The following is a 57,238-nucleotide window of genomic DNA, read 5'->3' as shown; positions in this document are numbered from 1 at the left end:
CCCGGGCGAGAAGCCGGTCCTCAACTTCTCGGCGCAGAGCGAGAGTTCGACCAACCGGGGGCTCGCCCTCAACGCCTCGTACTGGCACCTCAATGGGATCGTCGTGGAGCGCGCCGGGGACAACGGCATCTTCGTCGGCGGCAGCAACAACGTCATCGAGCGCACGGTGACCCGCTTCAACCGGGACACGGGGTTGCAGCTCGGCCGCATCGCCTCCACGACCCCGCAGTCGCAGTGGCCGGCCAACAACCTGATCGTGAGCGCGGAGTCGCACGACAACGCCGACTCGGACGGCGAGGACGCCGACGGGTTCGCCGCGAAGCTGACCACCGGCGCGGGCAACGTGTTCCGCTACGCCGTCTCGCACAACAACATCGACGACGGCTGGGACCTCTACACCAAGTCCGACACGGGCCCCATCGGGCCGGTGACCATCGAGGACTCCCTCTCGTACAACAACGGCACGCTGAGCGACGGCACCGTGAACGCGAACGGCGACCGCAACGGGTACAAGCTCGGCGGCGAGGACATCGGCGTCAACCACATCGTGCGCCGCAGCATCGCGTACAAGAACGGCAAGCACGGGTTCACGTACAACAGCAACCCGGGCTCCATGGCGGTGTCGAACAACCTCAGCATCGACAACCCGCAGCGCAACTTCGCCTGGGACGAGGGCACTTCGGTGTTTCGGAGCAACACCTCGTGCCGGTTCTCGGTCTCCGGGTCGAACGACAAGACCGTCGGCAACGCGGACTCCACGAACCAGTTCTGGACCGGCACCAACGGTTCGCGCTGCGCCTCCTACAGCGGCGCGCTCGCCTGGTCGTACACGGCGGACGGCAAGCTCGTCGTGACCCTCGGCGGCAAGCAGGTCTCCCTGTAGCCACGCGTCACCCGACTCGCCCCTCCCCTGGGGCGGGTCGGGTCCGCGACCCGGCACCATGGCCACAAGGGCTCTTCGTGCGCGGCCGGGAGGGCGGCAGACTGGCGGCGCCGAGTACATCTCTGCCGCTACCGATGGAGCTGCCATGGCGAAGGATCTGTCCAAGCACCAGGCCGCAGCGCTCGACGCGCACTGGCGGGCCGCCAACTATCTCGCGGCGGGCCAGATCTACCTCCTCGACAACCCACTCCTCACCGAGCCCCTTGCCCCCGAGCACATCAAACCGCGCCTTCTCGGCCACTGGGGCACCTCCCCCGGCCTCAACCTCGTGCACACCCACCTCAACCGTGTCATCAAGGAGCGCGGCATCGACGCCCTGTGCGTCTGGGGTCCAGGCCACGGCGGGCCCGCCGTGCTCGCGAACTCCTGGCTGGAGGGCACGTACGCGCAGGTCTATCCGGACGTCTCGCGGGACGCCGCAGGGATGGGGCGGCTGTTCAAGCAGTTCTCCTTCCCCGGCGGGGTGCCCAGCCACGTCGCGCCCGAGACGCCCGGCTCGATCCACGAGGGCGGCGAACTCGGCTACTCCCTCGCGCACGCCTACGGCGCCGCCCTCGACAACCCGGACCTGCTGGTCGCCTGCGTGATCGGCGACGGCGAGGCGGAGACCGGGCCGCTCGCGACCTCCTGGCACGCGAACAAGTTCCTCGACCCGGTGCACGACGGGGCCGTGCTGCCGATCCTGCACCTCAACGGCTACAAGATCGCCAACCCGACCGTGCTCGCCCGCATCCCCGACGCCGAGCTCGACGAGCTGCTGCGCGGGTACGGGCACGAGCTCCTGCACGTGACGGGGGACGATCCGCTGCGGGTCCACCGCGATCTGGCCCGCACCATGGACCAGGCCCTCGACCGCATCGCCCGCATCCAGCGCGAGGCCCGCGAGGGCAGGACGAAGGACCGCCCGCGCTGGCCGGTGATCGTGCTGCGCACGCCGAAGGGCTGGACGGGCCCGGGGACCGTGGACGACGAACCCGTCGAGGGCACGTGGCGCTCCCACCAGGTGCCGCTGCCCGGCGTCCGCGAGAACCCGGACCACCTGCGGCAGTTGGAGGCGTGGCTGCGCTCCTACCGCCCCGAGGAACTCTTCGACGCCGAGGGCCGCCCCACCGAGCAGGTCCTCTCGTACGTGCCCGAGGGCACCCGGCGCCTCGGTGCCACGCCGCACGCCAACGGCGGGCTGCTGACCCGCAAGTTGCCGATCGCCCCGCTGGAGCGCTTCGCGGTCCCGGTCGACAAACCGGGCACCGCGCTCCACGAGCCCACCCGGGTGCTCGGCGATCTGCTGGCCCAGGTCATGCGGGACACCGCGGACCGCCGCGACTTCCGCATCGTCGGACCCGACGAGACGGCGTCCAACCGCCTCCAGGCCGTCTACGAGGCCACCGGAAAGGCCTGGCAGGCGGGCACGCTCGCCACCGACGAGGACCTGGCGCGCGACGGACGCGTGATGGAGGTCCTCTCCGAACACCTCTGCCAGGGCTGGCTGGAGGGCTACAACCTCACGGGCAGGCACGGACTGTTCTCCTGCTACGAGGCGTTCGTGCACATCGTCGACTCGATGGTCAACCAGCACATCAAGTGGCTGAAGACCTCGCGGGAGCTGTCGTGGCGGGCCCCGCTGCCCTCCCTCAACTACCTGCTGACCTCGCACGTCTGGCGCCAGGACCACAACGGCTTCTCGCACCAGGACCCCGGCTTCGTCGACCACGTCCTCAACAAGAGCCCCGACGTCGTACGGGTCTATCTGCCGCCGGACGCCAACACGCTGCTGTCGGTGGCCGAGCACGTGCTGAACAGCCGGGACTACGTCAATGTCGTGGTGGCCGGGAAGCAGCCGTGCTTCGACTGGCTGTCCCTGGACGCGGCCCGCGCCCACTGCGCGCGCGGCGCGGGTGTGTGGGATTGGGCGGGTACGGAGGACGGCAGCCGCGAGCCGGACGTCGTCCTGGCGTGCGCGGGCGACGTGCCGACGCAGGAAGTCCTCGCCGCGGCGGGCCTGTTGCGCACGCACCTGCCCGAGCTGGCGGTGCGCGTCGTGAACGTCGTCGACATGACGCGGCTGCTGCCCAAGGACGAACACCCGCACGGGATGCCGGACTTCGAGTACGACGCGCTGTTCACGGCCGACAAGCCGGTGATCTTCGCGTACCACGGCTACCCGTGGCTGATCCACCGTCTCGCGTACCGCCGCACCGGCCATGCGCACCTGCACGTACGCGGCTACAAGGAGTCGGGCACCACGACCACGCCGTTCGACATGGTCGTGCGCAACGATCTCGACCGGTACCGGCTGGTCATGGACGTCATCAACCGGGTGCCCGGGCTCGCCGTGCGGGCCACGGCGGTGCGCCAGACGATGGCCGACGCCCGCACGCGGCACCGCGCGTGGATCCGCGAGCACGGCACGGACCTTCCGGAGGTCGCGAACTGGTCGTGGACGGGGTGAGCGTCCCCGGGTCGCTCAGCTCTGGCCGCCCGTGAACCAGTCGGCGAGTTCGGGCGCGAGCCGCGCCACCGTCACCGGCCGCCCGTCGGCCCGCAGCGACTCCGTGGCGGCGACGCCCGCCGCCACCGCCTCGCGGGCCGCCACGGGGCTGGTGTCGGTGGCGCCGCCCTCGCGCACGAAGCGCAGGAACTCGGCGACGAGCAGCGGGTCGGAGCCGCCGTGCCCGCCCTCGCCGGGCGAGGGCATCGGGACGACGAGGTCGGCGTCGGCGCGGTAGCCGCTGCGCCGCTTCCAGACGCGGACCTCGGCGCTCTCGCCGTGGTCGCCGAAGTTCTCCAGGCGGCCCTCGGTGCCGATGACCGTGTAGTTGCGCCAGTAGTCGGGCGTGTAGTGGCACTGCTGGTAGCTGGCGTGGATGCCGCCTTCGAGGCGCATCACCATCATGGAGAGGTCCTCGACGTCCACGACCGGGTTGAGTCCGGTGAGGGACTTCGGAGGCCAGTTGTTCTCGGGGTCGTACCAGTCGGGCATGGTGGCGCCGGGTGCCTGCCCCGAGCGGTCGGCGATGTCCCCGTACACGGTGAGCCCACCGAGCGCGCTGACCCGCTCCGTGTAGGCGCCGGCCAGCCAGTGGATGACGTCGAGGTCGTGGGCGCCCTTCTGGAGGAGCAGTCCCGTGGTGTTGCGGCGGTCGGCGTGCCAGTCCTTGAAGTAGAAGTCGCCGCCGTGCCCGACGAAGTGGCGGCACCACACAGCCTTGACCTCGCCGATCTCGCCGCGCTCGATGAGCTCGCGCATGACGCGGACCACGGGCATGTGCCGCATGTTGTGGCCCACGTAGAGCCGGGAGCCGGAGGTGCGGGCGGCCGCCAGGACGCGGTCGCAGCCCTCGGTGGTGATGGCGAGGGGCTTCTCGACGAAGACGGCGACCCCGGCTTCGAGGAGGTCGACGGCGAGGTCCTCGTGGGTGTGGTCGGGCGTGATGACGAAGACGGCGTCGAGGTCCTCGGCGTCGAGCATGGCTCGGTGGCCCTCGTAGGTGTGCACGTCGTCGCCGAACCACTCGCGGGCCCGGTCGAACATGCCGGGCGAGATGTCGGCGACGGCCACCACGGCGGAGCCCTCGCCGGGGTGGTGGGCCTCGCGGGCGACGGTGGCGCGCAGGCCGAGCCCGATGACACCGAGGCGGAGGTCGCGGGTGCGCTGCGGTTCTTCCGTACGGATGTCAGCGGTCAGGTCGGTGGTCATGCGTGGTTCAGCCCTTCATGCCGGAGAAAGCGATGCCCTGGATGAACTGGCGCTGCATCGCGACGAACACCACGATCACCGGGAGCGTGGCGAGCAGGGACCCGGCCATCAGCACCGGGTACTCGGTGAGATGGGCGCCCTGGAGCGAGGCCAGGCCCGCCGACAGCGGCATCTTCGCCGGGTCGGTATTGACGATCATCGGCCACATCAGGTCGTTCCAGGACCACAGGAACGTCAGGATGCCGAGCGCGAGCAGACCCGGGCGGGCCAGCGGCAGCGCGATGCGCCAGAAGACGGTGAAGGGGTTGGCTCCGTCGAGCCGGGCCGCCTCCTCCACCTCCTCCGGGAGCCCCATGAAGAACTGGCGCAGCAGGAAGGTGCCGAACGCGGAGAACATGCCGGGGACGACGAGCGCCTGCATGGAGTCGAGCCAGCCGAGGTTCTGCATGATCTGGTACTGCGGCAGCAGGAAGAGCTGTCCCGGAACCATCAGGACGGCGAGGAACCCGAGGAAGATCGGCCCGCGCCCCGGGAAGCGGATGCGGGCGAAGGCGTACGCGGCCATCGAGCACAGCAGCAGCTGCGCGGCGGTCCGCAGCAACGCCATGACGACGGTGTTCACGAACTGCCGGGCGAACGGGACGCCGTCGAAGACCTTGGCGTAGTTCGTGAAGTCCCAGTGCGCGGGCAGGATCGTCGGCGGCACGCGCACGGACTCGCCGAAGCTCTTGAAGGAGGTCAACAGCTCCCAGAGCAACGGGAACACGGTGATGACGGCGCCGAGGATCAACAGGACATGGGCGGGCCAGAGCCGCCCTTCGCGCGCGACGGCCTTACGCATAGTGGACCCACTTCTTCTGAAGCCTGAACTGGACGGCGGTCAGCGCCATGATGAGGACGAACAGCACGCACACGATGGCCGCGCCGTAGCCGCGCTGATTGTCGAAGAACGCCTTCTGGAAGAAGAGCATCACGACGGTCTGCCCCTCGCCGTAGGCGGGGTTCTGCAGCGAGTTCTGGGTGTTGGCGCCGATGATCAGGTAGACGAGGTCGAAGACCTGGAGCGACTGGATCACCGAGAGCACGGTGGTGAAGAACAGCGTGGGGCTCAGCAGCGGCATGGTGACCGAGAAGAACTGCCGTACGCGGCCCGCTCCGTCGAGGGCGGCGGCCTCGTAGTAGTCACCGGGGATGGACTGGAGCCCGGCGAGCAGCAGGATCATGTTGTACCCGACGGTCATCCACACACCGACGACGGCGACCGCGATACGGATGGTGTGCGGGTCGGACACCCAGTGGGTGCCGTCGATGCCGATCGTGGACAGCGCGTGGTTGAGGATGCCGGCGTCGCCGTTGTAGAGCCAGCGCCAGACGACCGCGACGGCGGCGGGCATGGTGACGACGGGCAGGAAGTAGAGGGTCCGGTAGATGCCGGTGCCGCGCAGCCCCTTCAGGTTGAGCAGGACGGCGATGACCATCGAGAGCGGGATGCCGAGGAGGACGAGTCCGGTGTAGACGGCGGTGTTGCCGAGCGACTGCCAGAACTCCGGGTCGCCCACGAGGGTGCGGTAGTTGGCGGCCCCGATCCAGGTCGTCCCGCCGAAGGCGCCCCATTCGGTGAAGCTGTAGTACATCGTCTGCACGACGGGCCACAGGTAGAAGACGGCGAGGCCGAGCCCGGCCGGGGCGATGAGGGCGTAGCCCCACCACTTGTCGCGGTGCCGGAAGCGGCGCTCGCGGCGCTTCAAATCCCGCTGGTTCAGCGGTTGTTGGTGACTTCGCTGCGCGGGAACCGCCGCTTTCGGCTGCGTGTCGACGCTCATCAGGCCCTGCCCTTCCTCTCCTGCGCGAGCAGCTGGTTCATGGCGTCCGCGAGGGAGTCGGTGGCGGAGTCGAGGCTCTCGACGCCGCTCCACGCCTTGGCGAGCCACATCTGTTCCTTGTGCTGCCAGGCGGCGCTGTTGGCGGAACCGGGAAAGGGCACCGCGTAGTCGAGCGCGTCCAGGTGTGCCGTCAGGTTGAAGCTCGGCATCCCGGCGGCCCACGGCTTCGCGGTGCCGTTGCGGGCGGGGATGGCGGTGCCGTACTTGCCCTGGAGGAGGGAGATGCGTTCGGTGCCGAGGAAGCGGACGAAGTCGCGGGCGAGTTCGGGATGCGGGGTGCGGGCGTACACGACGTTGGCGAGGCCGTGCAGCACACCGGCACGGTGCTTCCCCCTGGGCATCGGCGCGACGTCGACCTTGGCGCGCAGCTCGCGGTCCGCGTAGAAGGTCGCGGCGTTGTAGGACGCCTCGTAGGTCATGGCCAGCGTGCCGGACTGGAACATCTGGGTGGGGTCGGTGTCGGCCATCTGCTGGAGGGTAGGCGAGGAGCGGTAGCGGTGGATGAGGTCGATCCACAGCCGCAGCCCTTCGCGGGTCCGCTCGTCGGCGTACCCGGATTCCCGCTTGTCGTCGGAGATGACCCAACCACCGGCCTGGGGTATGGAGTTGTAGTAGTTCTCCTGCGCACGGACGGGCGCCCCCACCCCGTAGATCCCGCGCGTTCGGTCGGTGAGCCGCTGGGAGTGCTCGATGAGGTCCTGCCAGGTCCAACTGGCGTCCGGATACGGCACCTTGGCCCGGTCGAAGAGTTCCTTGTTGTACCAGAGGGCGACGGTGTCGAAGTCCTTCGGAGCGCCGTACTGAGTCCCCTTCCAGCGGTAGAGGGAGACCAGGTCGGCCGGGAAGTCGGCGGTCCGCAGCACGGCGTCGTCGCCCTCGGTGTCCAGGGGAAGCAGCTGCCCGGCATCGGCGTACATGCCGAAGTTGGGCCCGTTCATCCAGAACACGTCGGGCGCGGAACCTCCGGTGCAGGCGGTGCGCAGCTTCGTCCAGTACGTGCCGTTCGGGGTCAGCTGGACGTCGACGCTCACGCCCGGCCGTGCCCGCTCGAAGGCCCGGGCCGCGCGCTGCATGGCGGGCAGTTGGTAGACGTCCCAGACGCCGTACGTGAGATGGCCGCGCCGCGCGTCGCCGCCGGCGGCGTCCGAGGCGTTCGACGAGGAGGGGCCGCAGCCGGACGTGAGCGGCGCCGCCGCGAGTGTCGTGGCGGCCGCGGCGAGGAGAGAGCGCCTGCGCACAGGGGGCCTTCCTGGAGAAGGGTCGACCGGAATGCAAGGACGCTATTTGCTCGAAGTTGATGGGTCAAGGCTTGTTTCGATCACCTTTAAGCAAACGTGGGAGCGAACGGGAAGAATACGGGCACGCGACGGTCGACAGCGGGCGACGTGTCACCCGGCGCGGGCGACGTGCGTCCGGGACGTGGGCCAGACAGTGCCCGGGCAGGAGTGCTTGTCCCCCGTCCGGGAGGGCGTTGTCATGACGATCACGGATGCCGCCCGGCCCCTGGCGGGCCGGATCATGCAGCAGCTGGTGCACGTCACCATCCTGGACATGGCGACACGCCTCGCGGCGCAGGCCTTCCTCGCCGCCCTGCCGATGCTCATCGCCCTTGCCTCGTTCTTTCCGCAGCCGGTGCGGCACGAACTCCTGCGCTCACTGCGTACGTTGCTCGGGGCGTCCGGGCCGGTAGTGGCGCAGGCCGAGCGGCTGACCGGGGGCGGCGACTCCGCCCTGCACAGCTGGGGCGCGGCCGGCGTGCTGGTCGCGCTGCTCTCGGCCACCGCGTTCGCCCGGGCCCTGCAACGGCTGTGCGAGCGGGCCTGGGACGTACCCCGGTCCGGGGTGCGCATCGCGGCGTGGCGGTGGGCGGTGTGGCTGCTCGTGTGGGTGGCGATGCTGATCGTGCAGGGCGCGCTGCTCCGGGCGTTCGGCGCGGGCGCCGTCATCGGCTACCCCTTGCAGTTGGCGGCGGCCGTCCTGATGTGGTGGTGGACCCAGCATCTGCTGCTCGCCGGCCGGGTGCCGTGGCTGCCGCTGCTCCCGGGGGCGGTGCTGACCGGGGCGGGAGTCGTGGCGTTCTGCGGGGTGTCGGGGCTGTGGCTGCCGCGTGCGCTGCGGATGAGCACGGACCGCTACGGGGCGCTCGGGTCGGTGTTCACCGTGCTGTCCTGGCTGATCGTGTTCTTTACCGTGGTGGTGTTCGGCGTGGCCGTCGGGCGCGTCCTGGCCCAGGAGGAGTTCCTGCGGCACAGGTTCGGCACCGCGACGGCCACCGGCTCAGGCTCAGGCTGAGGCTCAAGCTCAGGCTGAGGCCACCGTCACCCTGCCGTCCCGCGCGGCCGCGGCCAGCGCCTCGTGGTCCCGCTCGTTCTGGTCGGCGTAGGCCTCCGCGAAGCGGGCGAGCGCCTGGTCGAAGCGGTCGGAGCGGCCCAGGTAGGCGGCGAGGGCGACACGGTCACCGGAACGGGCGTGGGCGCGGGCCAGCGTCGCGCCGCACGCCCGGCCGAACAGGCCCATGACGCGCGGGGTCATCAGGTCCGCCTGCGGAATCACCTTCCAGTCCCTCAACTGCCGTACGTAGAAGTCGCGTTGCTCCCCGTCGATCCCTTCCACCCGCTCCCAGCCGAGGAACATGTCACCGGCCGCCTGCATGAGGCGCTGCCCGACGACGACGCGTTCCCCCTGATTGTCGTGGTCGCTCTGCCCCGCGAATTCCGCGAGCACGGACGTCCCCGCCTCCTTCGCCTGCAACAACAGCGGATCCCGGTCATCGCGGCCGAGCAGCAGAATGATCCAGCAGCGGGTGCCCACACTGCCCACGCCGACCACTTTGCGCGCCATGTCGACGACCTGGTACTGGGAGAGCAGCGCCCTGCGTTCCGCGCTGAGCGTGCGCGCGTACCGCTCGATCAGGTCCATCAACTGCGCTTCCAGCTGCTTGCGTTCGACGCCCGGCAGTAGCTGGTCGAGCGGGGTGATCAGGGGCGGATCGGCGGCGATGCGCAGTTCCCCGTCGACGACGTGGGCGAGCTTGTCCAGGGCCTGGATGTGGTCGTGGCTGCGGGCCTTGCCGAGCGCATGCGACATGCGCCGCCTGGTGCGGCCGTCCAGCTTCGCGGACACCGTGGCGTACAGCTCGTCCGCCTCGATCCGCGAGTACCACACGTCGAGCGTGCGCATCCCGGCGAACCGCTCCATCGACTGCCGGTACGAGGCCGCCATGATCTGCACGACGCGCTCCCGCTCCGTGCGGCCGAAGCCGTTGCCGCGACCCGCGATGACGAGGCTGGCGGCGAGCCGCTTGACGTCCCACTCCCACGGCCCGCGCAGCGTCTCGTCGAAGTCGTTGACGTCGAACATCAGGTGCCGCTCCGGGGAGGCGAGCAGCCGGAAGTTCAACAGGTGGGCGTCTCCGCACAGTTGGGCGCGCATGCCGGTGACCGGGGTGTGCGCCAGATCGGACGCCATGATCGCGGCCGCGCCCCGGAAGAACCGGAACGGCGACTCCAGCATGCGCCCGTAGCGGATCGGGATCAGCTCCTGGAGCCTGCTCGCCGACTGCTTCTCCAGGATGTCGACGGGATCGGGGCGGTCGGCGGCGGGGGTGTAGGCGTCGTGTCCGGAGCGCGGGACCCGGGACCTCGCGGACCTGCCCGTGCTCGCCCGCTCGCGCGCGGTGCGGCGCCTGCTCGTCGTCTCGGTCATGGCGGAGCTCCCTTTCCTGACTGTGCGGCTGTGCACACCGTGCGCCGGGCCGGGCGCCGCGACGTCACCCCGCCGGTGTGAGGTCGCCTCCCGGGGGTGAGTTCCCGGGGCTCTCCCGGTCGCAGACTGTCGGCCATGGAACCGACGAAACACCGGCGGACGACACGGCAGCGGGGGCAACGGTGGCTGGCGCGCGGGTCGTTGGCCGCAGCGGCGGCCGCCGTGCTGGTCCTGGCCGTCTTCGCGGGGCTGCGGACCTTCGCGCTGCTGGGCGCGGGGATCCTGGGGACGGCGGTCACGGCCGCCGCCGTGTGGTGGGTGCTCAGCAGGCGGGGCCCCGCGCGGTATCTCGCGCTGCTCCTGGCGCTCGCCGCGCCGGTCTGGGTGGTGGTCGAGTACGCCCGCGGGCACCTGGTGTGGGTGGTGCTGGTGTCGGGCGGCCTGTGGCTGCTCGCCGCGGCCGCGGGCCGGGCGGCGCTGGGGCCGCGCTCGTCCCCCGCCCCGATGCCCGAGACGGCTGCGCCGGCGGTCCACCGGCCGGTGCTGATCATGAATCCGCGCTCGGGCGGCGGGAAGGTCGACCGCTTCGGGCTGCGCGCGAGGGCCGAGCAACTGGGCGCCGACGTCGTGCTGTTGGAGGGCCCCGAGCAGGTGGACGTGGCGGCGCTGGCCCGCGCCCGCGCCGCCGCGGGGGCGGATCTCCTCGGCGTCGCGGGCGGCGACGGCACGCAGGCCCTCGTCGCCGACGTCGCCGCCGAACTCGGCCTGCCGTTCCTGGTGATCCCCGCAGGGACCCGCAACCACTTCGCCCTCGACCTGGGCCTTGACCGCGAGGACCCGTCGAAGGCGCTGGACGCGCTGGCCGACGGCGTGGAGCTGCGGGTCGACCTGGGCCGGGCGGGCGGCCTCCCGTTCGTCAACAACGTCTCGTTCGGGGCCTACGCCGAGGTGGTGCAGAGCCCCGCCTACCGCGACGGCAAGACCCGTACCACCCTCGATCTGCTGCCCGATCTGCTCGCCCGGCACAAGGGCGCGGAGCTGACGGCACGGGTCGACGAGCACGAAGTCGCGGACCCGCAGGCCCTGTTGGTGAGCAACAACCCGTACGGCGCGCGGGACATCGCGGGCCTCGGTCGGCGCACCCGCCTCGACGGCGGGATCCTCGGCTGCGTCGGCGTGCGGGTCACGAGCGCCGCGCAGGCCGCGGGGCTGCTGCGGGGCAGCCGGTCAGCCGGCGTGACGACGCGGACCGCCTCCTCGGTGGTCGTCGACGCCGACCAGGACTCGATCCCCGTCGGCCTCGACGGCGAGGCGGTGCGCATGGACGTCCCCGTCCGCATCGAGGTGCGCCCCGGCGCGCTGCGGGTGATCGTGCCGAGGCAGCGCCCGGGAACGTACCGGGAACGCCCGCCGCTGGACTGGCGCGGCATCACGGGCCTTGCGCTGACGGTAGGGCGGCCGTGAGCAGCTGGGGACCGTCACCGCAGGTCATGTTGGGCTAGAGCGGCGCCCCGTAGACCTTGTGCGCCTCACGGTGTCCGTACATGGCGAGCGACCAGATCACGAGGATGTCGAGGGCGATGAGGATCGCCGACCACACGGGCTGGTACGGGGTGAAGAAGAAGTTCTCCAGCGCGCTCGTCGCAGCGATGATCATGACGACGATCCGCGCCCAGGTGCGCCCGCTGAAGAGGCTGACCGCCGCGGCGAAGACGATGACCCCGGTGATCATCTGCACCCAGCCGCGGGCGTTGACGTCAAAGTCGAACGCGTAGTCGTCCTGCGCTTGGGAGAAGTTCTCGTTGAGTATCGCGGCCAGGCCGGCGATCGCGTGATAGGCGCCGATGATGCCCATCACGAACGCGGCGAAGACGACTCCCCCGACGACACCCACGTTGACGCGCGGCGGCGGGTCGGGCGCGCCGGATGGGCCGGAGGGAGCCGGGCCCGGCGACATCTGCTCGGTCATGTCGAACCTCCTCCTCGACGGCCCCGGCTCGATGGCCGCGTGAGCCGATGGACCCGGAGCATGCGGCCGACGCCGCCCGGCCCGGTTCACCCGCAGCGGATGAGCCCCGCCCCACGCGCCGCTGTCACCCGTCCGAGGTGATGCCCAGGGCCGTGCGTCCGCCGGGACAATGGCACGCGGGGTGATGCTCGCACTGGAGGTGACGTCATGGGCGGGTCACACACGGGTCCGGGACCCGATCGGGCCGGAACGCCCTCCGGAGGCAGCGACTTCGAGATCCGCGTCAGGGGCAGGCTCGGGGACGCCTTCCGGTCGGCATTCGGCGAGCTGACGGTCGTGCTGCGCCCCGCCGAGACGGTGCTGGTCGGCGCGGGACTCGACCAGGCCGCCCTGTACGGGATCCTCGACCGCATCCAGGGCCTCGGCCTCGAACTCCTCGAGGTCCGCCGGCTCCCCGGGCCGCGGGACCCGAGAGAGTAGCCGCCAACACAGCCCCTTTCGGCCGCGCAATGGGCCGAACCTCCCGGAAAACGGCGCGGAAGACCCCTTCCGCCCGGGTCGCGCGGGCCCCACCGTGGTGGGGTGATGCCCTCCACATGGGGAGGTGAGGGGCATGCCCACAGCACTGTGCCCACGCACGGTCGAAGATCCGGGAAACACGGGGCGCGCGTCCGCGCTGCGCCTCCAGCTCTGCTCGCTCGACCAGGAAGGTACGGCGGCGGCCGACGCCGCTCTGACGACCTGTCTGATGTGGATCGCCGGGGTCCTCGTGGAGATCGCGGGGGACGTGGCGGATCCGCGGACCGCCGGTGCGCTGGTGCACCGGGCCTCGGACGCGCTCGCCGCGGTGCCGGCACCCGTCCCACAGGTCTCACCGGCCTCGCCGGTCCCACTGAGGAACGGAACACCGCCGTCGCCGCAGCGGCTCACCGGCCGCGAACTCGCCGTGCTCCAACAGTTGCAGGAGGAGGTTCCGCTGCGGCAGATCGCCGACGAACTCTACGTCTCGTACAACACGGTCAAGAGCCACACGCGTGCCGTGTACCGGAAGCTGGGCGCGCGCTCGCGGGCCGAAGCGCTGGTCCGGGCGCGGGAGTTGGGGCTCGTCCGGGGCGCGGCCAGGATCTGATCCACACGACAGGCCCTGGGCCCGGCGCGCTCACAGGATCTGGAGCTCGCGGGCCCGGCGGACCGCCGCCGAGCGGCGGGACACGGCCAGTTTGCGGTAGACGCTCTTGAGGTGTGTCTTCACCGTGTTGACCGAGAGGTAGAGCTCGTCCGCGATCTCTTCGGTGGTCATCATCTGCGCGAGCCGGCCGAGGACATCGCGTTCGCGTGCGCTGAGCCGCTCGGCGGGAACCTGCGCGAGCGGGTCCCGCTCGGGCGGCGCGGCGGCGTGGGCGCGGTGCGGCTGCGCGGGGTTCAGCAGCCGGGCGCAGGTGGGCGCGACCGTGCGCTGCACCGTCTGCGGCAGCCGGGACACCGTCACCGCGTTCGCGACGGCGTCCGCGCCCCGGCCCCCGCGCTCCACCGTGCTCGCGATCCGGGCGACGATCCCGCCGATCTCGGCGAGGAACGTGTCGGAGGATTTCCCCAACGCCCCTTCGCTGTGCGCGAGTTCGTGGCGGGCCCGGACGGGCTCGCCGCGGGCCAGGGCGCCCCAGGCACGCACCAGGTGCAGGGTGGCGCGCGAGGGCTCGCCCGCGGTCCACGGCGGCATCGGCGGCTGGACGGCCTGGGCGGTGAGTTCGTCCGCGGCCCGGAAGCGGCCGCGCAGTGCCTCCAGGAGCGCGAGTTCGACGAGGCAGTCCCGGCGCAGCGCGCCGTTGCCCGCGGCGCTCGCGGCCTTGAGCCCCCGGGTGAGGGACGCCTGGGCGGCCTTCAGGCTGCCGGCCCGCAGCTCTCCGCCGCCCCGCACGGTCAGGATGAGGGCCGGGATCTCGGGGCGCTCGGCCAGCAGGGCGTGCGGCACGTGCGGTGCCGCCGCCTCCGCGTCGGCCGCGGCGGCCCCCGCGCGGCGCGGATCGTGGCCGCGCAGCCGTGCCATCCGGATCACGCCGTGGGTGAGCCGGCACCGTGCGGCGCGGTCGTCCTCGCCCTGCGGCAGCCGGTCGAGGAGTTCGGCGGCCCGTTCCAGGTTCCTGGTGCACGCCTGGTCGTCCCTGCGGGTCCTTGCGACGGCCGCCGCGAGCAGCGCGGACTCCGGTTCCTCGGCGGGCGGTTCGTCGGGCGGGTGCCGGCCCGTGTCGACGGGCAGCCGGGTCCTGGCCAGGCCGAGCACCTGCCCGATCGCGAGGTGGTGGACGATGAGCCGGGCCGCCTCGTCCCCGTCGCCCGCGGCGAACAGGTGCCGTACGGCGTCGGCGAGCAGACCGCACCCGGCGAGCCACGCCGCGGCCGTGCGGTGCAGGGGCGCCACGAGTCCGGGCGTCTCGTGCCGCAGGCAGGTGCGCAGCACGTCGGCGAACATCTGGTGGCAGCGGTACCAGCCCTGCCCCACGGGCCGCAGGAAGGAGTTCTCCCTGACGAGTCCCGCGAACAGGGCGCCGTCGGTGTCGCCCGCGAGTTCGGCGGCCAGCTCGGCGTTCACCCGGTCCAGGATGCTCGTCGTCAGGAGCAGTCTGCGCATGCCGGGCGACTGCTGGTCGAGCACCTCCTCGACCAGATAGCTGGAGATCGCCTCGTCGTCCCCCGCGAGCTCCGCCACGAACCGTTCGGGGTCGCCGCGCCGCTCCATGGACATCGCGGCGAGCCGAAGGCCCGCGGCCCAGCCGTCCGCGCGCCGCCGCAGGGTGCTCACCGTCTGCTTCGTCACGTCGATGCCGTGCTGGGCCAGGAGGGCCGTCGCCTCCCGGTCGTCGAAGGCGAGGTCCGCGGTGCGTACTTCGGCGACCTCGCTGGTGAGCCGCCCGCGGTACAGGTGCAGGGGCGGGTCGCGGCGGGCGAGCACCACGAGGCGCAGCTTGTCGGGGGCGTGCCGCAGCAGGTGCGTGACGCCGCGGGCGATCGGTGAGTCGAGGGCGGGCTGGAAGTCGTCGAGGACGAGGACCGACGGCTCCGGCTGTCCGTTCAGGCAGGTCGCGAGGGTCGCGACGAGCAGCGGACCGTCGTCGCTCGCGGCCGGTTCGGGTACCGCGACGCCCGCGGCGTGCAGCGCGCCGAACACCCGCTGCCAGAACACGCCGGGGTGCTCGGCGGGCCCGTCACAGGTGACCCAGGCGAGCGGCCAGGGCGGGCGCCGGGTGTGCGCCCACTCCAGGGCGAGGGCCGTCTTGCCCGCGCCCACGGGGCCGACCACCACGGTGAGCGGGCCCCGCACGCCCCTGGCCAGTTGGTCGGTGAGGCGGGGGCGCGGCACGATCCAGCCGGGCAGCGCGGGCACGGAGTCGCTCTGCTCCGCGCCTGTTTCGCCGTCCGGTGTGCGGTGTGACCCCTCGGCCATGGTGCCCCCTCGCTCTCGCAGCGCAGTGGACCCGCTCCGTTGCGGCAAGTGTGGGGGCGGGGGCACTGCGTCCGGCACATGCCAAGCGCCATCTCACCCGGGTGAAGTTCCGGTGTGAGACGGCGCGTCGACAACGAGGGGGCCCTGTGGGCCGTCCGGCGACTACTTGGACTGGAGAGCCTCGACCAGCTCCTCCTCCCGGTCCTTGGTGAGAGAGGTGTGGATCACGGTGGGAGCGAAGGGGCGCAGCGCGTCCTGCACCCGGTCGGGTGTGGTGCGCCTGACGAGCGTGAAGAGGGCGGCGCGACCGGGTTCGAGGGCGCGTGCGGTCTCCTTGACGAAGGCGTCGTTGATGCCGATGTCGGTGAGCTTGCCCGCGGCGGCTCCGGTGGCCGCGCCCACGGCGGCGCCGAACACGGGCATCAGGAAGAGCATTCCGAACAGCGCGCCCCACAGGGCGCCGCCCGCCGCGCCCGCTCCGGTGGTGCTGTGCGTCTGGTGGACGTGCAGTTTTCCGTCCATGGTGCGCCAGGCCACCACGGCGTCCTCGAGCTCGAGCAGTTCCTGCCGGGACAGTTCGCCGGCCAGGCGCAGCACCGATTCGGCCTTTTCCTTGTCCGAGAATCCGAGTACGACGAGTTCGGCCATCAGGTCCTCCTGGGACGGTTGCCGGGTTTGGGTACGGGAGTGGGTCCGGGGGCGGCCGGATCGCCCAGGCGCTCGGCCGCGGCGGCGAGTTCGACGGCCACGGGCTCCAGGGCCTCCTCGGTGAGGAAGCCCTCGGCGACGGGCACCCCGCCCGCGTCCCTGACCGCCTTGCGCAGCTGCTTCGCCCAGACGTGTTCGAGCAGGATGTACGCCGCCGACGTGCCCGGGTCCTGGGCCTCGGCCATCTCCCTGATGTCGCCGGTGCTCAGCCCGAACGCGTTGCCCTCGGCCATGCTCGGATACGCGTCCCGCACGGCGCGGATCCGCTCCCGGGAGATGCCGAGCAGCGCGGCGACGGTCTCACCCATCCCCTCCTGCTGGAAGTCGAGGGAGAACAGGCCACCACCGGGCTCCTTGCTGACGAAGAGCACATCGAGGACGCGGATCTGTTCCTTCGCCTCGAGAATCGCCAGTTCCTCAACGATGCGCCCCTCGAACTTGGCGTCGGGCCCGAACTCGATGGTGAGCAGCTGCACCGGTCCGATGACCGCCATGGCGTCTCCCTCCGACTGTCGACGGAATCTCCACCGGCATCACATCGTCGCCGCCCGCGCCACGCGTCACCCGCCGCAGGTGAGCAACCGGGCGCGGACCGCGGCGACGCTGGCCGCTGGAGGTGCCACGCCATGAGCGATGAACAGGCCCCAGGACCCGGCGAAGCCGCGTCCGGCCCACCGTCCGCCACCGATTCGGAACTGGAACGGCTGCGCGCCGAGGTCGAGGTACTGCGCGATCGCGCCGGCACCCAGCGCAGGCGCCACGCCCGGACGTTCGCGGTGCGGCGCACGATCGCCGCGATCCTGATCGCGCTCGTCGCGGTGCTCGCGGTCACCTCCGTGGTCGGCGTGTGGGGTTCGCGGACCACCCTGAACACGGACCGCTGGGTCTCCACGGTGGGCTCGTTGCCCGAGGACCCGAAGGTGAACGCCGCGGTCTCCAAGTACCTGGCGGACGAGATCTTCAACCAGCTCGACGTGGAGCAGCGGCTGTCCGACGCGCTGCCGCCGCGCGCCTCGTTCCTGGCCGGCCCGGTGACGGGTGCCGTGCACGACTTCATGCACAAGAAGATCTCGGAGCTGATCGCGAACGAGCGGTTCCAGGAGCTGTGGCGGACCACGAACCGGTTCGCGCACGAGCGCATCGTCGCCCTCCTGGAGAAACGCAACGAGAACATCAAGGTGAAGGGCGACACGGTCACGCTCAACCTGCTGCCCGTGGTCAACAATCTGCTGGGCGCCCTGGAGACCGAACTGCCGTCCGTCTTCGGCAAGAAGATCAGCCTTCCGACGCTGTCCTCCGGGGAGCTGCCGCCCGGTCTGCACCAGCGGATCGAGAAGGCGATCGGGAGGGACCTGCCGGAGAACTTCGCGCAGATCCGCCTCTACAACCGGCACGAGCTCGGCGGGCTCCAGGACGCGGTCCTGCTGTTCAAGAAGGCCGTCGTCGGTCTGCTGATCGCCGTCCCGGTCCTCCTCGCCCTCTCCCTGTGGGTGTCGCCGAACCGGCGCCGCACCCTGCTCCAGCTCGGCCTGTGGCTGGTCGTGTCGGTCACGGTGCTGACGGCCGTACTACGCGGCGTACGCGACCAGTTGCTCGGCCAGATGCCGGAGGGCGTCTACCGCGACGGACTGCGCTCGGCACTGTTCACCGTCTTCACGACGCTGCGGGAACGGGGCGACCAACTGCTGTGGCTCGGCGTCGCCATCGCCGTCCTCTGCTATCTGATCGGCCCCGGACGGCTGCCGTCCGCGCTGCGCAGGTGGACCGCGCAGGGCGCCCGTGCCACGGGCCACGGGGTCGCGAGGGCGAGCGAACACCTGGGAAAGGACCGGCAGTTGAGGCCTTGGCTGGCCCGGCACGTGGACGTACTGCGTGTCGGCGGGGCCGTCGTGGCGGCCCTGGTCTCGATCCTGCTGTCGTCGTGGACCGCGCTGCTCGTCATCGCCGTGCTGCTCGCCGCCTACGAGATCGCGGTCACGCTCGCGGCCCGCGCCGGGAGCTCACCCCCGGAAGGTGAGGCGACCCCGCGACCCCCTGCCGAGACTGGCGCCCCGGGCTGACCCAGGAGCACGTGGAGGGTTCACATGAAGAAGGAATCGCGCGTCGGGCCGACCGGCGACGGAAGCGGACGCTCGCGCCTGTGGGGCCCGTACCTGAGCGAGCGGCAGTGGGGAACGGTGCGCGAGGACTACAGCCCGGGCGGCGACGCGTGGTCGTACTTCCCGCACGACCACGCCCGTTCGCGCGCCTACCGGTGGGGCGAGGACGGGCTCGGCGGGCTCTGCGACGACAAGCAGCGGCTATGTCTCGCGGTCGCCCTGTGGAACGGCCGCGACCCCATCCTCAAGGAGCGCGCCTTCGGCCTGACCAACGCGGAGGGCAACCACGGCGAGGACGTCAAGGAGTACTACTTCTACCTCGACGCCACGCCCAGCAACTCCTACCTGAAGTACCTGTACAAGTATCCGCAGGCCCCGTACCCGTACAACGACCTCGTGGCCGTCAACGGCGGGCGTTCCCGGCAGGAGTTCGAGTACGAGCTGCTAGACACCGGGATCTTCGCCGAGCAGCGGTACTTCGACGTGACGGTGGAGTACGCCAAGGCGGACCACGACGACATCCTGATGCGGATCACCGTCGACAACCGGGGCCCTGAAGAGGCGACGCTGCACGTGCTGCCGACGCTGTGGTTCCGCAACACCTGGTCGTGGGGCGAGCACTCCGCCGCGACGCAGAAGCCGGTGCTGCGGGCGGCCGAGGGCTCGCGCTCCACGCGCACGATCCGCGCCGACCACCCGGAGCTCGGCAGCTACGACCTGCGCTGCGACGCCTCGGCCGAGCTGCTGTTCACGGAGAACGAGACCAACAGCGAGCGGCTGTTCGGCTCGCCCAATGCCTCCCCCTACGTCAAGGACGGCATCGGCCGGTACGTGATCGAGGGCGAAGAGGGGGCCGTCGATCCGGCGCACCAGGGCACGAAGGCCGCCGCCCACCACATGCTCACCGTGCCCGCCGGCGGGTCCGAGACGTTGCGGCTGCGTCTCGGGCCCGCCGGTGCCCAGCTCTCCCTGGCCCGCGGCTTCGACTCGGTGTTCCGCGACCGGATCGCCGAAGCGGACGCTTTCTACCGGGAGTTGACGCCGAAGAACACGGGTGAGGACGAGGCGCGGGTGATGCGGCAGGCGCTCGCCGGGATGCTGTGGTCCAAGCAGTACTACTCGTTCGACCTGGAGACGTGGCTCGCCGAGCACAACATGACGCCGTGGAGCATGCCGCGGCCCGGCGTGCGCAATCGCGAGTGGTTCCACATGGTCAGCGACGACATCGTGTCCATGCCGGACAAGTGGGAGTACCCGTGGTTCGCGGCCTGGGACCTCGCCTTCCACGCGGTGGCCCTGTCCGTCGTCGACATCGACTTCGCCAAGCAGCAGATCGAACTCCTGCTGCGGGACTCCTTCCAGCACCCCAACGGGCAGATCCCGGCCTACGAGTGGAGCTTCGGCGACGTCAATCCGCCGGTGCACGCCTGGGCCGCCTACTTCGTGTACACGGTGGAGAAGCAGACCACCGGCCACGCCGATCACGCGTTCCTGGAGAACACCTTCCAAAAGCTCCTGACGAACTTCACCTGGTGGGTCAACCGCAAGGACCCGACCGGCCGCAATGTCTTCCAGGGCGGCTTCCTCGGCCTCGACAACATCGGCGTCTTCGACCGCAGCGCGCCCCTGCCCACCGGCGGCTCCCTGGAACAGGCCGACGGCACGGCGTGGATGGCCCTGTACTGCCAGTCGATGCTGCAGATCGCCCTCGAACTCGTCGAGCAGAACGAGTCGTACGACGACCTGGTCCTGAAGTTCGTCGAGCACTATCTGTGGATCTCCGCGTCCATGGACCGGCTCGGCGACCTCGGCGACGAACTCTGGGACGAGGAGGACGGGTTCTTCTACGACGTGCTGCGGCTGCCCGACGGGGAGGCGGTGCGGCTGAAGGTCCGCTCGATGGTCGGCCTGCTGCCGCTGTGCGCGTCCACCGTCTTCCAGCCGCAGCAGCTGGAGCGCCTCGACGGCCTCGGTGAGCGCTTGCGGCGGTTCGCATCGCGCCATCCGTCCCTGTCCGTGACGCTGTCGCAGGCCCAGGCCGGGAAGGCGGGCGGGCCCCGGCTCCTGTCCGTCGTCGACGAGAAGAAGCTGGTGCGCGTCCTGTCCCGGGTGCTGTCGGAGGACGAGTTCCTCAGCCCGTACGGGATCAGGGCGCTGTCCAAGTACCACGAGAAGAACCCCTACACGTTCACGGTGCACGGGCAGGAGTACACGGTCGGCTATCTGCCCGCCGAGTCCGACACCGGCATGTTCGGTGGGAACTCCAACTGGCGCGGCCCGGTGTGGATGCCGATGAACGCCCTCGTCATCCGGTCGCTGCTGCATCTGTACGGCTTCTACGGCGACGAGCTCACGGTCGAGTGCCCGACGGGCTCCGGGGTGCGCATGAACCTCTTCGAGGTCGCGGAGGAGATCTCCACGCGGCTCGGCCGCATCTTCCTGCGCGACGAGGAAGGGAACCGCCCGGTGTACGGCGGGCAGGCGCTCTTCCGTGACGACCCGCACTGGCGCGACCTCATCTCCTTCTACGAGTACTTCCACGGCGACAACGGGGCCGGCATCGGCGCCTCGCACCAGACGGGGTGGACGGGGCTCGTGGCGGCCCTGACGAAGATCTTCGGCACGCTCGGCCCCGACGCCTTCCGACCGCGCACCACCAGGAGGTAGCAGCGATGGCCGCTTTGCCGGCACAGCCCGTGATCCACGAGGTCAACACCCGTGTGTGGCTGCGGGAGACGGGACGCAGGCTCGGCCGCGAGATCGGCCTCGCGGACGTGCCCAAGGACATCTGGGACGAGATCACCCCGTCCGGAGTCGATGTCGTCTGGCTGATGGGCGTGTGGGAACGCAGCCCGCAGGGGCGCGCCATCGCCCTCCAGAACCCTTCGCTGCGGGCCGCGTTCCAGGCGGCCGTCCCCGGCATCGGCGAGCAGGACATCGCGGGCTCCCCGTACTGCATCCGCCGTTACGAGGTGGACGGGGCGCTCGGCGGGGCCGTCGGCCTCACCGCGGCGCGCGCCGAACTGGACCGCCGCGGCGTGGGGCTGCTGCTCGACTACGTGCCGAACCATGTGGCGCCCGACAACCCGTGGGTGGGCGAGTACCCGCAGCTGTTCGTGGGCGGCGACGCCGAGGACCTGCGGCGGGACCCGGACGGCTTCCTCGACACAGGGCGCGCGGTGCTCGCGCGGGGCCGGGACCCGTTCTTCCCGCCGTGGCCCGACGTCGTCCAACTCAACGCGTTCGCACCGGAGTTGCGGCGCTCGACCATCGAGATCCTCGACCACATCGGCCGGTTCTGCGATGGCGTGCGCTGCGACATGGCGATGCTCATGACGAACGACGTCTTCGAGCGCACCTGGGGCGAGCGGGCCGGGAAGCGTCCCTCGGAGGAGTTCTGGGTCGAGGTGATCGGCGCGGTGCACCGCGAGCGCCCGGACATGATCTTCGCCGCGGAGGCGTACTGGGACCTCGAATGGACGCTCCAGCAGCAGGGCTTCGACTTCTGCTACGACAAGCGGCTCTACGACCGGATCCTCGCCCACGACGCCGCGTCCGTGCGGGCCCATCTGCACGCCGACGTGACGTACCAGCGCGGGCTCGTCCGCTTCCTGGAGAACCACGACGAACCGCGGGCCGCGCACACCCTGGCCCCGGACAAGGAGCGGGCGGCGGCCGCGCTGATCGCCACGCTGCCCGGCGCGACGCTGTGGCACGAGGGTCAGTTCACGGGGCGCCGCGTGCAGCTGCCGGTGTTCCTCGACCGGCGCCCCGAGGAGCCGGCCGACGACGAGCTGCGCTCCTTCCACGAGCGGCTGCTGTCGGCCGTGCACGTCAGCGGCATGCGCACGGGGAGCTGGCGGCTCCTCGACTGCGCGGGCTGGCCGGACAACGACTCGGCGGAGGCGCTGGTCGCGTCGTGCTGGACGGGTCCGGCGGGCCGCTTCCTGACGGTGGTCAACCTCTCCGACCACCGGGCACAGGGCCGGATCCGCCTCCCGTGGTCCGAACTGGGCCCGGACACCTGGCAGTTGACAAGCCTCCTCGGCACGGACCGCTACGAACGCGCGGGCGCGGAACTCCTGGAGAGCGGGCTGTACGTGGACCTGCCGGCGTGGGGAACGCACCTGCTGGCGGCCTCTTAAGCCCCTCCGGCGATTGAGGAGCGGGGCCCGGGGCAGAGCCCCGCAACCGGGCCCCCCGGACCCCGCCACTCAATCGCCGCGGGGGCTTACCGGCGTAACCGACCACTCCACCCCCGCCCGCTCCCGAAACGCCTCCACCGCACTCTCCACCGTGGGATGGAACGCCTCCGGCCCGAACGTCCGGGCCAACCCGTACCGCTCGATCTTCCGCCGCACCGGGTCCTTCATCTCGGCGAACACCAGCTCCACCCCCCGCTCGCGCAGCGCCTCGTGGAGCTCCTCCAGAACATCCGCCGCGGTCGTGTCCACATCGGTCACCGGCTCCGCGGCAACCACCACGCACCGCGGCTCGACCGCCTCGCGTACCGCCCCCCGCACCTCGTCGCGGAACGACTTCGCGTTGGCGAAGAACAGTGGCGCGTCGAAGCGCAGCAGCACGAGCCCCGGCAGGAGCTGCGCGCCGGGATGCGAACTCACGTCGTGGTAGCCCTCGAGCCCCGCCACCCGCCCGAGCACCGCGCTGTACGGCCACCACGCGCGCCGGAAGACGTTCAGGATCGACAGGCCGACCGCGACCGCGATCCCGGGCAGCACACCGAGCAGCGCGACGCCGAGGAACGCGGCCATGCACAGCCAGAACTCGGCCTTGCGCTGCCGCCACAGCCGCCCCGCGCCCGAGAGGTCGGCCAGCGAGAGCGACGCCGTGATGACGACGGCGGCGAGCGCGGGCTGCGGCAGATTGCGGAAGAGGCCGGGCAGCAGGACGAGCATCAGCAGGATCAGCGCCACACCCACGAGACCGGTCAACTGCGTCTTGGCGCCCGCCCGTTCGGCCACCGCGGTCCGCGATCCGCTGGTGCTCACGGGGAAGCCCTGGAAGAGACCCGCGGCCGCGTTCGCCGCGCCGATGGCGATCATCTCGTCGTTGCCGCGGACCTCCTGGCCGGTGCGGTTCGCGAACGCGGTGGCGTTGGAGATGGTGTCGGCGAGGGAGACCAGGGCGATGCCGAGGGCGCCCACGAACAGCGGGCCGAGGTCGTCCCAGCGGATGTCGGGGACGGTGAACGGCGGCAGCCCCTTCGGCAGCCGGCCGACCAGCTTCACCCCGTGCTCCCCGAGGTCGAACGCGACGGTCGCGCCGATGGCGAGCACCACCATCACGAGGACGGCGGGCACCTTCGGAAGCAGCCGCTGCAACAGCACGACGAGCGCGATGCAGCCGCCGCCCACGGCCACTGCCGCCGGCACCGCCGCCCCGTCGGCCAACCCCCGTACCAGCGCGTCGACTTCATCGATCAGGCCGTCCGCGTCCGTGGAGAACCCGAACAGCTTCGGAAGCTGGCCGATGAGGATGGTCAGGGCGAGCCCGTTCATGTAGCCGATCATCGTGGGCTTGGAGATGAGGTCGGCGATGAAGCCCAGGCGCGCGACGCCCGCCAGCATCGTGATCGCCCCGACCATCAGGGCGAGCACCGAGGCGAGGGCGACCGCTCGATCGCTGTCGCCGCCCGAGGCGACCAGCGGCAGGACGGTCGCCGCGATCATCGGCCCGAGCGAGGAGTCCGGGCCGAGGACGAGGATCCGGGACGGCCCCGCGACGGCGTACGCGAGCAGACACATCACCGACGTATAGAGCCCGGTGATCGCCGGCAGCCCGGCGAGCTCGGCGTACGCCATGCCCTGCGGCACGAGCAGCGTGGTCAGGACGACGCCGGCGACGAGATCCTTGACCAGCCAGGAACGCCGGTAGTTGCGCAGCGTCCGCACACCTGGCGGCATCGGCAGGGACTTGGGCACCGCGAGATCACCTCCGCCGCACGTTCAGCCTGCCCGGTCCGTGCCCCACCGATCCGTCACTACAGCGTGTCCCGCTTCACCACGCACAGGCCCCAGATCACGAGCGCGTTCATCGCGATCAGCGTCAGGGACCAGAAGGGGTAGTACGGGATGGAGAGGAAGTTGCCGATCATGACCAGTACGGCGACGACCACGCCGAGCACCCTGGCCCACTTCATCGCGACGAACAGGCCGAAGCTGACGACCACGGCGACGATGCCGAGGAGCAGATGGATCCAGCCCCAGGTCGTGAGGTCGAACTGGAAGGTGTACTCGGGCGTGCTGAGGAAGACCTTGTCCTCCAGAACCGCCATCAGACCGCGGAAGAAGCCCATGGTCCCCACGATGAAGAGCATGACCGCCGCGAAGATGGTCAGCCCGCCGGCGGCCGCTTCCCTCGCGCCGCCCATGCCGTGTTGCGAAGTGGTCGAGGTGGCCATCACAGGACCCCCAAGGGTTGAGGATGGTGCCGGTTGCACCGCTGTGCCGCCGAGTGTCATGGCCCGGAGGAGCCGCGGTCGTCACCCTCCGGGGGTGACGACCGGGCGGGGCACCGCGCGGAGGCTGTCGGGGATCCGGCCCGCGAGCTGAAGCGAGGCGATGAGCGTGGCAAGCACTCCCGAGGCGGCCGACGGCCGAGGGCCCGTACCAGAAGCCGGAACCGGCCCGGACCGGAGCCGGCAGCGCCGCATTCTCGCGCCGCTCGCATTGGCCCAGTTCATCTGCAGCTTCGCAGGGTCGAACATGAACGTGATGATCCAGGACATCAGCAAGGACCTGGACACCACCGTGCAGGGCGTACAGACAGCGATCACCATCTTTCTGCTGGTCATGGCGGCGCTGATGATCCCGGGCGGGATCCTCGCCGACCGCTACGGCCGCAAGCGCTGCCTCGTCGTCGGACTCTCGATCTACGGGGTCGGGGCGCTGATCAGCGCGGCGTCGCCGGGCCTCGGCGTGCTGATCCTGGGCAACTCGATCCTGGAGGGCATCGGCACCGCCCTGCTGATCCCCCCGGTCTACATCCTCACCACCCTCCTCTTCACCGAAGTGACGGGCCGGGCCAAGGCGTTCGGCACGATCATGGCCTTCGCCGGCATCGGCGCCGCCATGGGACCGCTCCTCGGCGGTCTGATCACGTCGGCGATCAGCTGGCGGGCGGCGTTCGTGTTCCAGGCGCTGGTGGTGGCAGTCATCATCGTGCTGAGCCGCAAGCTCGAGGACCCGCTCCCGGCCGACCCCTCCCTCGACTTCGACACTGTGGGCGCGATCCTGTCGGCGACCGGACTCGTCCTCGTGGTCTGCGGGATCCTCGCCGCGGACGACAACCTCTGGCTCATGGGCGGGCTGCTGCTGGCCGGCGCGCTGGTCCTGGTGGCGTTCTTCCGCTGGATCCGCAGGCGGGAACGGGCCGGCGCCCAACCCCTCCTCACCACCTCGCTGTTCCGCAACCGGACGTCGAACCTAGGCCTGATCACCCAGCACACCCAGTGGCTTGTGCTCATGGGGGTGTCTTTCGTGGTCGCCGCCTACCTCCAGGTCGTCCGCGGCTACAACGCCATCGACACCGGCATCATCTTCACCGCGTCGACCGTGGGCCTGCTCATCAGCTCGCTCGGCGCGGGGCGGTTCGCCAAGCGCCGCTCACAACGCACCCTGATCATGGCCGGTTTCACCGTGACGGTGTGCGGCATCGGCGTGCTCCTGGCCGTGGCGAACGCCTCGTCGAAGGCCTGGGCCTCCACGCCGGGACTGCTCTTGATCGGCCTGGGCGTCGGCCTCATGCTCACGCCCTCGGTCAACGTGGTGCAGTCCAGCTTCTCCGAGGACATGCAGGGCGAGATCTCCGGTCTGTCCCGCAGCGTGTCCAACCTCGGCTCCTCCGTGGGCACGGCGCTCGCCGGCACGATCCTCGTCGCCGACCCGTCCGCGGGCCCGTACGCCGTCTCGCTGATGGTGCTCGCGGTGATCGGTCTCGGCGGCCTCGGCGCGGCGGCACGGCTGCCACGGACATCGCCGGTACCGGCGGCGGCGCCCCCGGCACCGGACCCTCACCCGTAATCGCGGTCGTACGACACGGCGCTGCGGACCACGAGGTCCTGCAGCGCCGCCCGATGCTTGCTGAACGGTATCCAGAGCAGCCCCAGGGGGAAGGTCACCGACACCGCCGCCCGTACGAGGGCCCGCACCGTCCGCAGCCGCCGCCCCGCCCGGTCGCTCACGCACACGCCAAGGAGCCGGTCTCCGGGCGTGGCCCCGACCACCGCCCACGAGCCGCCGAGGTAGCAGACGGCGAGGGTCCAACCGATCGGCCCGGCAATCCAGTTGGGCACGTCCGGCACCTGGAACGGCGGCCCGACGACCATCAACCGCGCACAGCCGGCGCCGAGTTGGACGGTCAGACCGATGAGGGCGAGCACGAGCGCGTCGACCACGGCGGCGAGGCCACGCGAGACGATTCCTGCGGGACGGGCGCGGCGGGCGGGTCGGCTGTCGGCCGCGGTCACGGTCACGGGGAGCGCTCATCCGACGGCGCGGCACGCCGCAGCATCCTGTCGGCGAACCGGTTGACGCTCCGGTCCCCGCGCTGCCCGAGCACCCGCACCGCCTCGGCCGCCTCGACGGTGAGCCCTCCCCCGGTGTCCCGCACGATCCGCCCGAGATCGATCTCCCGCAGCACGCCACGGGTGATCCCCACCAGGTCGAACCGGGCGAGCACGGCGTCGACGTCGAGTCTGGCGGCGATGTGGTCGACGTCCACGCGGGCGACGATGCGGTCGACATCGACGCGCGCCGCGATCCGGTCCACGTCCACGCGCCCGGCGACGCGGTCCACGTCGACGCGGTCGGCCACGCCGTCCACGTCGACGCGGCGGGCGACCCGGTCCACATCGACGCGGTCGGCGATGGCGTTGACGTCGACGCGGGCGGCGACGGCTGCCACGTCCACCCGCGCGGCGATCGCGTCGACGTCCACCCGGCCGACGACCGCCGCCACGTCGAGCCGTTCGGCGATCCGGTTCACGTCCACGCGGTCGACCAGCTCGTCCAGGTCGAGGCAGTCGAGCACCGCCCCGACCGACCGCCGGACCACGACCCGCGGCACCTTCCCCAGCACTTCGAGCACACCGAACACCCCCCGCGCCATCCGACCCGCCACCGCCACCGCGCCGTCCGCACTCACCTCGACCATGCCGCGACCGAAGCAGCCGACCGCGCGCCCGGCATCCTCCGCGACGGGTGAGTGACACGGATCCGCGGACCCGCACCCCGTCGACGTAGGGCAACAGCCGTCACCCCGGGGGCAGTTCGGGCACCGGGCGGAGGTCCCCCGCGAAGCCGAACGCCACGCCGCGCTGCGCGGCCAGCAGCCGGGCGAGCCGCAACACACTGAGCCCGCTGACGCCCAGGTCGCGCGCGTGCCGCAGGTCGACCACGACGCCCGCACCACCGGACCTGATGGCCGCGTGCAACAGCTGCCCGATACGGGCCTCGGCGGCGGGTCCTATCGCCTCGTGCACCTCGATCACCACACAGTCCGCGACGCGCCGCAGTACAACGGGCGAGACGTCGGAACGGGGTGCCACGAGCTTCGGTTTGCGAGCCACGAGCGGAACGTTCCATGCCATGAATAAGTCCCCCCGAGTGCGCCGGACTTGGGAGAACAGCATCGTCACGCCGGACGGCGGCGGCATCGCTCCGCGAGGGTGAGGGGGTTCGACGGGATCGGCGACGACGGGTCCCGTCCGCACTGTTGATCATCGCCCGGGAGGTTCTTAGTCTCGACCCCGTCGCACCGTGGATACGTTCCCACGCCCCGCACGCCCCTGACGAAGGTGGAACACCGCATGAGTCACGCAGATGAGGCACAGCAGGACCAGCAGTCCCGGCAGGACCGGCAGGACCGGCAGGACCGGCAGGACCAGCGGGCACAGCACGCCGGCCCGAGCCGCCGCCGAGTGATCGGCGGCGCGGCCACGCTGGCCGTCGCCGCGACAACGTTGCCCACCGGCATCGCGTCCGCCGCCCCGGACCGGTCCGCCCCCTCCGACCTCGCCCGCTGGAAGAGACAAGCGGCCCGGGTGACGGTCACCCGCGACGACTGGGGCATACCGCACGTGGTGGGAAAGACGGACGCCGACGCGGTGTTCGGGATGATGTACACGCAGGCCGAGGACGACTTCAACCGCATCGAGCGCAACTACCTCGTCAGCCTCGGCCGCCTCGCCGAGTCCGAGGGCGAGAGCGCGCTCTGGCAGGACCTGCGCCAACGGCTGTTCATCGACCCGGAGGCGCTGAAGAAGGAGTACGCGAAGTGCCCGTCGTGGCTTCGCGCCCTGATGCGCGCCTGGGCCGACGGCCTGAACTACTACTTGGCGACCCACCCCGACGTACACCCCCGGGTGCTCACCCGCTTCGAGCCGTGGATGCCGCTGAGCTTCTCCGAGGGCAGCATCGGCGGTGACATCGAATCGGTGGCGCTGAGCCAACTGGAGGCGTTCTACGCGCAGCGCGAGGTTCCCTGGACGGACGAGGAACGCGGCCTGAAGTTCCGCGAACCGTCCGGTTCCAACGGCATGTCGATCGCCCCGGGCAACACCCGCGACGGCAACGCCCTCCTTCTGATCAACCCCCACACCAGCTTCTTCTTCCGCGCGGAACAGCACGTGACGAGCGAGGAGGGGCTCGACGTCTACGGCGCCGCGACCTGGGGCCAGTTCTTCATCTACCAGGGCTTCAACGAGAACACCGGCTGGATGCACACGTCGAGCGGCGTCGACAACATCGACGAGTTCGCGGAGACGGTCGAGCGCGCGTCGGACGGCACGTACACCTACCGCTACGGCAAGGACCAACGCCCCGTATCGGCAAAGGACATCACCCTCACCTCCCGCACGGAGAACGGCGGCACGGAGAGGCACACCTTCACGACGTACGCGACCCACCACGGCCCGATCGTCCGCGAGGCGGACGGCAAGTGGATCGCCTGCGCACTCATGAACAAGCCCCTGGAAGCCCTGAAACAAAGCTACTTGCGCACAACGACCCGCAACTACACCGAGTACATGAAGGTGGCGGAGCTGAAGGCCAACAGCTCCAACAACACCCTCTTCGCGGACTCGAAGGGTGACATCGCCTTCCTGATGCCGCAGTTCATGCCGGTCCGCGACGACCGCTTCGACTACATGAAGCCGGTCGACGGCAGCGACCCGGCCACCGACTGGCACGGCCTGCACACCCTGGACAGCATGCCGCAGGCGGTGAACCCGAAGAGCGGCTGGGCGTTCAACAGCAACAACTGGCCCTGGACGGCGGCCGGCGCGGACAGCCCGCACGCCTCCGACTACCCCCGCTACTTCGACAAGGCGGGCGAGAACCCACGCGGCCCGCACGCGACCCGCGTCCTCACATCCAGCCGGAACTTCACCCCCCAATCCCTCATCGAAGGCGCCTTCGACCCCTACCTGACGGCATTCGCCCGCCTCCTCCCGGGCCTGACGAAAGCCTGGGACAACCTCCCCACCGGCAACGCCCAGAAGCGCGAACTCTCGGCCCCCACCGCCCTGTTGCGCGACTGGGACCACCGCTGGTCGGCCGCGTCGAAGGCGACATCACTCGCGGTGTTCTGGGGCGAGGCGCTCTGGGCCCTGGTCTCCAAGGCGGCGGCGGACGCGGGCCTCTCGGTCTGGGACTACATGGCGGACCGCGCCACGGACGCCCAACGCCTCACGGCCCTCGAATCGGCGGTCGACCGCCTGACGCAGGACTTCGGCAGCTGGCAGGTCCCGTGGTCCGAGATCAACCGCTACCAGCGCAACGACGGCGCGATCACCCAGACCTTCGACGACACCGAACCCAGCTACCCGGTCCCCTTCACCTCCGCCCAATGGGGCTCCCTCGCCTCCTTCGGCGCGAAGCGCTACCCCGGCACGAAGCGCTACTACGGCACGAGCGGCAACAGCTTCGTGGCGGTCGTCGAATTCGGCCCGAAGGTACGCGCGTGGGCGGTCACGGCCGGCGGCGCCAGCGGCCACCCGGACTCCCCGCACTTCGGCGACCAGGTCAAGCGCTACGCGAGCGGGGACCTGCGGCCGGTGTACTTCTACCCGGAGGAGCTGGAGGGGCACGTGGAGCGGAGGTACCACCCCGGGGTATGACCCCGGTCGACAGGCACTCCCGGTGGCCCGAGCATGTGGGATATGCAGGCATCGGCACCCCACCACGGTTCGCGAGGACGGGCGCTCCCGCTGCTCCTGGTGGCGGCGGCGCCCGACGTGCCCCTGGAGTGGCTGGAGGAACTGGACGACCCCCGCTTCTCCTACCACCTCGCGCACACCGGCCACGAAGCCCTGCGTGACCTGTACCGCTACCAGCCCGACCTGCTCCTCCTCGGTCTTCATGTACGCGATCCGGGGCCCTGGGAGGTGCTCCAGCGGGTCCGGGAGATGACCGAGGATCTCCGCGTCATGGTGACCGCCCGGCGCTTCGACCGGGCGGATGCCCTGCGGGCCCTCGATGCGGGGGCCGACGACGTGCTCTGGCGCGACATGCCCGAGGGCCTCGCCAAGGCCGTCGTCATGGCCCGGCTGCGCCGCGCGACACCCGTGTCACCGCCCGAGCAGCTCCTGGAGGACGCGTGCCTCCGGCTCGACCTCGCGGCCCGCGAGGTCACCATGAGTGGCCACTACGTGCCACTGACGCCGCTGGAATTCGACCTGCTGCACGTCTTCGCCGGCAACCCCGGCCAGGTCCTGTCCCCGGAGCAGCTGCTGCGCCTCGCCTGGCGCGGCCGCTCCGGGGGCGACGCCCACAAGGTCAAGTACGCCGTCCTTCGCCTGCGCCGCGGTCTCGAGCGCGCCACGGGGCACAAGGCGCCCATCGAAACCGTGCGCGGAGTCGGCTACCGGTACGTTCTGCCCGGCCCGCACCCGGCATAGGCCCCGGGCCGAAAGTCCCCTCCCGCTCCCGCGAAACCGCTGCAACCGTCGCGCAACCTTCCTACGACCTCGCTGCTCCCTGGCACGCCCAGAGTCGAGGGCGTCACACGTTGATGTGCTTTCGCAGAAGCACCCAGGGAGGCCCCTTCCATGTCGCCGCGGCTCAGCATCGTCGTACCGTTCCAGAATGTCGAGCAGTACCTGGAGGGGTGCCTGCGGTCCATCGCGCTGCAGACCTTCGAGGACTTCGAGGCGATCCTCGTCGACGACGGCTCCACCGACGGGTCGACAACCCTGGCCTCCGAATACTGCCGCAAGGACCCGCGCTTCCGGCTCATCAGGCAGGAAGCCCACGGGCCGGGGCACGCACGGAACGCGGCGATCCGGGCGGCCGACCCCGAGGCCGAGTTCCTCGCCTTCGTGGACGGCGACGACGTCATCCCTGACTACGCGCACGAGCTGCTGATCAGCACGCTCGAGAACAGCGGATCCGACTTCGTGTCGGGCAACGTGCGGATGATGAACTCGCATGCGGTGTGGCCCTCGAACCTCCACCACGCGCACCTCAATCGCGACCGGCGACGTACACACATCACCCGCGATCAGGGTCTGATGTACGACCGGACGGTGTGGAACAAGGTCTTCCGCCGCTCGTTCTGGGACCGCGCGCAGATCACGTACCCCGAAGGTGTGCTCTACGAGGACATCTGGGTCAACCTCTACGCCCACTACAGCGCCGCGGCTGTCGACGTGGTCAGTACACCCGTGTACTTCTGGCGCCGCCGCGACGGGGGCGCCGCCCCGTCGATCACGCAGGCCAACCACGCGCTCACCAATGTGCGCGACCGCATCGCCGCGGTGCAGGAAGTGAGCCGGTACCTCGGCAGCCGTCCGGAGCCGGAGTTCGCGCAACACAAGCGCCGCTACGACGAGGCCGCGATCGGTGTCGACCTCATGCACCACCTCAACGCGATGCCCGAGGCCGACGAGGAGTGCCGCGCCTACTTCCTGGAGTACGCCAACGCGTATCTGGCCACCGCGGCCCCCGACGTCCTCGACGGGCTTCCCGCGACCACCCGGGTCAAATGGCATCTGGTGCGGGCGCGCAAGATGGACGGGCTGCTCGAAGTGCTGGAGTTCGAGCGCCGAGGCGGTCCCATCCCGGTCCGCCGCCGTTTCCGCCGGTACCTCGACTACCCGTTCCTCGGCGACCGCTCCGTGGGCGTGCCGCGCAGCGCGTACCGCCTGAGCCGTGAGTTCACGATGCGCGCCTCGCTCGCCTCGGCCCACTGGGAGGACGGGAAGCTGACGGTCACCGGGCGCGCCTACGTCCGCAACCTCAACATCCACAAGCGCCGCCACACCATCAAGGTCCTCGCGCTGCGGAACAAGAAGCTGGGCCGCCGCCCCCAGCTCGTGCGGGCGCGGACGACCTACACGCCGGAAGCCACCGAGTACTCGAACCAGAACCGCTACAACTACGACTGGGCGGGGTTCTCGGCGACGGTCGACCCCCGGCGCCTGAAGCGCGACGGCAAGTGGGTCGAGGGTGTCTGGGACGTGGGCGTCGGGACGGTGAGCCGGGGGCTGTACCGCCGCAAGGGCATCATCGCGGGCGACAACTGCACGGCCTCGCACCCGGCGCCGTTCTACGTGGAGAAGAACACCCGCGTAGTGCCGCTCTTCGTGGACGGCACGCTCAAGATCCGGGTCGAGCGGGTCCGCTGCCGGATCGAATCCCACAGCCTGCGCGGCAACCACGTGGAACTGCGCGGTGTGGCGCTGCTCGACGAGACCCCCGACGAGGGAACGCTGCGCCTGACCGGGCTCAGCGGCACGGGCCGGCACGAGGCTCCGGCCGTCTTCACCGCCGGCGGCAAGGGCTGGTGCCACTTCCGCGTGCGCGTGCCGCTGTCCGGGCTCGTCCCGTCGGCCGTCCGGAGCGACGGCGGATCCGAGCCCGTGGCCCCGACGTCGGGCACCACCGGCTGGAAGACCACGCTGCGCATCCCGGGCCGCGCGCGCCCCCTCCACCCTGTCGTCAACCCGGACGTGTCCGACGGCATCTATCCCGCACCGGACAGGGACGGCGCGGGCGCAGTGGGCCGCGAGGCCGTGGTGCACCGCAACGCTCAGGGCTTCCTGGTGTTCTTCGAGCGGGCCGCGGCCCCGGTGGCGGACTCCTGCGTCTGGGACGAGGACGGGACACTCACCGTCGAAGGGCACTTCCCCGGCTACGAGGGCCTGTCCGAGCAGCAGCGTGACCGGCTTCGCCTGGTGGTGAGGCCGCGGGCCGAGCGCGAAGAGCTCCTCTTCCCCGTGCGCTGCGTGGCAGGCCGCTTCCAGGTGCGAGTCGACCCGTCCCACGTGGAGAGCGTCAACGGCGTGGCGGCGCTCGCCACGGGACGCTGGGATTTCGACTTCCGTCTGGTGCGGCCCGGTGACGCCGATCCGCTCGACGTGCCGATGAAGGTGCACCGCGACCTCATCGCCCGGATGCCCGTGTCGGCCGACGTGGGCGGCCGCGACTACTCCGTGCAGACACAGCGGCACGACCGGTTCACTCTCCTTGCCCGTACCGGAATGCCCGTGGAGGGCCGCGGCCCCTACCGCCAGAAGCTGCTGCGCAACAAGCACTACCCGGCCTGCAGCAAGCAACCGCTCCGCGACGCCGTGCTCTTCGACAGCTTCCGCGGCACCCAGATCTCGGGCAGCCCCCGCGCCGTCTTCGACGAACTCGTCCGGCGCGGCACCGACCTGGAACTGCTGTGGGTTCTGCGCGACGATCAACTCGAGGCGCCCGCGGGTGCCAAGGCCGTACGCATGTGGTCGCCGGAGTGGCACGAGGCGTTGGCCCGCAGCCGATTCCTCGTCTACAACAACCACCTGCCCCGGTTCTTCCGCCGCCGCGAGGACCAGATCGTGGTGCAGACGTGGCACGGCACCCCGTTGAAGAAGATCGCCCACGACATCGACACCCTGCACTTCGCGGACAACGGCTATCTGGAGCGGCTGCCCACCGAGGTCGCCCAGTGGTCGATGCTGGTCTCGCCGAACTCCTTCTCCACACCGATCATGCGTCGCGCCTTCCGCTTCGAGGGCGAGCTGCTGGAGACCGGGTATCCGCGCAACGACATCCACCACCGGCCCGAAAGCGCCGAACGGGCCGAGCAGGTGCGACGTCGGCTCGGACTGCCGGAGGGCAAGCGTGTCGTGCTGTACGCACCCACCTGGCGGGACCACCTCGCGTACAGCGCGGGGAAGTACCGGCTCGACTTCCGTATCGACCTGGACGACGCCCGCCGGAAACTCGGCGACGACCACGTCCTGCTGGTCCGCCGGCACCCCAACGTGATCGACCCGGTGCCCGGAGCGGGAGACGGCTTCGTCTGGGACGTCACCGACTACTCGGACATGGCCGACCTGATGCTGATCACGGACGTGATGGTCACGGACTACTCCTCGCTGATGTTCGACTTCGCGAACACCGGCCGTCCGATGCTGTTCTTCACCTACGACCTCGACCACTACCGGGACACGCTGCGCGGCTTCTACTTCGACTTCGAACAGCAGGCGCCGGGGCCGCTGCTGTCCACGTCCGAGGAACTGATCGATTCCATCCGCGACGTCGACGGGCTGCAGGAGCAGTACGCCCTCGCGTACCGACGGTTCCAGCGTCAGTTCTGCGACTTGGACGACGGTCACGCGGCCGGCCGCGTGACCGACCGGATGCTCGCCGCCGCCGGGCGCGACACCGGACGGCCGGGCCGGCCCGCGCTCGTGCCGCACCACCGCGACGAGGCCGCGCTTCCGGCGCACGCCGAACGCGTCGCCGCCTGACCACGGGCCACGGCCCGTGCCTCCCCTTCGTACCGCACAGACTTCCCAGCAGAGGAGCCCTTCCATGGCGACCATGTCCAGCAAGGGCCGGCGTATGTTCACCGGCACCGACACCTCGGGGGAACTCCCCGTCGAGTACCGGTTCCGCCCGGCCAGGAACGGCAACCGACACCTCGTCGTCGTCTTCGCCAACTTCAACGCACCTAACGACTACGGCTGGTCCAACGGTGTCCTGGACAACCTGCGCGCCAACGTCCTGTGGATCCGCGACCGCTTCGACGGTCACAACAGCTACTACTTGTGCGGGAACGGCGACTTCGCCGTCGAGCGTTCCGTCCTCGCCACCGTCGACCGCTTCCTCGACGCGTTGGGACTCACCCGCGACAGCTGCACGCTACTGGGCAGTTCCAAGGGCGCGAGCGCGGCGCTCCACTACGGGTTGGCGCACGGCTTCAAGAACATCGTGGCCGCCGCGCCGCAGTTCTCGATCGGGACGTACGTACGGGAGGTGCACCCCCGCACCGCCCGCGCCATGATGGGCGACGACTTCGGCGAGGACGACGTGCGGGAGCTCGACGCGCGCCTGCCGGATCTGGTCCGAGCGGAGCGTCATCGCGGCGCGAACATCTACCTGCTGTCCTCCCCCGCCGATGCGCAGTACGACTCCCAGATCAGGCCCCATCTGCTGCACTTCGACGGCTACGACAACTTCAACTTCATCTTCACGGACTCGCCCTTCGTGCCCGACCACACGCGTGTCGCCGGCCGCAACGTCCCCGTCGTCATCGGCATCCTCAACCTCCTCATCGACGGCATCGCCCCACGCATCGGCTTCGTACGCAACGGATACGAGGACCCCGCGGCCGACCGCACGGCCCTCGACACCTACCTCGAAGCCACCGCCGCCCCCGGCACCTGGGTCTCTCCGCCGGTGGTGACGACCCTCGCGTCCGGCGAGACCGTGAACTTCATGGGCACGGCTCGCGAAGCCGTCACGGTGCAGTTCTGGGAGAACGGCCGTTACGTGGGCAAGACCGGCGTCGGCGCCGACGGCACCTGGGCATGGAAGCGTGACACCACCTGGCCCCCAGGACGGCACACGCTGAGGACCTTCGCGACGAACGCCCACGGCGTCGAATCCGAGCGCACCACGGTCACGTTCACCGCCGAGGCCGTGGACGCCCACGTGTGACGCGGCGACCGCCTCCCTCAGCCACCGTCCAGCACCCCTTGAATCAGCTCCGCCGCCCGCCCCGCCCCTCCCTCCGCACGGAACCGTCGTCCCATCCCGGCCGCGGCCCCCGCCATCCCCGCGTCCCCCAACACCCGCTCCACCGACGCCCGCAGCGCGGCGGCCGGGACGGGGCGGTGGGAGAGGGGCTGGCGGAGGACCACCGCCGCGCCGCGCTCTGCCACCGACCGGGCGATCAGCAGTTGCTCCACCTGTTGCGGGACGACCACGAGGGGCACCCCGCAGTGGAGGGACTCGAGCGCGCTGTTCATGCCGCCGTGGGTGACGAACACCGATGCCTCGCGCAGGACCGCGAGTTGAGGGACCGTACGGCGGGCGAGGGTGTTCGGTGGTGTGGCTCCCAGGTCGGCCGGGTCGACCGCGCTGCCGGTGGCGAGGACCACGCGGACGGGGAGGTCTCCGAGCGCGGCGCAGCAGGTGCGGAAGAAGGACGCCCCGCCGTCGTGCAGCGTCCCGAGCGAGACCAGGACGACCGGATCGCCGCCCGACAGGTGGGCGGAGAGTTCGGGGTCCAGCGGTGTGGACACGGCGTCCGGGGTGACGGTCGGGCCGGTGAAGCGGCAGCCGGCGTCCAGGCGCGGGTCGGGTGCCTGGAGTTCCTCGGGGATCGGGAAGAGCGTGAGGTCGCCGCGCAGCGGCAGCATCGGTGAGGGCGGGACGGCGGCCGTTCCGAACTCCTTGACCAGCGCGCGCCGGGCCCGCAGCGCGGCGGGCATGTCGCGCAGGGTCGGGCCGATGACCATCAGGTTCTCCCGCACCGTGAGGGCCTTCACCGCGTCGGTCCCGACGAGGAACGTCGTCATGAAGGACACCGTGGGCAGGCCCAGGGTGGTGGCGGCCAGCCGGCCCCAGAGCGCGTTCGAGTCGTGCATCAGGGCGGTCGGGCCCAGCGCTCTCGCCTGTTCGACGACGAACGGGACAAGCACCGAGCACGCCCTCAGCACCTTCACCACCACCCCCACACTGCTGCCGACCCTGGTGGCCTCCGCGATGTCACGGGACGTCAGCACGCCCTCGGGGTAGGGCACGAACCTCGCGCCCGTGGCCCGGATGCGGTCCTCGAACTCGGCGTCGCACAGGTGGACGACGTCGACTCCGGCGCCGACGAGCTCGGTGACGACGGGGAGGGTGGGATTGACGTGTCCCGCGGCCGGCATGCCCGCGATCAGCAGAGTGGTCATGGAATCGACCATAGACACCGTGCCGTGGGACACCATGGGCCGGTGTGGTCCCGCATGGTCAGGCATGGTTCCGCGTGGTCCGGCGTGGTTCCGCGTCAAGGGAGGATGAACGGCATGGAGTTGAACGGGGACAGGGTTCTTCTGCGGTCGGTGGCCGACCACGAGATCGAGACCCTCGCCGGGATCGTGCGCGAACCGGAGGTCGCGGCGTGGTGGCCGCCCCCGGACGACTACGAGGACATGCTCGTCGTCGTGCACGAGGGGGAGGTCATCGGCGCGATCCAGTTCGACGAAGAGAACACACCGGAGTTCCGGCACGCCGGCATCGACATCTTCCTGACGGCGCGGCAGCACGGGAAGGGGCTGGGGACCGACGCGGTGCGCACGCTCGCCAAGTGGCTGGTGCGGGAGCGCGGTCATCACCGGCTGACCATCGATCCCGCCGCGGCCAACACCGTCGCGATTCGCAGTTACCGCAAGGTCGGCTTCAAGCCCGTGGGGATCATGCGGGCGTACTGGTGCAACCACCGGACGGGCGTCTGGGAGGACGGGCTGCTCATGGATCTGCTGGCCGCGGAGCTGACCTGACCGGCTCGGTCCTGGGCAGCGGCAGGTACGCGCCCTTCGCCAGGATGCGGTCGATCTCGCGCCCCTCGGTCACGGTGACGCGCCTGTGCGGGAGGGGCACGCCCACCATGTGTGCCAGGCGGCAGAGTTGGAGGTCGACGGCCGCTTCGCAGGCGAGGCAGAAGTCGTCGGCTCCGCGGCGTCCCTGGGACCAGCCGAGCAGGACCAGGGCGAGGGCGACGGCCGCGGCCGGCCACCAGAACGGCGCGAGCGCGGCGTAGGGCAGCGCCCAGGCGACGCGGACCGTGGCGGCGGCGTACTCGTCCCAGGCCGCGGTGACGATCTTGGGGCTCCGGGGGCCGTGGAGTTGCCACAGGCGTGGCCATGCCCTGGCGAGCGAGATGCCGTACTGCGCGGCGACCCGCTCGTCGACCAGGGCGAAACGGTCGCCGATCCACGTGGCACGGGAGGGCAGATAGCGCTCCGGCACGGCGTACCCGCCCTGCCGGGCCGCGTCCAGCGCCGTCCGCCGGCGGCGTCGCATGCCGGGGGCCATGACGCGGCGCAGGGCGTTCGAACGTCCCGTCCAGAGCCGGTGCACGGTGAGGCTCAACTCCCGTACGAGGAGCGCCGTCACGACGACTCCGCCGAGGAGCAGGCAGCCGATCACCACTCGCTCGGTGGTCGAGGCGGCGTCACCCAGCGAGTCCAGGCGTCGCACGAGGATGTCGACGTCGAGTGCGTGGGCCGCGCCGGAGCGTGCCATCGCCCAGGCGACGAGCACGGCCGCCGCGAACGGCACACCGGGCAGGATCAGGAAGGCGAACCAGCGATCGGCGATGCGTTTGCCCAGCTCCGTGAGGATGCCGTCCATCAGCCACCGTCCTGCGGGGGCATCAGCGCGCCGTCGATGTGGCAGCGCGGCTCGGAGGCGTCCACGTCGCGCCCCCGGGCGGGGCAGCGGCCGCTCGGGCAGCGGAACCACTCGACGACGGGCCGCTGCTGCCAGGAGTCCGCGGCCGGGAGCCCCGAGGAACGGTGGCCGTCGCGCCGGAGGTCGAGCGCGCGGAGCGCTTCGGCGGCGGACTTGCCCGCGCGGACCTCTGCGACTTCCCGGTCCAGCGCGGCCCGCCACGCGTACCGGTCGGCCTTCGCCCGCAGTTCGGGCAGGTGGGCGCAGAGCCACGCCAGGGCGGCCTGGTCCGTGTCGGCGGCGGCCGACCCGTCGGCGTCGCCTGTCGCGTCGACGGCGTCGCGGGCGGCTCGACTGTCCGGCCGGCGGTGCCAGGGCCAGCGGTCGCGGATGGGCATGGGTGGCGCTCCTCTAGGGTCCGATGTGCAGCAGGGAGGACCAGACGTCCACGTTGCGTGGGGCGGTCTGGCGCAGGGTCTGTGCCGCGTTGTGCACGGCCCGGGCGGCGAGCCCGCTGTCGGGCGGGCCGTGCTCGGTGAGCGTCCGGTACACCTCGCGCGCGGCGTCGAGCGCCTTGTCGCTGTCGACCTCCCACAGGGTGCCCACCACGTGGGTGTACGACTGCAGGTGGAGCAGGGCGGCCAGATGGATGGCCTCGTCGTACGCGCGCGGGTCGGGGGCGGCGGTGCTGCACGCGGACAGATAGCAGAACTCGGCGTTGGGAAGGCCGAGGTCGGCCAGCTGGTCGAGGGTGACCACGCCGTCGGCCACGGCGAGTCCCGCGGCGTCGGCGTGGCAGGCGAAGTGCACCCAGCGGGCGTCGCGCAGCCGCGTGAGGACGTCGTCGACGTGTGCGGGGTCGAGCGGCACCGCGTCGGGGAAGTGGCGCAGGAACTCGGCGGATTCCTGCGCCACTTGCGGCAGTTCGGGCCGGTCGGGGGTCTGCGGTGCGGCGACGACGAGCCGACCGCGGGCCGTCACGGCGCGCTCGGCAGACCGCAGCAGCGCGCCGATCGTGGGGGTGTAGGAGGAGACGACCTCGTCGAGGAGGGCGGGACCGCCGGGGCCACCGGAGCCGCCGGGGTCACCCGGACCGCCAGGGTCACCGGGACCGCCAGGGTCACCGGGACCGCCAGAATCACCGGGACCACCCGGGCCGCCAGGATCACCGGGACCGCCGGGACCACCCGGACCACCCGGACCACCCGGACCGCCAGAATCACCGGGACCACCCGGGCCGCCAGGATCACCGGGACCGCCGGGACCACCGGGACCACCGGGGCCGCCAGGATCACCGGGATCACCCGGACCACCCGGACCACCCGGACCGCCCGGACCGCCCGGACCGCCAGGACCGCCAGGATCACCCGCACCGCCGCAGCCACCATGCCGCCCGGCCGCGTGGATCGGTAGGGCGGTGAAGGGGCCGGTGGGGCACCACCAGATCCGCCGGTCGGCCTGGAGGTGGGGCCTCAGGGCCGCCAGTACGGGCACGGCGAGGTCGGCCCACAACCGCGGCGCGATGACGTTGAGCATGGCCTGGTGGCGGCCGTCCGGATCGGCGGACTGCCGGGCCCACTCGACGAGTTTGCCGTGGTCGAGCCGGTCGAGCGGCACGAGAAGGGGCTCGTCCCGGTCGGCCGGCAGGATGATCGCGTCGCAGCGCAACGGGTCGGCGTTGAGCACCACGACAGGGCCGTGCTCCGCGGCCCTCGCCAGCTCCTGGTAACCGGCCCGCTCCGACTCCCGTAGCTGAGCGGCGAGTTGCTCCCACTCCCTGCCGAGACGGATGCGCCGCTCCACGTCCGCGCCCGTCCGGTGGTCGGGGCGCCCGCCCGCCTCGCCGCCGGGCATGTCGAGCTCGGCACGGATCTCGGCGAGGCGGCGCGCCAGGTCGGGATCCGCGGCGCGGGCCGCCTCAACTCCCGTACGCAGTCGGGCAAGTTGGCCCCACATGACGGCACGGCCGTGCTCCAGGACCTCGACCGCGTACGCCACCCGGCCCTCGGCGATCGCGGCCGCGGCGGCGGCCGTCGACACCCCCTGCCAGCGACTGAGCAGCCACCGCTGGTCGTCACGGCGCAGCCCGATCCAGGCCATCTGCGGCAGCAGTTCGGCCGCCGCCCCGTACCCCTCGACCGACAGCGGTCCGCCGGCGCCGAGTTCACCGAGTCCGACGGCCGCCGCCAGCCTGGTCTGCAACGGCGACGTGGAGTCGCCGACCGCCTCGCGCAGGCACTGCGCGGCCACGTCACGCTCGCCCGACACGTCCAGCACGCGGGCCCTGGCCGTCAGGCACACGGCGTGCAACGGGTGGCCGGGGCCACGCTCCGCCACCAGTCGGTCCGCCAACTCCCGCGCCTCGTCGAGGTCTTGGCGGTCGCCGTCCCGGTCGAACCGTTCGAGCAGGGCCTCGACCGTGCCCGGGTCGGGGTCCCCGCGCCGCCCCTCCCCCACGGCCGCCGCGAGCGCCGCCGGGTCGGCCGTCGCGCGATACCTGATCAGCTCCAGCTCGACGAGGCGGGCCCGCGCCCTGGCCGGATCCCGGTCGGACACCTGCCTGACCAGGGCGAGGGCCCGTTCGAGGTCGGTCCGGTCCGCCCGCAGCTCGTAGCGGTCCTTGAGCGCCCAGGCCAGTGTCAGGAGGACGCCGGGCCGGTCGGTCATCGTGAGCCAGAACCAGGGGCGGGGCTTCACGGCGAGAGGGTCGAGGATGTCGATCGCCCGGTCCAGGTTGACCGCCGCCCCGGTCCACTCGTAGCGGAGGATGAAGGCACGGGCCACGTTCACCTCCGCCGCGGGCCGCCCCACCATGAACAGGGCCCGGTCCAGCACGTGCCGCGGCGAGGCCTCCAGGGCCGCCGGGCCGTCGCGCAGCAGATCGTCCAGCATGGTGTCACTGCCCTGGTCCGCCAGCAGGTCGATGAAGGCCTCCGTGCGCACGAGACCCGCCAGGGAGTCGAAGTCGCGCACGGTGTCCGTCCGGAACACCTCGACCCGCCGCACCACGTCACGCAGCGCGTCCTGCCGCCCGGCACCGACCCCCGAGGGGGCGGTCTTGGCCCGGTACAGCCGCAGCAACAGCCCGGCCGTCCCCAGCCCCCGGACGACGAGCCACGGCACGTACACCAGCAGGGTCACCGCCAGCACGGACCCCATGGTGACACCGAGGAAGACCGCGGTCGGCGGATCCCGGAGGACGGCGGCGACGGCATCACCCTGAGCGAGGTAGGGCACGGCGAGCAGCACCGCCCAGAGCCCGAGGACGGTCAGCATGTTCAGCGGACGCCGCACGGCCTCGCGCCAGGCGTACCCCACCAACTGCCGTTGCTCGAGCGTCCAGTTGAGCGCGAGCACGAGGAACGCCAGGCAGCCCACTCCCAGGAGCAGGAGCACGTAGGGCATGACCGGCGAATCGGGCGTGTACCGATGCACCTGCCCCGTGTCCAGGTCGAACCAGCCGCCTCGGGCGGCATCGAAGACGGCGTTGCGCTCGGCGTCGTAGGCGAACGTTTCGTGCGGCCCGAACCGGAACTGCCGGTGCCGCGCCACGCGCCGTCCCCACACCCCACCCATCACTGCGGCACCCGCAGCCAGCACCCCCACGGCGATCAGCCGCTTCCCCCTTGCCACGGGAGGGATGATACGGCGCGGGCGACAGCCCCGCTGCGACAGTCGGGACAACCGGTCGGGGACAGACGAAACAACCGATCGGGACAAGCGAAACAACCGGCCGGGGACAAATCGGTCACGCCGGGAACAGCCGACCCGCCCCGAGCGGTTGCATCTGCCGAGGGTCCGGCACGACTGCCGCCGCACCCTCCTACCAGACATGTTTTCGCAGGAGGCCCCTTTCATGACCGAACGACCCTTGACGCTCATGGCCGTGCACGCCCACCCCGACGACGAGGCCACCAGCACGGGAGGGGTCCTCGCGCGATATGCGGCGGAAGGCATCCGCACGGTGCTCGTGACCTGTACCGACGGCGGTTGCGGTGACGGGCCGGGAGGCGTGAAGCCCGGCGAACCCGGGCACGATCCGGCGGCCGTCGCCAAGATGCGCCGCCAGGAACTCGAGAAGAGCTGCGAGGTCCTGAAGATCAGCGACCTGGAGACGCTGGACTACGCCGACTCCGGGATGATCGGCTGGCCGAGCAATGACGCGCCCGGTTCCTTCTGGCGGACCCCCGTGGAGGAGGGCGCCGCCCGCCTCGCGGAGCTCATGCGCCACTACCGTCCCGATGTGGTCGTCACCTACGACGAGAACGGCTTCTACGGCCACCCCGACCACATTCAGGCCCACCGCATCACGATGGCCGCGGTGGAGATGACCGACCTGACGCCGAAGGTGTACTGGACGACAATGCCCCACTCGGGGATGCAGCGGTTCGGCGAGCTCATGCGCGAGTTCAACGAGGACATGCCCGAGCCGGACCCGGCCGAGGCCGCCGCGCTGGCCGACATCGGCCTCCCCGACGACGAGATCACGACGTGGGTGGACACCACCGCGTTCAGCGACCAGAAGTTCGACTCCCTGGCCGCGCACGCCAGCCAGGGCGAGAACATCTTCTTCCTCAAGATGGGCAAGGAGCGCTTCGGCGAGCTGATGGGCCTGGAAACCTTCGTCCGCGTCAAGGACACCACCGGGGCACCCCTCCCCGAGAAGGACCTCTTCGCCGGCCTCCGCTGACCCGCTTGTCCGGGCGGAGCCCGAAGGAGCCGCCCGGACCGTCGCCCTCAGCTCCCGGACGGCTCCGCCACCTGCCCGGACATCTCCGCCCCTTCGCGGGTCCCCGCCGCGTACAGATCGCGGCGGAAGGACTCCCGGATCGTGTAGACCGCGACGAAGGTCAGGACGGAGAGCAGGAGGATGTACGCGGAGACCGACCAGGACGAGCCCGTCGCGGCCAGCATCGCGGTCATCAGGAACGGGGCGAGGCCGCCGGCGAGCACCGAGGCGGTCTGGTAGCCGAGGGACGCGCCGGAGTAGCGCACCTCCGCGGGGAACATCTCGGCGTACAGGGCGGCCTGCGGCCCGTACATGGTGGCGTGGATCGTGAAGCCGATCAGCAGGGACAGGAAGGTCAGGGGCGCCGATCCCGTGTCGATCAGCCAGAACAGGGGGAACGCGAAGAGGCCCATGAGCGCCGCGCCCGTGAGGTAGAGCTTGCGGCGGGACCAGCGGTCGGAGAGGGCCCCGAAGAGCGGAATGGTGACGATCTGGGTGGCGCCGGCGCCGAGGACGCAGAGCAGCGTGGTGGTGCGGGACAGGCCGGCGTGGGTGGTGCCGTAGTCCAGCATGCCGCTGATCAGGATGTAGAACGTGGCGTTCACGACGAAGAAGGCGCCGGACGCCTGGAGGATGGCCCGCCAGTGGTGCCGTACGGCCTGGCGCAGCGGGGACTTCTGGGCCCCTGCGGCGTGCTCGGCCCGCGCCGACCGGTCGCGCATGGCCCGGAAGACCGGCGAGTCCTCGATCTTCAGCTGGACGTAGAGGCCGACGGCGACCAGGGCGAGGCCGGTGACGAAGGGGATCCGCCAGCCCCAGCTGTTGAACGCCGAGTCGGACAGGGTCGCGGTGAGCAGGAGGAAGACGGCGTTGCCCGCGACCGCGCCGATGATGGCGCCGGTCTGGACGAGGCTGCCGTAGAAGCCGCGCCGCTCCACGGGAGCGTGCTCGGTGAGGAGCAGCGCGGCGCCGCCCCACTGGGCGCCGACGCCGAGCCCCTGGATCAGGCGGAGGAACACGAGCAGCACGGGCGCCCAGATGCCGACGGTGGCGTACGTGGGGAGCACGCCGACGCCGAACGTCGCGACGCCCATCACCACGAGCGCCCCCACCAGCGGCGGTTTGCGCCCGAACCGGTCGCCGAGGTGGCCCGCGACGATCCCGCCGAGCGGCCGCGCGACGAAGCCCACGGCGAAGGTGGCGAAGGAGGCCAGGGTTCCGGCGATGTCGCTGAAGGAGGGGAAGAAGAGGTCGCCGAGGACGAGCGCCGCAGCGGTCGCGTAGATGAGGAAGTCGAACCACTCCAGCGCCGTGGAGAGGACGGCCGCCCCCGCGAGTCTGCGCATTCCGTTGCTGGTCACCGCTGTTCGCCTCCTGTCAGGAGCTGCTGGGCGCGTTCGCGGAGCGCGGCGGCCCGGATCTTGGTGCCGTTCGTGCCCGAGGTGGTGGGCATGCGGTCCAGTACGTGCACGGCCGCCGGGACCTTGAAGCGGGCCAGACCCTCCGCACACCACTCCCGGAGCCCCTCGGGCCCGGTGGGTGTGTCGAGGACGACGAAGGCGACCGCCTGCGGGGCGCCGTCCTCGCCGCGCGCGCCGACGACCTTCGCGGTCCGTACGGCGGTGTGCGCGGCGAGACGCTGCTCGATCTCCGCCGGGTCGACGAGGAAGCCGCGCAGCCGCAGCACGTCGCCCATCCGGCACACGTACTCGACGGCCCCGTCCTCGGCGAGCGTCGCCAGGTCCCCGGTGCGGAACCATCCGTCGGCGGTGAAGGCCCGCTCGGCGGCCTCCGGGTCACCCAGGTAGGCATCGACCACGTTGGGGCCGCGCACCTGCAACTCGCCCTGGGCGCCCGGCCGTACGGGGGCGTCCGTCTCCGGGTCGACGACCCGTACGGCGATGTCCGGTGACACCGGATGGCCGCCGCCGACCCAGCGGCGCGGCGCGGGTTCGCCGGGCGGCCAGCACAGGGCGAGGGCGAACACCTCCGAGGAGCCGTACACACCGGAGGTGTGCGTCCCGAACTCCTTCTGCGCCCATGCCGCGATGTCACGCGTGCGGCCGAGGAAGTCGGCCATTCCGAGCCAGCGCAGCGAGGACAGGTCCCGTGGTGCGCGCTGCCAGGCGTCGACGATCCGGGAGACCATGTCGTCGCCGCCCACGAGATGGGTCACCCCGTGCCGGGCGAGACCGGCGAGGGCCGTCTCCTCCTGGAAGACCGGTTCGAGGAGGCAGACAGCGCCTCCCGCGATCGCGGCCATGGCGGTGGTGAAGCCGAAGGTGCCGGAGAGCGGGAGGATGCAGCCGACGACGTCACCGTCCTCGATGCCGAGGGCTCGGGCGTCGGCCTCCGCGTGGGCGACGACGGCGGACTCGCGGTGCGCGGCGAGCTTGGGCCGGCCCGTGGAGCCGGAGGTGGTGAAGGCGACGGCGAGTTCGTCACCGGTGTGCGTGGGCACGCCAGTGGTGTGCGCGGGCGCCGCGGTGGTGTCTTCGGTGGTACGGGGTGTCCAGGCGCCGGCGCCCATGTCGTACGCGGAGGGGTCGGCCGGCGGGTCGGTGGCCGGGCCCGGGACGACGGCGACCACGGGGGTGGGCGCGGTGGTGCGGGGCAGGGCACGGCGGAGGATGCCGGCCAGGTCGAGGCCGTGGAAATCGTGCGCGAGGGCGAGGACCTTGGGGCGTGCGCGATCCAGTACGTGTACCAACTCATCAACGTTGTAACGGGTGTTGACCCCGATGACGTGGGCTCCGAGGCCGGCGGCGGCGAACTGCCAGGCCAGTGCGGACGACCAGTTCGGCAGCCAGACCGCCACGCAGTCGCCCCGGCCGACACCGGCATCGGCGAGTTCCGTACGGAGCCGGGCGGCGCCCAGCTGGAACTCCCGGCGGGTGACGGTCGCCCGCTCGCCGTCGGCACCCGCGTCGATGGCGAGTACGGCGTCGGGGGCGCGGTCCACGAGTCCGGACAGGAGGTCGGTGAGGGTGGTCATCGGAATCCTTTCACCGTGCGGGTGGGCGAGACGGTGTTCCCGTGGTCGAAGAGTCCGGCGGAGTGCGGGGCGGTGCGCGATACGGGGCAGGGCTCAGCCGGCCGCGGCGCGGTCCCGGGACAGCCGCCGCAGCCAGCCGTCGAGGAGGCCCGCGAAGCCGTCGACCTCCTCCATCGGGTAGTGGCCGACGCCCGGCAGCAGCTCGTACTGCCCGTGCGGCAGCGCCTCGGCCGTCCGCCGCACCCGTTCGACGTCGAGCCACAAGTCGTCCTGCCCCGCAACCAGTTGGACCGGACAGGTCACGGCCGCGAGTGCGTCCCGTACGTCGTGCGTCCCCCAGCCGATCAGGTCGGCGCTGGACACGGCGGGATCCTCGCGACGGTGCATGGTGGCGATGAGTTCGGCCGTGGCGGGCGGCACGGCGGAGCCGACGACGGCGAGGGTGCCGAGGTAGGTCCGGTCGGAACGGCTGGGCGCGGCCAGATCCTGCATCTCACGGCGGAGCCCTGCCACGTTCACGCGCCCGGGCCCCGCCTCGGCCGCCAGGGCAACGACGCCCGCCAGCTCGCCGCCCGCACGTACCGCCAGTTCGAGGGCGATCTTGCCGCCGATGGAACAGCCGACGACATACGGACGCTCCAACTCAAGTGCAGTGAGGAGCCGTTGACACCATTGTGCGTACTGGGCCAGGTCCTCGACCGGGCCGGTGCGGGCAGGTTCGGAGCGGCCGTGGCCGGGCAGATCCGGGACGATCACGTGGTAGCCGAGTGCGGCGAGCTCCTCGGTGGTGCGGCGCCACTGCACACCACTTTGCCCGGCGGTGTGCAGGCAGAGCACCGGGACACCTTCCCCTGGGGGCTCGACGCAAGCCCCCTCGGCGTACGCCTGCTCGACGTAGCCGAGCGCTCCGTCGATCTCCAGGTAGCGGGCTTCGTGCCGGATGCGGGTCATGCGCGCACCTCCTCGGCCAGTGTCCGTGCCGCGTCCGTGATGAGGTGCAGGACCTTGGTCAGGCGCAGGTACTCATAGGCGTCACCGGTCGCGTGGAACTGCCCGCGCATCATGCGCGCGACGAGGTCGTTGCGTTCCCCGGTGAGCAGTTCGGCCCAGGTCAGCTCGTCGGCGGCGAGGGTGAAGGTCGACCCGTGCGGGGTGCGGCGGACGACGTCGATGATGCGGCCGAGGTAGACGCGCAACTGCACCTCGTTGTCTCCGGACCGGAGGCCGATGGTGCCGTCCCATGTGGCGGTCGCGGCGGCGAACTGGTCGTCCTGGGCGAGGAGTTCCGCGAGAGCACTCCCCCACTCCACGGTTCCGGGTGCGAGGGCTGCCGGGTCGGGCCCGGTGCCTCGGGCGTGCACCAGGACCGCGCTGGTGCCCTCCTGGACGCGTTCGCCCCGCTGGTTCTCGAGGACCACGTGCCGGTGGATCACGCCCTGGTGGGGGTCGGACGTGCGGCGGCAGCGGGTGACGGTGAGGGTGCACTGAAGGGTGTCACCGACATACGAGGGCTTCAGATAGCGCCAGTTGGTGTCGAGCAGGGCGATGACGGACTCCCCCGCGAGGCCCATGTCGTGGAGGAAGCCCAGGAAGGCGGCGATACCGAACGGCCCGTGCAGGACCGGCCGTTCGAAGCGTGTCCGCGCCGCCCACTCGGGGTCGGTGTGCAACGGGTGCCGGTCGCCGCTGAGTTCGGTGAACGCCGCGAGGTCCTCGGGGGTGATCCGGCGCGCGGTGCTGGTCCAGCGCTGTCCGGGACGGAAGTCCTCGAAGTACAGGGACTGCGTTCGGACCGCCGATTGCGCCGTCGATTGCGATGCCGCCATACGACTCCTTAAGAACGAACGTTCATGCGTAGACAAGCAGCGCGTAAGTCCGGCCGTCAATAGGCGCGTTGAGATGCGTGCCGGGATGCGCGTTGCGATGCGTCGAGCGGCGTTGACCATGCCCCGAGAGACCCGTAGCCTCCCCGCATGAACGATCGTTCTCCCGTACTGGACCTGATCAGCGACTCCGGACGGGGCAATGAGGCGGCCATCCTCCGCGCCGCCCTGCAGCTGTACGCGGAGCGCGGCTTCAACGGTGCCTCGATGCGGGACATCGCCCGCGCCGCGGGCACCAGCCTGTCCAATCTCTACAACTACTTTCCCTCCAAGGCCCGCCTCCTCGCGGAGCTCCTGAACCGCGCCAACGCGATGCTGTCCGCACAGGTGACATCGGCGGTGGACACCGCGGGCAAGGATGTGGCCGACCAACTGGGCGCGGCCGTACGCGCCTACGTGAGCTTCGTGGCGGACTACCAGACCGCCATGCTCATCGCGCTGAGCGAGGTGCGCCACCTGGAGGGCGAGGAGCGCGCCCAGGTGGTCGCCGAGCGCGACCGCAACCAAGAGATCTTCGAGGAGTTAGTTGCCGCCGGCGCCGCGTCGGGCGTCTTCACCACCCCGTACCCGCAGGACGCGGCGCGCAGCATCCTCGCGATGTGCTCCTCCATCGCCACGTGGTACCGCCCAGAGGGGCGCCTGACCAAGCAGGACCTGTGCGACCAGCACGCCCGCTACGCGTTGGCGCTCCTGGAGTGCGGGGCCGACGACCGCTGAACCCCGGCACGGAGTCGACCCGCGGTACGACTCAGAGCCAGTCGCCGTCGGTCACGGAGCCGAGGCCTACGCCGGACAACCGGCGGTGCAGGGCGACTGCTTGACCCTCCGTCAGGGAGGCGACGTGGTCGGCGGCGGCGCGCAGTGGGTCGCCGTGGAGGTCGAGTTCCTCGGCGCGGTCGGTGGGCAGGAGGTGCGGGGATTCGTGGGTCCAGCGCAGCAGTTGGGAGACGATGCGGCGCTTGCCGTGCTGCTGGGTCGCCAGGGCCGGGCGGTCGATGACGTAGCACCAGACCAGTTCCTTGAGCAGCTCGCAGGCCGTCCGACGCTCGATAGGGACGACGAGGCGGGCGCCGTACCGGATCGCGGCCGCGCCGCCGACCTCCAGGTCGATGTCGCGGGTGAAGTGGTCGATCAGCTTGGCGGTACGGGCGTTGAGGGCGACGTCGTCCTCGTGGCGGCCCCCGTACGGCTTCGCGATCGACAGCGCCTTTGCGATGTCGGCCAGGATGTGGACCGCCTCGTCGCGGTCGAAGCCCGCGCCCTCGCGGTGGCGCTTGGCCGCCACGTAGTCCAGGAAGCGCCGCGTCTCGCGCTCGGTGTCACCACCGGCGGCCCCGGGCGGCGGGAACAGCGAGGCCAACGGGATCAGCCCCGCACGGTAGAAGTCCTCCACGTCGTGGCAGGCGTAGGTGACATCGTCGGCCCAGTCCATCACCTGCTCCTCGACCGGCACCGCGTCGTCGTCACGGCCCGCCCGCACCCACCGGAACGCCTCCTGGTCGATCGCGTAGACACCCCATTTGGCGTGCCGCGCGGGGTCGACGTCGCGCGCGGCGCGCTCCCACGGGTACTTCGTGGCCGCGTCCAGGCAGGCCCGGGACAGGTGCAGGCCGCGATGGCCCGCGTACTTGTGCGCGGCGAGGAAGGTGAGGATGTGCAGGGTCTGCGCGTTGCCCTCGAAGCTGTCGAGGACGCCGTGCCCGGCGTGCAGCTCGTCCATCGTCGCGCGCAGCGCCGTCTCTCCGGCGTGGCCGAACGGCGGGTGCCCGATGTCGTGCGCCATGCAGGCGGCCTCGACCAGGGCCGGGTTCGGTCCGCCGTAGCGCCGCTCCAGCCGTTCGGCCATGCGCCGCCCCAGCTGCGCGACCTTCATCGAGTGGGTGAGCCGGGTGTGGTACGCCCCGAGTTCACTGCTGGCGACGACCTGGCTCTTGCCCGCGAGCGCCCGCCACTGCGTCGAGTACAGGATGCGGTCCACATCGTGCTCGAACCCCGACCGCTGTCCGTCGTCCGCGACGCGTCGGCGGAGGGAGTGCTGCTCCAGGTCGTCATCGGTGTAGTGGGCAGGTCGCATGGCGAGATGGTACTGGCCGGGAACGCGTCCTGGTGTTCGGTCGGCACGGCGGCCGTCGAGCAGCGGCCGATGTACGTACGGGCCTGGACGTCGGGCGCTTCCATGACGGCGGACAATGAGCTCTCCAGGACACTCCGGAATTCGAGGCCCGCACCTCAGGAGGGGAAGCGTGACCGAGACCAGCAACTCCCGACCCGCCGCCAGTGAAGCGCCGAAGGCGCCACGGAGTCGGCTGCAGCGCCTGATGCGCTACATCCCCATGATCGCCCCCGTCCTGCTGTGGGCCGTGCCGTGCTGGGTTCTCCTGCACGCCGGCCAGCACTGGCCGCTCCCCGTCGCCCTGACCGGCACCGCCCTGTTCGTCGTCGGTCTGATCGGGATGCCGCTCGCGATGATGCGCGGCCACGGGCGGCGCCAGCAGGACCGTGCGGCGATCGTCGGTGACACGCTGCTGGGCGGCATCTGGGTCCTGTTCACGTGGTCCGTTCTGCTCGGCGTCCTGCTGCGGCTCGCCCTGACCGTGGCCGGCGTGGGCGACGGAGAGGGCCGGGCGCGCATCGTCACCTGGGCCGTCCTCGGCGTGTCCGCCGTGCTGCTCGTCTGGGGGTACGCCGAGGCCCGACGCGTGCCACGTGTGCGCACGCTGGACGTTCAACTCCCGCGCCTGGGAGCCGGGTTGGACGGCACCCGGGTCGTCCTCATCACCGACACCCACTACGGTCCGCTCGACCGCGCCCGCTGGTCGGCCCGGCTCTGCGAGACGGTGAACACCCTGGAGGCCGACCTGGTCTGCCACACCGGCGACATCGCGGACGGCACGGCCGAACGCCGTCGCGCCCAGGCGACCCCCTTGGGCACCGTGCGGGCGACTCACGCCCGCGTCTACGTCACCGGCAACCACGAGTACTACAGCGAGGCCCAGGGCTGGGTCGACCTGATGGACGAGCTGGGCTGGGAGCCGCTGCGCAACCGTCATCTACTCCTCGAACGCGGCGGCGACACCCTCGTGGTCGCCGGCGTCGACGACGTCACCGCAGAGTCGTCCGGACTGGCGGGCCACCGCGCCCACCTCGCCGGAGCCCTCGACGGCGCCGACCCCGACCTGCCGGTGCTACTCCTCGCCCACCAGCCCAAGTTCGTCGACCGCGCGGCAGCGCAGGGCATCGACCTCCAGCTCTCCGGCCACACCCACGGCGGCCAGATCTGGCCCTTCCACCATCTGGTCCGCCTCGACCAACCGGCCCTTGCCGGCCTCAGCCACCACGGCGCCCGCACCCTCCTCTACACCAGCCGCGGCGCGGGCTTCTGGGGCCCGCCCTTCCGCGTCTTCGCCCCCAGCGAGATCACCCTTCTCGTCCTCCGCTCACCGGAGCGGTCCACGGCGGCGTAGGGATACCGCGCGCGGGACACCACGCGGGGACACCGGCGGATACAGAGGTCAAATCCTGGAAGGACAAAGGAAAAGAAGGAGTCAAGCGTGCGGATGCGCCCCAACCCGAGGCGCGTGTGGATGGAGCGGGGAGTTAGCCTGGGTGTTGGTTGTCCGGGGCAACCAATGTTCCCGGGCGGGTGCCACTTGTGCCGGGCGCGGCGTCATGCGCCGACGGCTCCGGACCGCCTCCCCCACAACCAACAAAGCACTACCACCGGCGCGTACGGAGAAATACGAGCCGGTGGCCCCAGGAGGACAATCCATGCCTGCAGAGGCATCCGCACCCACCCCCACCCCCGCAACACCCCAGGCGTCCGAGGGCACTTCGAACGACTCGGCCATATCTGACGCCGCGTCCGACGCGCCGGGCCCCTTCCGCACCTTCGTCGAGGACAACCTCGACGCACTGGCGGCCCACCCGGACCGCGAGGTCCTGGTCTACGAGGACCGTCGGCTGACGGCGGGTCAGTTCCACGCGCTGGTACACCGCATGGCTCATGCGATCGCCGCTCAGGGCGTCGCGCGCGAGGCGACCGTCACCCTGCTCAGCGGCAATCTGCCCGAGACCATCGCGGCCCGCTACGCCGCCAATCTCGTGGGCTGCCGGGTCAACCACCTCTACAACAAGCTGTCGGCCGATGTGCAGGCGGCGATCGTCCAGGACGTCGAGACCCAGGTACTGATCGTCGACCCGCACTACGCGGACCGCGCCGTGGAGATCACCGAGAGCGCGCCCGTACCGCACGTTCTCGTGCTCGGCGAGGACAAGCGTGAGATCGGGCAGGACCTGCTGGCGCTCGCCGCCGAGCAGCCCGGCGAGCCGTTCGCGTCCCGCGCCCGCCCCGATGACATCTGCACCATCCGGCACACCGGCGGTACGACGGGCCACCCCAAGGGCATCGTCACCACCTTCGAGCAGGTCAACCGGATGCGTCGGATGGTCGATCAGGCGCGGCCCGCGGAGCGGGAGTTGCCCCGGCAGCTCGCCTGCACCACCCTCGCGCACGCCGCGGGCATGCTGGCGGACAACGTCATCCACTCCGGCGGCTGCATCGTGCTGCTCGACGACTTCGACGCGGGCGAGGTACTCGCCACCATCGAGCGCGAGCGCATCACGCACCTGTTCCTGCTGCCGCCGCTGGTCTACCAGTTGCTCGACCACCCGGACTCCGAGCGCCGCGACGTCAGCAGCCTGCGCGGCCTGACGTACGGCGGCTGCCAGGCGTCGCCCGCCCGGATCGCGGACGCCGTACGCCGCTTCGGGCCCGTACTCCTGCAGTTCTACGGGCAGAACGAGGCCGGCGGCATCAGCGTGCTCACCCCCGACGACCACGACCTGGACCGGCCCGAGCGGATGCGCTCCGCGGGCAAGGTGCTGCCGAGCGTGGAGGTCGCCATCCGCGACACCGACGGCAAGGATCTGCCGGTCGGCGAGCTGGGCGAGATCTGCATCCGGTCCGAGGGCACGATGACCGGCTACTGGAAGCAGCCGGAGCTGACCGCCGAGGTGCTGCGGGACGGCTGGCTGCACACCGGTGACATCGGCTTCCTCGACGAGGAGAACTACATCACCGTCGTGGACCGGCTCAAGGACATGATCGTGGTCGTCGGCGGCCATGTGTACACCACCGAGCTGGAGGACCTGCTCAACTCGCACCCGAAGGTGCTGCAGAGCGCGGTCTTCGGCGTCCGGGACGCCGACCGCATGGAGCAGGTGCACGCCGCGGTCGTGGCCGCGCCGGGCGTCGCGGCGGAGGCGGAGGAACTGCGGGCGGCGGTGCGCGGGCAGCGCGGCCCGATGTACGAGCCGGCCCACATCACCTTCGTGGACGCGCTGCCCCTGACGGACGCGGGCAAGCCGGACAAGAAGCTGCTGCGGCAGCGTGCGGAGGAACAGGTCTGACGCCTACCGGGTGTCGAACGCGGCCTCGCCCTCTGCGGGAGCAGAGGGCGAGGCCGCGTTCCACGCCCGCCGGGTCGCCGCGCGGACACCGAGACATCAGGAGCGCGACGACAAGGAGGGAGCGCGGCCCGGAGTCGGCGGGGTCTCCCGTTCCGCAGTCCGCGCGGGTCGGCGGAGCACCACCAGCGCGACCACGAACGCCGCTCCGATCAGACCGGCCCCGACCGCGAACGCGAGCCGGTACCCACCGGTGAGCGCGGCGGCCTGCGAACTGCCGCTGTCCATCAGGGCGTTCGCCCGGGCCGCGGACAGCGTCGACAGGACCGCCACGCCGAGCGCCATGCCGATCTGCTGCGTCGTGTTGAACAGACCCGAGGCCAGTCCTGCGTCCTCCTCGCGCGCCGCCGACATCCCGAGCCCCGCGAGCGCCGGGAGCACGAGCCCGCCGCCGGAGATGAGCAGCATCACGGGCAGCAGATCGGGCACGTACTCCCCCTGCACGGGCACCCGGGCGAGATATCCGAGCGCACCAGCCAGGAGCGCCAACCCGGCGAGCAGCACCCGCCGTTGTCCGAAGCGCGCGGAGAGCCGGGCCGAGGCGCCCAGCGAGACCGCGCCGATCATGACGGCGGCCGGCAGCATCGCGAGGCCGGTCGCCAGGGCCCCGTATCCGAGCACCTCCTGCATATAGAGGGCGGCGAGCACCTGGAAGGCGAACATCGCGGCGAGCGTGAGGATCTGGGTGACATTGGCGCCGACGACGGTGCGCGAGCGCAGGATGCGCAGCGGCATGAGCGGCGTACGGGCCCGGGCCTGGCGCACGACGAACGCGGCGACGAGCACGACCCCGGTCACGATCAGTCCGGCCGCCTGCCACGAACTCACCCCGTACGCCTCGATGTTGACGACGCCGTAGATGCCGAGCATCAGGCCGGACGTGATCAGCAGCGCACCCCAGGCGTCGGCCCCCGCGCGCAGCCCGAGGCCGCGGTCGACAGGGAGTGCGGGCACCGCGAGGGCTAGCACGGCGGCGCCGATGGGCAGGTTGACGTAGAAGATCCAGTGCCAGTCGAGGGCGTCGGTGAGTACACCCCCGAGCACCTGGCCGATCGAGGCTCCGGCGGCGCCGGTGAAGCTGAACACGCCGATGGCGCGGGCCCGTTCACGGGGTTCGGTGAAGAGCGTGACAAGAATGCCGAGGCCGACGGCGGCGGCCATCGCGCTGCCGACGCCCTGCAGGAAGCGGGCGGCGAGCAGGACGCCGGGGCTCGTGGCCATCCCCGCGAGCAGCGAGGCCGCGGTGAAGACGGCGGTGCCCGCGAGGAACATCCTCTTGCGGCCGATGAGGTCACCGAGACGCCCGGCGAGCAGGAGCAGGCTCCCGAAGGCGATGAGGTAGGCGTTGACCACCCAACTCAGGGCGGTGGGCGTGAAGTTGAGGTCGTCCTGGATGGCCGGCAGGGCCACGGTGACGATGGAGCCGTCGAGGATGATCATCAGGGTCCCCGTGGCGATGACGCCGAGGGCGACCCAGCGGGACGAGCCCTGTGGCGGGACGGACGGGCTCTGCGACGGGACAGGTGAGGCGGGCGATGCGGACACGGCGATGCCCTTCGGTCGAGTCGCCTCCCCTCCCGGGCGGCGACGACAACACGACCGTAACAGATAGTTCCGTTGTAGACTATATTTCTCGGAACCAGTCGTGGACTATCCTGGACACCATGACCGCCATGACGCCCGCACCCACTCGGACCAGGCCGGACCTCTCGTACCTGCTGGACCACACCAGCCATGTGCTGCGCACGCGGATGGCGGCGGCGCTCGCGGAGATCGGCCTCACGGCCCGCATGCACTGCGTGCTCGTCCACGCCCTCGAGGAGGAGCGCACGCAGAACCAGCTCGCCGAGATCGGCGACATGGACAAGACGACGATGGTCGTGACCGTCGACGCCCTGGAGAAGGCGGGCCTCGCGGAGCGCCGGCCGTCGAGTGCGGACCGGCGGGCGCGGATCATCGCGGTGACCGAGGAGGGCGCGCGGGTCGCCGCGCGCAGCCAGGAGATCGTGGACCGGGTGCACGAGGAGGCACTGGGGGCGTTTCCGGCGAAGGACCGGGAGACGTTCCTGCGCCTGATGAACCACCTGGCGGACGGCCACCTGAACACCCCGTCCCCGACCCCGTCTCCGGCGCGACGGCCGCGGCAGCGCGGTTAGACCCCGCCATCGAATCCGCCCCGGTTCCGCGTAACAGGTCATGTTGGGCCGGGAGCGGCTACCAGTACGGAGCACGCGGCCGCCGTTCACAGCGGCGGCGGCCGCTCGTTCGCCCTCCTTGAGGCGGTCGGCCCGGCACAAAGACGCATCGGGTCGTTGGGCGGACACGCCGTCGCCGCGGTGGGAGGCTGGAGGTGCCCGGTCGCCTTCGCAGCTGTGGCGGCGGCCAGGACGGTGCGGGACCACGGCTCCCCCTTGGTCCTCGCGCGAGTTGCCCTCCTGGCGTGAGGGCGGGGCGAGGGCTGCGGGAGTTGCCCCGTCGGCCAAGTCACGTGTGGAGAGCAGGGGCTGGAGCCGTGTTGTCGGCGATGCGGCTCCAGCTGGCGCACACCGTACGGTGGCGGGCCCCGCCGTGCCGCACGCGCCGGTTCCGCGGCCCGCTCGGCCCGTGTGTTCAGCCCGCGTTCCGGGCCATCCACGCCTCGACCTCGTCCGCCGAACGCGGCAGGCCCGCCGACAGGTTCTCGTGTCCTTCGGCGGTGACCAGCAGGTCGTCCTCGATCCGTACGCCGATGCCGCGCCACTCCTCGGGCACGCTCAGGTCGTCGGCCTGGAAGTACAGGCCGGGCTCGACGGTGAGCACCATGCCCGGTGCGAGGACCCCGTCGACGTACTCCTCGGTGTGGGCCTGCGCGCAGTCGTGGACGTCGAGGCCCAGCATGTGGCCGGTGCCCGCCATGGTGAAGCGCCGCTGGAGACCGAGCTCGTAGACGCGCTCGGCCGGGCCCTCGATGAAGCCCCACTCGACGAGCCGGACCGCCAGGTGGCGCTGGGCCGCCTCGTGGAAGTCCCGGTACGCGGCGCCCGGCTTCACCGCCGCGAAGCCCGCCT

At 71.2% G+C, this 57,238-nt stretch carries 45 protein-coding genes (2 of these 45 cut by a window edge); 20 read left to right on the top strand and 25 right to left on the bottom strand.

All coding sequences use genetic code 11. The features are described 5' to 3' along the window. Both ACOKM3_RS35325 and ACOKM3_RS35320 read left to right on the top strand, forming a co-directional pair. Positions 1 to 883, top strand: the 3' portion of a protein-coding gene (locus tag ACOKM3_RS35325) for a carbohydrate-binding protein (RefSeq protein ID WP_426905302.1). Its footprint begins 716 nt before the window's first position; only the last 883 of its 1,599 coding nucleotides appear in the window; its start codon lies beyond the left edge, outside the window; it ends in the stop codon at positions 881 to 883. 145 nt (positions 884 to 1,028) lie between these two features. Continuing rightward, positions 1,029 to 3,392 carry a phosphoketolase family protein gene (locus ACOKM3_RS35320; RefSeq protein ID WP_426905301.1) on the top strand — a complete coding sequence of 788 codons (2,364 nt, stop codon included), beginning with the start codon at positions 1,029 to 1,031 and terminating at the stop codon, positions 3,390 to 3,392. Positions 3,393 to 3,407: 15 nt separating this feature from the next. Here ACOKM3_RS35320 and ACOKM3_RS35315 read toward each other — a convergent pair whose 3' ends face one another. Genes ACOKM3_RS35315 through ACOKM3_RS35300 form a run of 4 tightly spaced genes read right to left on the bottom strand, consistent with a single transcriptional unit; the run spans position 3,408 to position 7,761 of the window. Next, positions 3,408 to 4,640, bottom strand: coding sequence for a Gfo/Idh/MocA family protein (locus ACOKM3_RS35315; protein ID WP_426905300.1), 1,233 nt, complete (start codon positions 4,638 to 4,640; stop codon positions 3,408 to 3,410). A gap of 7 nt (positions 4,641 to 4,647) precedes the next feature. Continuing rightward, the gene (locus ACOKM3_RS35310; protein ID WP_426905299.1) at positions 4,648 to 5,481 is read right to left on the bottom strand and encodes a carbohydrate ABC transporter permease; all 834 of its coding nucleotides are present in this window, start codon (positions 5,479 to 5,481) and stop codon (positions 4,648 to 4,650) included. Further along, complete coding sequence (locus tag ACOKM3_RS35305) at positions 5,474 to 6,463, bottom strand: carbohydrate ABC transporter permease (protein ID WP_426905298.1); 990 nt, start codon at positions 6,461 to 6,463, stop codon at positions 5,474 to 5,476. The genes ACOKM3_RS35310 and ACOKM3_RS35305 overlap by 8 nt, the downstream gene beginning before the upstream one ends. Beyond that, a complete protein-coding gene (locus tag ACOKM3_RS35300) occupies positions 6,463 to 7,761 on the bottom strand; it encodes an ABC transporter substrate-binding protein (RefSeq protein ID WP_426905297.1) in 1,299 nt (432 codons plus the stop codon). The genes ACOKM3_RS35305 and ACOKM3_RS35300 overlap by 1 nt, the downstream gene beginning before the upstream one ends. 238 nt (positions 7,762 to 7,999) lie before the next feature. Here ACOKM3_RS35300 and ACOKM3_RS35295 point away from each other — a divergent pair, with 238 nt between their 5' ends. Next, positions 8,000 to 8,815 (top strand): YhjD/YihY/BrkB family envelope integrity protein, encoded by an 816-nt coding sequence (locus tag ACOKM3_RS35295; protein WP_426905296.1) that lies wholly within the window; start codon positions 8,000 to 8,002, stop codon positions 8,813 to 8,815. 9 nt (positions 8,816 to 8,824) lie between these two features. Here ACOKM3_RS35295 and ACOKM3_RS35290 read toward each other — a convergent pair whose 3' ends face one another. After that, positions 8,825 to 10,228: a DUF2252 domain-containing protein gene (locus ACOKM3_RS35290; RefSeq protein WP_426905295.1), complete on the bottom strand. Its 1,404-nt coding sequence runs from the start codon at positions 10,226 to 10,228 to the stop codon at positions 8,825 to 8,827. Positions 10,229 to 10,363: 135 nt separating this feature from the next. On the opposite strand from ACOKM3_RS35290, the gene ACOKM3_RS35285 reads away from it, so the two are divergent. Continuing rightward, positions 10,364 to 11,692, top strand: coding sequence for a diacylglycerol/lipid kinase family protein (locus ACOKM3_RS35285; RefSeq protein ID WP_426905294.1), 1,329 nt, complete (start codon positions 10,364 to 10,366; stop codon positions 11,690 to 11,692). Positions 11,693 to 11,726: 34 nt separating this feature from the next. Here the strand turns inward: ACOKM3_RS35285 and ACOKM3_RS35280 are convergent, their stop codons facing one another. Then, the gene (locus ACOKM3_RS35280; protein ID WP_426905292.1) at positions 11,727 to 12,197 is read right to left on the bottom strand and encodes a DUF7144 family membrane protein; all 471 of its coding nucleotides are present in this window, start codon (positions 12,195 to 12,197) and stop codon (positions 11,727 to 11,729) included. 207 nt (positions 12,198 to 12,404) lie between these two features. Between ACOKM3_RS35280 and ACOKM3_RS35275 the strand changes: the two genes are divergently transcribed. Both ACOKM3_RS35275 and ACOKM3_RS35270 read left to right on the top strand, forming a co-directional pair. Next, a complete protein-coding gene (locus ACOKM3_RS35275; protein ID WP_426905291.1) occupies positions 12,405 to 12,677 on the top strand; it encodes a hypothetical protein in 273 nt (90 codons plus the stop codon). Between the two features lie 133 nt (positions 12,678 to 12,810). Next, complete coding sequence (locus ACOKM3_RS35270; RefSeq protein ID WP_426905290.1) at positions 12,811 to 13,326, top strand: helix-turn-helix transcriptional regulator; 516 nt, start codon at positions 12,811 to 12,813, stop codon at positions 13,324 to 13,326. A gap of 30 nt (positions 13,327 to 13,356) precedes the next feature. Here the strand turns inward: ACOKM3_RS35270 and ACOKM3_RS35265 are convergent, their stop codons facing one another. The 3 genes from ACOKM3_RS35265 to ACOKM3_RS35255 form a co-directional block, all read right to left on the bottom strand. Next, on the bottom strand, positions 13,357 to 15,639 hold the full coding sequence (locus tag ACOKM3_RS35265; RefSeq protein ID WP_426905289.1) for a LuxR C-terminal-related transcriptional regulator: 2,283 nt from the start codon (positions 15,637 to 15,639) through the stop codon (positions 13,357 to 13,359). A 162-nt stretch (positions 15,640 to 15,801) separates the two neighbouring features. Further along, positions 15,802 to 16,287 carry a DUF1269 domain-containing protein gene (locus ACOKM3_RS35260; protein ID WP_426905288.1) on the bottom strand — a complete coding sequence of 162 codons (486 nt, stop codon included), beginning with the start codon at positions 16,285 to 16,287 and terminating at the stop codon, positions 15,802 to 15,804. Continuing rightward, complete coding sequence (locus ACOKM3_RS35255) at positions 16,287 to 16,841, bottom strand: DUF1269 domain-containing protein (RefSeq protein WP_426905287.1); 555 nt, start codon at positions 16,839 to 16,841, stop codon at positions 16,287 to 16,289. Before ACOKM3_RS35255 ends, ACOKM3_RS35260 begins: the two co-directional genes overlap by 1 nt. Before the next feature lie 132 nt (positions 16,842 to 16,973). On the opposite strand from ACOKM3_RS35255, the gene ACOKM3_RS35250 reads away from it, so the two are divergent. The 3 genes from ACOKM3_RS35250 to ACOKM3_RS35240 are packed head-to-tail and all read left to right on the top strand — an operon-like array spanning position 16,974 to position 22,591. Next, positions 16,974 to 18,407, top strand: coding sequence for a hypothetical protein (locus ACOKM3_RS35250; protein WP_426905286.1), 1,434 nt, complete (start codon positions 16,974 to 16,976; stop codon positions 18,405 to 18,407). 24 nt (positions 18,408 to 18,431) lie between these two features. Then, a complete protein-coding gene (locus ACOKM3_RS35245; RefSeq protein ID WP_426905285.1) occupies positions 18,432 to 21,113 on the top strand; it encodes an MGH1-like glycoside hydrolase domain-containing protein in 2,682 nt (893 codons plus the stop codon). A gap of 5 nt (positions 21,114 to 21,118) precedes the next feature. Further along, positions 21,119 to 22,591 (top strand): alpha-amylase family protein, encoded by a 1,473-nt coding sequence (locus ACOKM3_RS35240; protein ID WP_426905284.1) that lies wholly within the window; start codon positions 21,119 to 21,121, stop codon positions 22,589 to 22,591. Between the two features lie 69 nt (positions 22,592 to 22,660). Here the strand turns inward: ACOKM3_RS35240 and ACOKM3_RS35235 are convergent, their stop codons facing one another. Then, complete coding sequence (locus tag ACOKM3_RS35235) at positions 22,661 to 24,370, bottom strand: SulP family inorganic anion transporter (RefSeq protein WP_426906978.1); 1,710 nt, start codon at positions 24,368 to 24,370, stop codon at positions 22,661 to 22,663. 77 nt (positions 24,371 to 24,447) lie between these two features. Further along, positions 24,448 to 24,867, bottom strand: a complete 420-nt coding sequence (locus ACOKM3_RS35230) for a DUF7144 family membrane protein (RefSeq protein WP_327654669.1) — start codon at positions 24,865 to 24,867, stop codon at positions 24,448 to 24,450. A 160-nt stretch (positions 24,868 to 25,027) separates the two neighbouring features. Between ACOKM3_RS35230 and ACOKM3_RS35225 the strand changes: the two genes are divergently transcribed. Beyond that, positions 25,028 to 26,488: an MFS transporter gene (locus tag ACOKM3_RS35225; protein ID WP_426905283.1), complete on the top strand. Its 1,461-nt coding sequence runs from the start codon at positions 25,028 to 25,030 to the stop codon at positions 26,486 to 26,488. On the opposite strand, the gene ACOKM3_RS35220 is transcribed toward ACOKM3_RS35225, so the two are convergent. From ACOKM3_RS35220 to ACOKM3_RS35210, 3 genes are all read right to left on the bottom strand, one after another. After that, on the bottom strand, positions 26,479 to 26,940 hold the full coding sequence (locus tag ACOKM3_RS35220) for an RDD family protein (RefSeq protein ID WP_426905282.1): 462 nt from the start codon (positions 26,938 to 26,940) through the stop codon (positions 26,479 to 26,481). The genes ACOKM3_RS35225 and ACOKM3_RS35220 overlap by 10 nt on opposite strands. Further along, entirely contained in the window at positions 26,937 to 27,620 is a 684-nt protein-coding gene (locus ACOKM3_RS35215) for a hypothetical protein (protein ID WP_426905281.1), read from the bottom strand. Before ACOKM3_RS35215 ends, ACOKM3_RS35220 begins: the two co-directional genes overlap by 4 nt. Before the next feature lie 100 nt (positions 27,621 to 27,720). After that, on the bottom strand, positions 27,721 to 28,035 hold the full coding sequence (locus ACOKM3_RS35210; RefSeq protein WP_426905280.1) for an STAS domain-containing protein: 315 nt from the start codon (positions 28,033 to 28,035) through the stop codon (positions 27,721 to 27,723). A gap of 240 nt (positions 28,036 to 28,275) precedes the next feature. Between ACOKM3_RS35210 and ACOKM3_RS35205 the strand changes: the two genes are divergently transcribed. From ACOKM3_RS35205 to ACOKM3_RS35190, 4 genes are all read left to right on the top strand, one after another. Beyond that, positions 28,276 to 30,585 (top strand): penicillin acylase family protein, encoded by a 2,310-nt coding sequence (locus ACOKM3_RS35205; protein WP_426905279.1) that lies wholly within the window; start codon positions 28,276 to 28,278, stop codon positions 30,583 to 30,585. Between the two features lie 42 nt (positions 30,586 to 30,627). Beyond that, positions 30,628 to 31,365 (top strand): response regulator transcription factor, encoded by a 738-nt coding sequence (locus ACOKM3_RS35200; RefSeq protein WP_426905278.1) that lies wholly within the window; start codon positions 30,628 to 30,630, stop codon positions 31,363 to 31,365. 150 nt (positions 31,366 to 31,515) lie between these two features. Beyond that, complete coding sequence (locus ACOKM3_RS35195; RefSeq protein ID WP_426905277.1) at positions 31,516 to 35,205, top strand: bifunctional glycosyltransferase/CDP-glycerol:glycerophosphate glycerophosphotransferase; 3,690 nt, start codon at positions 31,516 to 31,518, stop codon at positions 35,203 to 35,205. Positions 35,206 to 35,269: 64 nt separating this feature from the next. After that, positions 35,270 to 36,397: a hypothetical protein gene (locus ACOKM3_RS35190; protein WP_426905276.1), complete on the top strand. Its 1,128-nt coding sequence runs from the start codon at positions 35,270 to 35,272 to the stop codon at positions 36,395 to 36,397. Between the two features lie 17 nt (positions 36,398 to 36,414). Here the strand turns inward: ACOKM3_RS35190 and ACOKM3_RS35185 are convergent, their stop codons facing one another. Next, the gene (locus ACOKM3_RS35185; RefSeq protein WP_426905275.1) at positions 36,415 to 37,638 is read right to left on the bottom strand and encodes a macrolide family glycosyltransferase; all 1,224 of its coding nucleotides are present in this window, start codon (positions 37,636 to 37,638) and stop codon (positions 36,415 to 36,417) included. A 114-nt stretch (positions 37,639 to 37,752) separates the two neighbouring features. Here ACOKM3_RS35185 and aac(6') point away from each other — a divergent pair, with 114 nt between their 5' ends. Further along, complete coding sequence (aac(6'), locus tag ACOKM3_RS35180) at positions 37,753 to 38,226, top strand: aminoglycoside 6'-N-acetyltransferase (protein WP_426905274.1); 474 nt, start codon at positions 37,753 to 37,755, stop codon at positions 38,224 to 38,226. On the opposite strand, the gene ACOKM3_RS35175 is transcribed toward aac(6'), so the two are convergent. The 3 genes from ACOKM3_RS35175 to ACOKM3_RS35165 are packed head-to-tail and all read right to left on the bottom strand — an operon-like array spanning position 38,195 to position 42,751. Beyond that, complete coding sequence (locus ACOKM3_RS35175; protein ID WP_426905273.1) at positions 38,195 to 39,079, bottom strand: hypothetical protein; 885 nt, start codon at positions 39,077 to 39,079, stop codon at positions 38,195 to 38,197. The two genes, aac(6') and ACOKM3_RS35175, sit on opposite strands and share 32 nt — an antisense overlap. Then, positions 39,079 to 39,516 (bottom strand): hypothetical protein, encoded by a 438-nt coding sequence (locus tag ACOKM3_RS35170; RefSeq protein ID WP_426905272.1) that lies wholly within the window; start codon positions 39,514 to 39,516, stop codon positions 39,079 to 39,081. Before ACOKM3_RS35170 ends, ACOKM3_RS35175 begins: the two co-directional genes overlap by 1 nt. Positions 39,517 to 39,529: 13 nt before the next feature. Beyond that, positions 39,530 to 42,751, bottom strand: coding sequence for a CHAT domain-containing protein (locus ACOKM3_RS35165; RefSeq protein WP_426905271.1), 3,222 nt, complete (start codon positions 42,749 to 42,751; stop codon positions 39,530 to 39,532). A gap of 223 nt (positions 42,752 to 42,974) precedes the next feature. Between ACOKM3_RS35165 and ACOKM3_RS35160 the strand changes: the two genes are divergently transcribed. Further along, the gene (locus tag ACOKM3_RS35160) at positions 42,975 to 43,808 is read left to right on the top strand and encodes a PIG-L family deacetylase (RefSeq protein WP_426905270.1); all 834 of its coding nucleotides are present in this window, start codon (positions 42,975 to 42,977) and stop codon (positions 43,806 to 43,808) included. A gap of 47 nt (positions 43,809 to 43,855) precedes the next feature. Here the strand turns inward: ACOKM3_RS35160 and ACOKM3_RS35155 are convergent, their stop codons facing one another. The 4 genes from ACOKM3_RS35155 to ACOKM3_RS35140 form a co-directional block, all read right to left on the bottom strand. Further along, positions 43,856 to 45,208 carry an MFS transporter gene (locus tag ACOKM3_RS35155; protein WP_426905269.1) on the bottom strand — a complete coding sequence of 451 codons (1,353 nt, stop codon included), beginning with the start codon at positions 45,206 to 45,208 and terminating at the stop codon, positions 43,856 to 43,858. Beyond that, positions 45,205 to 46,842, bottom strand: coding sequence for an AMP-binding protein (locus ACOKM3_RS35150; protein WP_426905268.1), 1,638 nt, complete (start codon positions 46,840 to 46,842; stop codon positions 45,205 to 45,207). Before ACOKM3_RS35150 ends, ACOKM3_RS35155 begins: the two co-directional genes overlap by 4 nt. Positions 46,843 to 46,935: 93 nt before the next feature. After that, positions 46,936 to 47,793: an alpha/beta fold hydrolase gene (locus tag ACOKM3_RS35145; protein WP_426905267.1), complete on the bottom strand. Its 858-nt coding sequence runs from the start codon at positions 47,791 to 47,793 to the stop codon at positions 46,936 to 46,938. Further along, complete coding sequence (locus tag ACOKM3_RS35140) at positions 47,790 to 48,668, bottom strand: MaoC/PaaZ C-terminal domain-containing protein (protein WP_426905266.1); 879 nt, start codon at positions 48,666 to 48,668, stop codon at positions 47,790 to 47,792. Before ACOKM3_RS35140 ends, ACOKM3_RS35145 begins: the two co-directional genes overlap by 4 nt. Positions 48,669 to 48,815: 147 nt before the next feature. On the opposite strand from ACOKM3_RS35140, the gene ACOKM3_RS35135 reads away from it, so the two are divergent. Continuing rightward, positions 48,816 to 49,442 carry a TetR/AcrR family transcriptional regulator gene (locus tag ACOKM3_RS35135; protein ID WP_426905265.1) on the top strand — a complete coding sequence of 209 codons (627 nt, stop codon included), beginning with the start codon at positions 48,816 to 48,818 and terminating at the stop codon, positions 49,440 to 49,442. Between the two features lie 31 nt (positions 49,443 to 49,473). On the opposite strand, the gene ACOKM3_RS35130 is transcribed toward ACOKM3_RS35135, so the two are convergent. Continuing rightward, positions 49,474 to 50,799 carry a deoxyguanosinetriphosphate triphosphohydrolase family protein gene (locus ACOKM3_RS35130; protein WP_426905263.1) on the bottom strand — a complete coding sequence of 442 codons (1,326 nt, stop codon included), beginning with the start codon at positions 50,797 to 50,799 and terminating at the stop codon, positions 49,474 to 49,476. 169 nt (positions 50,800 to 50,968) lie between these two features. Here ACOKM3_RS35130 and ACOKM3_RS35125 point away from each other — a divergent pair, with 169 nt between their 5' ends. Both ACOKM3_RS35125 and ACOKM3_RS35120 read left to right on the top strand, forming a co-directional pair. After that, entirely contained in the window at positions 50,969 to 52,189 is a 1,221-nt protein-coding gene (locus ACOKM3_RS35125; protein ID WP_426905262.1) for a metallophosphoesterase, read from the top strand. Positions 52,190 to 52,493: 304 nt separating this feature from the next. After that, positions 52,494 to 54,134 (top strand): AMP-binding protein, encoded by a 1,641-nt coding sequence (locus tag ACOKM3_RS35120; protein ID WP_426905261.1) that lies wholly within the window; start codon positions 52,494 to 52,496, stop codon positions 54,132 to 54,134. A gap of 96 nt (positions 54,135 to 54,230) precedes the next feature. On the opposite strand, the gene ACOKM3_RS35115 is transcribed toward ACOKM3_RS35120, so the two are convergent. Continuing rightward, positions 54,231 to 55,736 (bottom strand): MFS transporter, encoded by a 1,506-nt coding sequence (locus ACOKM3_RS35115; protein WP_426905260.1) that lies wholly within the window; start codon positions 55,734 to 55,736, stop codon positions 54,231 to 54,233. Positions 55,737 to 55,855: 119 nt separating this feature from the next. On the opposite strand from ACOKM3_RS35115, the gene ACOKM3_RS35110 reads away from it, so the two are divergent. Next, a complete protein-coding gene (locus tag ACOKM3_RS35110) occupies positions 55,856 to 56,347 on the top strand; it encodes a MarR family winged helix-turn-helix transcriptional regulator (protein ID WP_426905259.1) in 492 nt (163 codons plus the stop codon). Positions 56,348 to 56,801: 454 nt separating this feature from the next. Here ACOKM3_RS35110 and ACOKM3_RS35105 read toward each other — a convergent pair whose 3' ends face one another. Then, positions 56,802 to 57,238, bottom strand: the 3' end of a protein-coding gene (locus tag ACOKM3_RS35105) for an aminopeptidase P family protein (RefSeq protein WP_426905258.1). The gene runs 985 nt beyond the window's last position; the window shows 437 of its 1,422 coding nt (coding positions 986–1,422); its start codon lies beyond the right edge, outside the window — the gene reads right to left on this strand; its stop codon occupies positions 56,802 to 56,804.

It is taken from the genome of Streptomyces nidicola (genome assembly GCF_050106155.1).
Taxonomy (GTDB): domain Bacteria; phylum Actinomycetota; class Actinomycetes; order Streptomycetales; family Streptomycetaceae; genus Streptomyces.
This window is presented reverse-complemented; position numbering and strand designations above follow the sequence as displayed.

What these genes read in the sequence shown, in the direction of transcription:
- ACOKM3_RS35320 (WP_426905301.1), top strand. Translation starts at nt 1,029, where the DNA reads ATGGCGAAGGATCTGTCCAAGCACCAGGCCGCAGCGCTCGACGCGCAC.
- ACOKM3_RS35130 (WP_426905263.1), bottom strand. Translation starts at nt 50,799, where the DNA reads ATGCGACCTGCCCACTACACCGATGACGACCTGGAGCAGCACTCCCTC.
- ACOKM3_RS35295 (WP_426905296.1), top strand. Translation starts at nt 8,000, where the DNA reads ATGACGATCACGGATGCCGCCCGGCCCCTGGCGGGCCGGATCATGCAG.
- ACOKM3_RS35170 (WP_426905272.1), bottom strand. Translation starts at nt 39,516, where the DNA reads ATGCCCATCCGCGACCGCTGGCCCTGGCACCGCCGGCCGGACAGTCGA.
- ACOKM3_RS35145 (WP_426905267.1), bottom strand. Translation starts at nt 47,793, where the DNA reads ATGACCCGCATCCGGCACGAAGCCCGCTACCTGGAGATCGACGGAGCG.
- ACOKM3_RS35250 (WP_426905286.1), top strand. Translation starts at nt 16,974, where the DNA reads ATGAGCGATGAACAGGCCCCAGGACCCGGCGAAGCCGCGTCCGGCCCA.
- ACOKM3_RS35290 (WP_426905295.1), bottom strand. Translation starts at nt 10,228, where the DNA reads ATGACCGAGACGACGAGCAGGCGCCGCACCGCGCGCGAGCGGGCGAGC.
- ACOKM3_RS35270 (WP_426905290.1), top strand. Translation starts at nt 12,811, where the DNA reads ATGCCCACAGCACTGTGCCCACGCACGGTCGAAGATCCGGGAAACACG.
- ACOKM3_RS35225 (WP_426905283.1), top strand. Translation starts at nt 25,028, where the DNA reads ATGAGCGTGGCAAGCACTCCCGAGGCGGCCGACGGCCGAGGGCCCGTA.
- ACOKM3_RS35195 (WP_426905277.1), top strand. Translation starts at nt 31,516, where the DNA reads ATGTCGCCGCGGCTCAGCATCGTCGTACCGTTCCAGAATGTCGAGCAG.
- ACOKM3_RS35235 (WP_426906978.1), bottom strand. Translation starts at nt 24,370, where the DNA reads ATGCCGCCAGGTGTGCGGACGCTGCGCAACTACCGGCGTTCCTGGCTG.
- ACOKM3_RS35190 (WP_426905276.1), top strand. Translation starts at nt 35,270, where the DNA reads ATGGCGACCATGTCCAGCAAGGGCCGGCGTATGTTCACCGGCACCGAC.
- ACOKM3_RS35230 (WP_327654669.1), bottom strand. Translation starts at nt 24,867, where the DNA reads ATGGCCACCTCGACCACTTCGCAACACGGCATGGGCGGCGCGAGGGAA.
- ACOKM3_RS35185 (WP_426905275.1), bottom strand. Translation starts at nt 37,638, where the DNA reads ATGACCACTCTGCTGATCGCGGGCATGCCGGCCGCGGGACACGTCAAT.
- ACOKM3_RS35215 (WP_426905281.1), bottom strand. Translation starts at nt 27,620, where the DNA reads ATGGTCGAGGTGAGTGCGGACGGCGCGGTGGCGGTGGCGGGTCGGATG.
- ACOKM3_RS35265 (WP_426905289.1), bottom strand. Translation starts at nt 15,639, where the DNA reads ATGGCCGAGGGGTCACACCGCACACCGGACGGCGAAACAGGCGCGGAG.
- ACOKM3_RS35135 (WP_426905265.1), top strand. Translation starts at nt 48,816, where the DNA reads ATGAACGATCGTTCTCCCGTACTGGACCTGATCAGCGACTCCGGACGG.
- ACOKM3_RS35310 (WP_426905299.1), bottom strand. Translation starts at nt 5,481, where the DNA reads ATGCGTAAGGCCGTCGCGCGCGAAGGGCGGCTCTGGCCCGCCCATGTC.
- ACOKM3_RS35175 (WP_426905273.1), bottom strand. Translation starts at nt 39,079, where the DNA reads ATGGACGGCATCCTCACGGAGCTGGGCAAACGCATCGCCGATCGCTGG.
- ACOKM3_RS35280 (WP_426905292.1), bottom strand. Translation starts at nt 12,197, where the DNA reads ATGACCGAGCAGATGTCGCCGGGCCCGGCTCCCTCCGGCCCATCCGGC.
- ACOKM3_RS35245 (WP_426905285.1), top strand. Translation starts at nt 18,432, where the DNA reads ATGAAGAAGGAATCGCGCGTCGGGCCGACCGGCGACGGAAGCGGACGC.
- ACOKM3_RS35205 (WP_426905279.1), top strand. Translation starts at nt 28,276, where the DNA reads ATGAGTCACGCAGATGAGGCACAGCAGGACCAGCAGTCCCGGCAGGAC.
- ACOKM3_RS35150 (WP_426905268.1), bottom strand. Translation starts at nt 46,842, where the DNA reads ATGACCACCCTCACCGACCTCCTGTCCGGACTCGTGGACCGCGCCCCC.
- ACOKM3_RS35200 (WP_426905278.1), top strand. Translation starts at nt 30,628, where the DNA reads ATGCAGGCATCGGCACCCCACCACGGTTCGCGAGGACGGGCGCTCCCG.
- ACOKM3_RS35315 (WP_426905300.1), bottom strand. Translation starts at nt 4,640, where the DNA reads ATGACCACCGACCTGACCGCTGACATCCGTACGGAAGAACCGCAGCGC.
- ACOKM3_RS35240 (WP_426905284.1), top strand. Translation starts at nt 21,119, where the DNA reads ATGGCCGCTTTGCCGGCACAGCCCGTGATCCACGAGGTCAACACCCGT.
- ACOKM3_RS35140 (WP_426905266.1), bottom strand. Translation starts at nt 48,668, where the DNA reads ATGGCGGCATCGCAATCGACGGCGCAATCGGCGGTCCGAACGCAGTCC.
- ACOKM3_RS35255 (WP_426905287.1), bottom strand. Translation starts at nt 16,841, where the DNA reads ATGGCGGTCATCGGACCGGTGCAGCTGCTCACCATCGAGTTCGGGCCC.
- ACOKM3_RS35285 (WP_426905294.1), top strand. Translation starts at nt 10,364, where the DNA reads ATGGAACCGACGAAACACCGGCGGACGACACGGCAGCGGGGGCAACGG.
- ACOKM3_RS35305 (WP_426905298.1), bottom strand. Translation starts at nt 6,463, where the DNA reads ATGAGCGTCGACACGCAGCCGAAAGCGGCGGTTCCCGCGCAGCGAAGT.
- ACOKM3_RS35275 (WP_426905291.1), top strand. Translation starts at nt 12,405, where the DNA reads ATGGGCGGGTCACACACGGGTCCGGGACCCGATCGGGCCGGAACGCCC.
- ACOKM3_RS35110 (WP_426905259.1), top strand. Translation starts at nt 55,856, where the DNA reads ATGACCGCCATGACGCCCGCACCCACTCGGACCAGGCCGGACCTCTCG.
- ACOKM3_RS35260 (WP_426905288.1), bottom strand. Translation starts at nt 16,287, where the DNA reads ATGGCCGAACTCGTCGTACTCGGATTCTCGGACAAGGAAAAGGCCGAA.
- ACOKM3_RS35160 (WP_426905270.1), top strand. Translation starts at nt 42,975, where the DNA reads ATGACCGAACGACCCTTGACGCTCATGGCCGTGCACGCCCACCCCGAC.
- ACOKM3_RS35120 (WP_426905261.1), top strand. Translation starts at nt 52,494, where the DNA reads ATGCCTGCAGAGGCATCCGCACCCACCCCCACCCCCGCAACACCCCAG.